This window comes from Bradyrhizobium sp. PUT101 (assembly GCF_052043945.1).
Lineage (GTDB): Bacteria > Pseudomonadota > Alphaproteobacteria > Rhizobiales > Xanthobacteraceae > Bradyrhizobium.
The window spans coordinates 668,656-725,300 of sequence record NZ_CP197207.1 but is presented as its reverse complement, the minus strand read 5'-3'; the positions used below and the strand labels follow the sequence as shown (position 1 = coordinate 725,300).

Annotated in this window: 53 protein-coding genes and 1 tRNA gene (1 of these 54 running past the window's edge); 40 read left to right on the top strand and 14 right to left on the bottom strand. The window is 62.0% G+C overall.

Going from position 1 to position 56,645, the window contains the following annotated elements:
• Both ACSHT2_RS03515 and ACSHT2_RS03510 read right to left on the bottom strand, forming a co-directional pair.
• Nucleotides 1-797, bottom strand: the 5' portion of a protein-coding gene (locus ACSHT2_RS03515) for a carbohydrate ABC transporter permease (protein WP_319334647.1). The gene continues 142 nt to the left of window position 1, outside the view; the window shows 797 of its 939 coding nt (coding positions 1-797); the start codon lies at nucleotides 795-797; the stop codon falls past the left edge of the window.
• A 128-nt stretch (nucleotides 798-925) separates the two neighbouring features.
• Nucleotides 926-2,266 carry an ABC transporter substrate-binding protein gene (locus tag ACSHT2_RS03510; RefSeq protein ID WP_440640407.1) on the bottom strand — a complete coding sequence of 447 codons (1,341 nt, stop codon included), beginning with the start codon at nucleotides 2,264-2,266 and terminating at the stop codon, nucleotides 926-928.
• A gap of 481 nt (nucleotides 2,267-2,747) precedes the next feature.
• On the opposite strand from ACSHT2_RS03510, the gene ACSHT2_RS03505 reads away from it, so the two are divergent.
• Both ACSHT2_RS03505 and ACSHT2_RS03500 read left to right on the top strand, forming a co-directional pair.
• Nucleotides 2,748-3,536: a Spy/CpxP family protein refolding chaperone gene (locus tag ACSHT2_RS03505; protein ID WP_440640406.1), complete on the top strand. Its 789-nt coding sequence runs from the start codon at nucleotides 2,748-2,750 to the stop codon at nucleotides 3,534-3,536.
• A gap of 112 nt (nucleotides 3,537-3,648) precedes the next feature.
• Nucleotides 3,649-4,026 (top strand): response regulator, encoded by a 378-nt coding sequence (locus tag ACSHT2_RS03500; protein ID WP_440640405.1) that lies wholly within the window; start codon nucleotides 3,649-3,651, stop codon nucleotides 4,024-4,026.
• Nucleotides 4,027-4,070: 44 nt separating this feature from the next.
• Here the strand turns inward: ACSHT2_RS03500 and ACSHT2_RS03495 are convergent, their stop codons facing one another.
• Nucleotides 4,071-4,274 (bottom strand): hypothetical protein, encoded by a 204-nt coding sequence (locus tag ACSHT2_RS03495; protein ID WP_440640404.1) that lies wholly within the window; start codon nucleotides 4,272-4,274, stop codon nucleotides 4,071-4,073.
• A 143-nt stretch (nucleotides 4,275-4,417) separates the two neighbouring features.
• Entirely contained in the window at nucleotides 4,418-5,389 is a 972-nt protein-coding gene (gene glk / locus ACSHT2_RS03490) for a glucokinase (RefSeq protein ID WP_440640403.1), read from the bottom strand.
• A 247-nt stretch (nucleotides 5,390-5,636) separates the two neighbouring features.
• On the opposite strand from glk, the gene pncA reads away from it, so the two are divergent.
• From pncA to ACSHT2_RS03425, 13 genes are all read left to right on the top strand, one after another.
• Nucleotides 5,637-6,281: a bifunctional nicotinamidase/pyrazinamidase gene (pncA, locus tag ACSHT2_RS03485; RefSeq protein ID WP_440640402.1), complete on the top strand. Its 645-nt coding sequence runs from the start codon at nucleotides 5,637-5,639 to the stop codon at nucleotides 6,279-6,281.
• Between the two features lie 16 nt (nucleotides 6,282-6,297).
• Nucleotides 6,298-7,413: an alpha/beta fold hydrolase gene (locus ACSHT2_RS03480; RefSeq protein ID WP_440640401.1), complete on the top strand. Its 1,116-nt coding sequence runs from the start codon at nucleotides 6,298-6,300 to the stop codon at nucleotides 7,411-7,413.
• A gap of 140 nt (nucleotides 7,414-7,553) precedes the next feature.
• On the top strand, nucleotides 7,554-9,587 hold the full coding sequence (locus ACSHT2_RS03475; protein ID WP_440640400.1) for an NAD(+) synthase: 2,034 nt from the start codon (nucleotides 7,554-7,556) through the stop codon (nucleotides 9,585-9,587).
• A gap of 37 nt (nucleotides 9,588-9,624) precedes the next feature.
• On the top strand, nucleotides 9,625-10,008 hold the full coding sequence (locus tag ACSHT2_RS03470) for a GrlR family regulatory protein (RefSeq protein ID WP_440640399.1): 384 nt from the start codon (nucleotides 9,625-9,627) through the stop codon (nucleotides 10,006-10,008).
• A gap of 101 nt (nucleotides 10,009-10,109) precedes the next feature.
• The gene (locus ACSHT2_RS03465) at nucleotides 10,110-11,366 is read left to right on the top strand and encodes a DUF1236 domain-containing protein (protein WP_440640398.1); all 1,257 of its coding nucleotides are present in this window, start codon (nucleotides 10,110-10,112) and stop codon (nucleotides 11,364-11,366) included.
• Between the two features lie 453 nt (nucleotides 11,367-11,819).
• Nucleotides 11,820-12,635, top strand: coding sequence for a sugar phosphate isomerase/epimerase family protein (locus ACSHT2_RS03460; RefSeq protein WP_440640397.1), 816 nt, complete (start codon nucleotides 11,820-11,822; stop codon nucleotides 12,633-12,635).
• 28 nt (nucleotides 12,636-12,663) lie between these two features.
• The gene (locus tag ACSHT2_RS03455) at nucleotides 12,664-14,301 is read left to right on the top strand and encodes an ABC transporter substrate-binding protein (protein ID WP_440640396.1); all 1,638 of its coding nucleotides are present in this window, start codon (nucleotides 12,664-12,666) and stop codon (nucleotides 14,299-14,301) included.
• A 1-nt stretch (nucleotide 14,302) separates the two neighbouring features.
• Nucleotides 14,303-15,286: an ABC transporter ATP-binding protein gene (locus ACSHT2_RS03450; RefSeq protein WP_440640395.1), complete on the top strand. Its 984-nt coding sequence runs from the start codon at nucleotides 14,303-14,305 to the stop codon at nucleotides 15,284-15,286.
• Entirely contained in the window at nucleotides 15,283-16,269 is a 987-nt protein-coding gene (locus ACSHT2_RS03445) for an ABC transporter ATP-binding protein (protein WP_440640394.1), read from the top strand. The genes ACSHT2_RS03450 and ACSHT2_RS03445 overlap by 4 nt, the downstream gene beginning before the upstream one ends.
• Complete coding sequence (locus tag ACSHT2_RS03440; RefSeq protein ID WP_440640393.1) at nucleotides 16,269-17,198, top strand: ABC transporter permease; 930 nt, start codon at nucleotides 16,269-16,271, stop codon at nucleotides 17,196-17,198. Before ACSHT2_RS03445 ends, ACSHT2_RS03440 begins: the two co-directional genes overlap by 1 nt.
• A complete protein-coding gene (locus tag ACSHT2_RS03435) occupies nucleotides 17,195-18,055 on the top strand; it encodes an ABC transporter permease (protein ID WP_319334689.1) in 861 nt (286 codons plus the stop codon). Before ACSHT2_RS03440 ends, ACSHT2_RS03435 begins: the two co-directional genes overlap by 4 nt.
• A gap of 270 nt (nucleotides 18,056-18,325) precedes the next feature.
• Entirely contained in the window at nucleotides 18,326-20,176 is a 1,851-nt protein-coding gene (gene ilvD / locus ACSHT2_RS03430; RefSeq protein ID WP_440640392.1) for a dihydroxy-acid dehydratase, read from the top strand.
• 218 nt (nucleotides 20,177-20,394) lie between these two features.
• Nucleotides 20,395-20,718 (top strand): hypothetical protein, encoded by a 324-nt coding sequence (locus ACSHT2_RS03425; protein WP_440640391.1) that lies wholly within the window; start codon nucleotides 20,395-20,397, stop codon nucleotides 20,716-20,718.
• A gap of 864 nt (nucleotides 20,719-21,582) precedes the next feature.
• On the opposite strand, the gene ACSHT2_RS03420 is transcribed toward ACSHT2_RS03425, so the two are convergent.
• Nucleotides 21,583-22,647 carry an acyltransferase family protein gene (locus ACSHT2_RS03420; RefSeq protein WP_440640390.1) on the bottom strand — a complete coding sequence of 355 codons (1,065 nt, stop codon included), beginning with the start codon at nucleotides 22,645-22,647 and terminating at the stop codon, nucleotides 21,583-21,585.
• Nucleotides 22,648-23,278: 631 nt separating this feature from the next.
• On the opposite strand from ACSHT2_RS03420, the gene ACSHT2_RS03415 reads away from it, so the two are divergent.
• The 3 genes from ACSHT2_RS03415 to ACSHT2_RS03405 all read left to right on the top strand — a co-directional run bounded on the left by ACSHT2_RS03415 (nucleotide 23,279) and on the right by ACSHT2_RS03405 (nucleotide 27,669).
• Nucleotides 23,279-24,622 carry a tyrosine-type recombinase/integrase gene (locus ACSHT2_RS03415; protein WP_440640389.1) on the top strand — a complete coding sequence of 448 codons (1,344 nt, stop codon included), beginning with the start codon at nucleotides 23,279-23,281 and terminating at the stop codon, nucleotides 24,620-24,622.
• Between the two features lie 203 nt (nucleotides 24,623-24,825).
• Nucleotides 24,826-25,038 (top strand): helix-turn-helix transcriptional regulator, encoded by a 213-nt coding sequence (locus ACSHT2_RS03410; protein WP_440640388.1) that lies wholly within the window; start codon nucleotides 24,826-24,828, stop codon nucleotides 25,036-25,038.
• Between the two features lie 153 nt (nucleotides 25,039-25,191).
• Nucleotides 25,192-27,669, top strand: a complete 2,478-nt coding sequence (locus tag ACSHT2_RS03405; protein WP_440640387.1) for a phage/plasmid primase, P4 family — start codon at nucleotides 25,192-25,194, stop codon at nucleotides 27,667-27,669.
• Between the two features lie 422 nt (nucleotides 27,670-28,091).
• Here the strand turns inward: ACSHT2_RS03405 and ACSHT2_RS03400 are convergent, their stop codons facing one another.
• Nucleotides 28,092-28,304: a hypothetical protein gene (locus ACSHT2_RS03400; protein WP_440640386.1), complete on the bottom strand. Its 213-nt coding sequence runs from the start codon at nucleotides 28,302-28,304 to the stop codon at nucleotides 28,092-28,094.
• 116 nt (nucleotides 28,305-28,420) lie between these two features.
• Here ACSHT2_RS03400 and ACSHT2_RS03395 point away from each other — a divergent pair, with 116 nt between their 5' ends.
• The 6 genes from ACSHT2_RS03395 (at nucleotide 28,421) to ACSHT2_RS03370 (ending at nucleotide 32,914) form a co-directional block, all read left to right on the top strand.
• On the top strand, nucleotides 28,421-29,185 hold the full coding sequence (locus tag ACSHT2_RS03395) for a hypothetical protein (RefSeq protein ID WP_440640385.1): 765 nt from the start codon (nucleotides 28,421-28,423) through the stop codon (nucleotides 29,183-29,185).
• Between the two features lie 231 nt (nucleotides 29,186-29,416).
• Nucleotides 29,417-29,854, top strand: a complete 438-nt coding sequence (locus ACSHT2_RS03390; RefSeq protein ID WP_440640384.1) for a hypothetical protein — start codon at nucleotides 29,417-29,419, stop codon at nucleotides 29,852-29,854.
• Nucleotides 29,854-30,201: a hypothetical protein gene (locus ACSHT2_RS03385; protein ID WP_440640383.1), complete on the top strand. Its 348-nt coding sequence runs from the start codon at nucleotides 29,854-29,856 to the stop codon at nucleotides 30,199-30,201. The genes ACSHT2_RS03390 and ACSHT2_RS03385 overlap by 1 nt, the downstream gene beginning before the upstream one ends.
• Nucleotides 30,191-30,697, top strand: a complete 507-nt coding sequence (locus tag ACSHT2_RS03380) for a hypothetical protein (protein ID WP_440640382.1) — start codon at nucleotides 30,191-30,193, stop codon at nucleotides 30,695-30,697. The genes ACSHT2_RS03385 and ACSHT2_RS03380 overlap by 11 nt, the downstream gene beginning before the upstream one ends.
• Nucleotides 30,698-30,757: 60 nt before the next feature.
• A complete protein-coding gene (locus ACSHT2_RS03375; protein WP_440640381.1) occupies nucleotides 30,758-30,913 on the top strand; it encodes a hypothetical protein in 156 nt (51 codons plus the stop codon).
• A gap of 360 nt (nucleotides 30,914-31,273) precedes the next feature.
• Nucleotides 31,274-32,914, top strand: coding sequence for a recombinase family protein (locus ACSHT2_RS03370; protein ID WP_440640380.1), 1,641 nt, complete (start codon nucleotides 31,274-31,276; stop codon nucleotides 32,912-32,914).
• 332 nt (nucleotides 32,915-33,246) lie between these two features.
• Here the strand turns inward: ACSHT2_RS03370 and ACSHT2_RS03365 are convergent, their stop codons facing one another.
• Nucleotides 33,247-33,972: a hypothetical protein gene (locus tag ACSHT2_RS03365; protein ID WP_440640379.1), complete on the bottom strand. Its 726-nt coding sequence runs from the start codon at nucleotides 33,970-33,972 to the stop codon at nucleotides 33,247-33,249.
• A gap of 392 nt (nucleotides 33,973-34,364) precedes the next feature.
• Here ACSHT2_RS03365 and ACSHT2_RS03360 point away from each other — a divergent pair, with 392 nt between their 5' ends.
• Entirely contained in the window at nucleotides 34,365-35,054 is a 690-nt protein-coding gene (locus ACSHT2_RS03360) for a hypothetical protein (RefSeq protein ID WP_440640378.1), read from the top strand.
• Nucleotides 35,055-35,223: 169 nt separating this feature from the next.
• Here ACSHT2_RS03360 and ACSHT2_RS03355 read toward each other — a convergent pair.
• From ACSHT2_RS03355 to ACSHT2_RS03345, 3 genes are all read right to left on the bottom strand, one after another.
• A tRNA-Ser gene (locus tag ACSHT2_RS03355) sits at nucleotides 35,224-35,313 on the bottom strand.
• A 180-nt stretch (nucleotides 35,314-35,493) separates the two neighbouring features.
• Nucleotides 35,494-35,784, bottom strand: a complete 291-nt coding sequence (locus ACSHT2_RS03350) for a hypothetical protein (protein WP_440640377.1) — start codon at nucleotides 35,782-35,784, stop codon at nucleotides 35,494-35,496.
• Nucleotides 35,785-36,035: 251 nt separating this feature from the next.
• Nucleotides 36,036-36,644 carry a hypothetical protein gene (locus tag ACSHT2_RS03345; RefSeq protein ID WP_440643032.1) on the bottom strand — a complete coding sequence of 203 codons (609 nt, stop codon included), beginning with the start codon at nucleotides 36,642-36,644 and terminating at the stop codon, nucleotides 36,036-36,038.
• Between the two features lie 519 nt (nucleotides 36,645-37,163).
• Between ACSHT2_RS03345 and ACSHT2_RS03340 the strand changes: the two genes are divergently transcribed.
• From ACSHT2_RS03340 to ACSHT2_RS03325, 4 genes are all read left to right on the top strand, one after another.
• Complete coding sequence (locus tag ACSHT2_RS03340) at nucleotides 37,164-39,197, top strand: VTT domain-containing protein (RefSeq protein ID WP_440640376.1); 2,034 nt, start codon at nucleotides 37,164-37,166, stop codon at nucleotides 39,195-39,197.
• Entirely contained in the window at nucleotides 39,197-39,862 is a 666-nt protein-coding gene (locus tag ACSHT2_RS03335) for an endonuclease/exonuclease/phosphatase family protein (RefSeq protein ID WP_440640375.1), read from the top strand. The genes ACSHT2_RS03340 and ACSHT2_RS03335 overlap by 1 nt, the downstream gene beginning before the upstream one ends.
• A gap of 224 nt (nucleotides 39,863-40,086) precedes the next feature.
• Nucleotides 40,087-40,278 carry a hypothetical protein gene (locus ACSHT2_RS03330; protein ID WP_035713295.1) on the top strand — a complete coding sequence of 64 codons (192 nt, stop codon included), beginning with the start codon at nucleotides 40,087-40,089 and terminating at the stop codon, nucleotides 40,276-40,278.
• A 353-nt stretch (nucleotides 40,279-40,631) separates the two neighbouring features.
• Complete coding sequence (locus tag ACSHT2_RS03325) at nucleotides 40,632-40,952, top strand: DUF1476 domain-containing protein (RefSeq protein ID WP_440640374.1); 321 nt, start codon at nucleotides 40,632-40,634, stop codon at nucleotides 40,950-40,952.
• A gap of 16 nt (nucleotides 40,953-40,968) precedes the next feature.
• On the opposite strand, the gene ACSHT2_RS03320 is transcribed toward ACSHT2_RS03325, so the two are convergent.
• A complete protein-coding gene (locus ACSHT2_RS03320) occupies nucleotides 40,969-41,547 on the bottom strand; it encodes a TIGR00645 family protein (protein ID WP_440640373.1) in 579 nt (192 codons plus the stop codon).
• A 213-nt stretch (nucleotides 41,548-41,760) separates the two neighbouring features.
• Here ACSHT2_RS03320 and ACSHT2_RS03315 point away from each other — a divergent pair, with 213 nt between their 5' ends.
• A complete protein-coding gene (locus ACSHT2_RS03315) occupies nucleotides 41,761-41,997 on the top strand; it encodes a hypothetical protein (protein ID WP_440640372.1) in 237 nt (78 codons plus the stop codon).
• A 236-nt stretch (nucleotides 41,998-42,233) separates the two neighbouring features.
• On the opposite strand, the gene ACSHT2_RS03310 is transcribed toward ACSHT2_RS03315, so the two are convergent.
• A complete protein-coding gene (locus ACSHT2_RS03310) occupies nucleotides 42,234-42,377 on the bottom strand; it encodes a hypothetical protein (RefSeq protein ID WP_440640371.1) in 144 nt (47 codons plus the stop codon).
• Between the two features lie 774 nt (nucleotides 42,378-43,151).
• Between ACSHT2_RS03310 and ACSHT2_RS03305 the strand changes: the two genes are divergently transcribed.
• On the top strand, nucleotides 43,152-44,078 hold the full coding sequence (locus ACSHT2_RS03305) for a septal ring lytic transglycosylase RlpA family protein (RefSeq protein WP_440640370.1): 927 nt from the start codon (nucleotides 43,152-43,154) through the stop codon (nucleotides 44,076-44,078).
• On the opposite strand, the gene ACSHT2_RS03300 is transcribed toward ACSHT2_RS03305, so the two are convergent.
• Nucleotides 44,072-45,028, bottom strand: a complete 957-nt coding sequence (locus ACSHT2_RS03300) for an alpha/beta fold hydrolase (protein WP_440640369.1) — start codon at nucleotides 45,026-45,028, stop codon at nucleotides 44,072-44,074. The genes ACSHT2_RS03305 and ACSHT2_RS03300 overlap by 7 nt on opposite strands.
• A gap of 153 nt (nucleotides 45,029-45,181) precedes the next feature.
• Here ACSHT2_RS03300 and ACSHT2_RS03295 point away from each other — a divergent pair, with 153 nt between their 5' ends.
• The 9 genes from ACSHT2_RS03295 (at nucleotide 45,182) to ACSHT2_RS03255 (ending at nucleotide 54,936) form a co-directional block, all read left to right on the top strand.
• Nucleotides 45,182-46,444: a D-alanyl-D-alanine carboxypeptidase family protein gene (locus tag ACSHT2_RS03295; RefSeq protein ID WP_440640368.1), complete on the top strand. Its 1,263-nt coding sequence runs from the start codon at nucleotides 45,182-45,184 to the stop codon at nucleotides 46,442-46,444.
• Nucleotides 46,445-46,446: 2 nt separating this feature from the next.
• A complete protein-coding gene (gene tmk / locus ACSHT2_RS03290) occupies nucleotides 46,447-47,133 on the top strand; it encodes a dTMP kinase (RefSeq protein WP_440640367.1) in 687 nt (228 codons plus the stop codon).
• Nucleotides 47,130-48,176, top strand: coding sequence for a DNA polymerase III subunit delta' (locus ACSHT2_RS03285; RefSeq protein ID WP_440640366.1), 1,047 nt, complete (start codon nucleotides 47,130-47,132; stop codon nucleotides 48,174-48,176). Before tmk ends, ACSHT2_RS03285 begins: the two co-directional genes overlap by 4 nt.
• Nucleotides 48,177-48,286: 110 nt before the next feature.
• Nucleotides 48,287-50,263: a methionine--tRNA ligase gene (metG, locus tag ACSHT2_RS03280; RefSeq protein ID WP_440640365.1), complete on the top strand. Its 1,977-nt coding sequence runs from the start codon at nucleotides 48,287-48,289 to the stop codon at nucleotides 50,261-50,263.
• A gap of 12 nt (nucleotides 50,264-50,275) precedes the next feature.
• Nucleotides 50,276-51,052: a TatD family hydrolase gene (locus tag ACSHT2_RS03275; protein ID WP_440640364.1), complete on the top strand. Its 777-nt coding sequence runs from the start codon at nucleotides 50,276-50,278 to the stop codon at nucleotides 51,050-51,052.
• Nucleotides 51,053-51,065: 13 nt separating this feature from the next.
• On the top strand, nucleotides 51,066-51,863 hold the full coding sequence (locus ACSHT2_RS03270) for an MBL fold metallo-hydrolase (RefSeq protein WP_440640363.1): 798 nt from the start codon (nucleotides 51,066-51,068) through the stop codon (nucleotides 51,861-51,863).
• A 146-nt stretch (nucleotides 51,864-52,009) separates the two neighbouring features.
• On the top strand, nucleotides 52,010-52,603 hold the full coding sequence (locus tag ACSHT2_RS03265; RefSeq protein ID WP_440640362.1) for a TRAP transporter small permease: 594 nt from the start codon (nucleotides 52,010-52,012) through the stop codon (nucleotides 52,601-52,603).
• Between the two features lie 2 nt (nucleotides 52,604-52,605).
• Nucleotides 52,606-53,919: a TRAP transporter large permease gene (locus tag ACSHT2_RS03260; RefSeq protein ID WP_440640361.1), complete on the top strand. Its 1,314-nt coding sequence runs from the start codon at nucleotides 52,606-52,608 to the stop codon at nucleotides 53,917-53,919.
• A 39-nt stretch (nucleotides 53,920-53,958) separates the two neighbouring features.
• On the top strand, nucleotides 53,959-54,936 hold the full coding sequence (locus ACSHT2_RS03255; RefSeq protein ID WP_440640360.1) for a TRAP transporter substrate-binding protein: 978 nt from the start codon (nucleotides 53,959-53,961) through the stop codon (nucleotides 54,934-54,936).
• 59 nt (nucleotides 54,937-54,995) lie between these two features.
• Here the strand turns inward: ACSHT2_RS03255 and ACSHT2_RS03250 are convergent, their stop codons facing one another.
• The gene (locus ACSHT2_RS03250; RefSeq protein WP_440640359.1) at nucleotides 54,996-56,645 is read right to left on the bottom strand and encodes an acyl-CoA synthetase; all 1,650 of its coding nucleotides are present in this window, start codon (nucleotides 56,643-56,645) and stop codon (nucleotides 54,996-54,998) included.

Below are 56,645 nucleotides of genomic sequence, written 5' to 3'. Positions count from 1 at the left end.
AATATATGCGTGGAGTCCAGCGGGCCGCCGGACGTCAGGATGCGCACGATGTCGAAATTGGCGAAGGTCACGATCAACGAGAACAGCGTCGTGATGGCGATGATGTTGCGCATCATCGGCAGCGTGACGTACCAGATCCGCTGCCACCAATTGGCGCCGTCGATGGCGGCCGCCTCGTAGAGCTGGTCCGGCACCGATTTCAGCGCCGCCAGGTACATGATCATGAAGAACGGTGCGCCGTACCAGACGTTGACGAGGATCACCGAGAAACGCGCCCAGAAGGTATCGCCAAGCCAGGGGATCGGGCCGATGCCGAAGAAGGACAGCGTGTAGTTGAAGGCGCTATAGGAGGGGTCGAACAGCCACAGCCAGGCCAGCGTGCTCATGGCGGGCGGGATCACCCAGGGCACCAGCAGCATGCCGCGCCATTTGCGCTGGCCCTTGGCCGGCAGGTTGTGGACGAAGTGAGCGACGATGAAGCCCAGCAACGCCTTGAAGAACACCGCGGTGATGGCGAAGATGCAGGACTGCCTCACGACCATCCAGAACGTGTCGCGCTTGAACAGGAAAGTGAAGTTGCTCAGGCCGACGAACTTCTGCATCGACTTGTTCAGCGTCGCGAGATGCGCGGAGTAGATGGCTGGATAGAGCACCAGCAGCGCGATCAGGAGAATCAGCGGAAGCGTCAGGAAGAACGCCACCGTCGACTTCCGCCTGAGCGCGTTGTGTAAGCTGGTGCGTTTGCGCGGGTTCGCGGCGCGGACGGAGCGACCCTGCTCAACGACGACATCGGCCATGGTCAAACTTTCTTACGGAAGATTCAACGGGGAAGCCGGCCGCATCGACCGGCTTCCCCCGACAAGGTGACGGGCGGAATCATCGGCGGCTTACACCCAAGCACGTGAGCCGCCGTGGCGCACAGGCATCAGCTCCGCATGAAGCCTTCGCACTCGCCTTCGGCCCAGGCGAGCGCCTGCTCCATCGTCTCGCCCCTCGCATAACGCAGCGCCAACTTGGTCAACGTCGCCTGGGAGTAGATCTGCTGCGCGATCTTCGGCGGCGCCGGCGATGCCGCGATCGACATCGTCTGGCTGTGGTGCGGATCCGGATAGTGATAGAGCGTGCCCTTCGGCGGGCCTTCCTCGGCCCAGGTCTTCAGCTTCGTCAAGTTCGCGAAAGACGGAAGGTCGTAGCCGCCGCTCGCAGCGACGAATTTCTCAATCGAGGACGGCTGCGAAAGGTGGGCGAGCAGGCTCTTGGCGGCTTGCTTGTTCTTGCCGAAGGCCCATACGCCCCAGAAGTACGGCAGGAAGGGTGCGAAGCGGCCCTTCGGACCGGCCGGCATGCCGTGGGTCCAGCATTGCTCCGCAACCTGCGGGGCATCGCGCTTGGCCACCGCCCAGGCGCTCGGCGGATTCAGGATGAGCGCACCACGGCCCGAGATCAGCCATTTGTTGTTGGACGCATCGTCCCAGGACGCTGCGTCAGGCGGCAGGACGGCAATCAACTTCTTGTAGAACTCGAGCGCCTGCCGGACCGCGTCCGTCTTCACCGTGACATCGCCCTTGGCATTGACGAGCTCGGCGCCGAACGACTGGAAGATCGCGCCGGCCGTGTCGACGCTGTCGGTGGTCTCGCCGAGGCCGATGCCAAACGCAAAGCCGGCCTTCTGACAGGCCTCCGCCGCCTTCAGGAAGGTCTCCATGGTCCAGTTGTCCGCCTTGGGCGCGGCACCGGCCGGATACATCTCCTGCACGTCGATACCGGCATGCTTCTTCATCAGGTCAATGCGGGAGCAGGGCCCCTTGATCTGGCTGCCGACGGTCGCGGGCACGGCAAGCCATTTGCCGCCGGCCTGGCCCAGATACTTGACGGTGCCGTTGACGTCGCCGTTCTGCTTGATGATCGGCTCCATGATGTCATTGACCGGCTCGAGCTGGTCGGCATAGGCGTGCGGCCACCAGGTCGGCATCTGGAGAATATCGTGACCGGATTTCGCCTGCGCCTCGGCGGCGACCGTCAGTTCGAGCTTCTTGTTGTTGCTGGTGATGTAGTCGATGGAGACTTCGACCTTCTCCTTCGCCGCCCATTCGTTGACGAGGTCGGTGGAGGCCTTGTTGGCGCCCGGCACCCAATGGTCCCAGAAGCCGATCGAGAGCTTTCCGGCGGCATAAGCGCCCCGGACATAGGGCGCGGTGATCAGCGCCGCGGAGGACATTGCAGTGGCAGCCACAAATTGACGTCGCGTCAGTGTCTTGCGTGACATCTCGTTTCCTCGCTTGGGTGTTGTTGTTGGAGTTTCCTCAGACAGACTTCTTTATTGAGTTCTTGCTGTTGGCTTTTCTTGTTGGTGCCGTCGGCCCGCGTGAGCAATTCACGCAAGCCGCAGCAAATTGGTAGCGCGATCAGATCATGATTGATCGCATCTGTCGAGGAAGCCGAACGGCTCCGCGTCTAAAACTAACGTTGTGTCCGGAAGCGTCGTGACGCATGTCGAGGCGACGCGTCGCAGGCGCACGGCGCCCGTTGTTTTTGCGACGCACACTTCGCGGCGAGCTGTTCGGAACGATCCGTTGCGCATTTACGCCGCAGTTTCGAATAAGCCTGCATAACCGCTTCGCGTGAAAGACTTTTCCGGCGTGGACAGCAATCGGCTGCGTCTGGACCTCGAAGCGGCGGAAACGATAGAGTTGAAGCTGGCGGGGCTCCCGCACGATAGGCCAGTCAGATCGACGATGGAGACGAGAATGATCAATCCGGCACTGCCAGCGCGGCTTTGCGTGCGGCGATGGTTCGCGCTGGGGTCTGTGCTCGCGCTGTTGCTCGGTGCCGCCGCGGTGGCGAATGCTCAAGGTTTGGTCAAAGGCGTTCAGGAAGGCGCGGCGGCCGGGAACAAGGCGGCCGGTCCGGTCGGTGGCGTGCTCGGCGGCGCGATCGGCGGCGTGGTCGGCGTCTTCACCGGCGTGCTCGGTGTCGGCAACAACAATCAGCCGCCCGCCACCAAGGACTCCGCCAAGGACGCCAAGCAGCAGGGGGCGGCCAAGGACAAGGATGCCAAGAGCACCAAGGCGAGCAAGGGCGCCAAGGCGAGCAAGGAGGCCAAGAACGCGCCGCAGGACAGCAAGGGCAGCAAAGACAATAAGGATGTCACGGTCCTCACCCAGACCGGCGCCCCGCAGCTCACCGCCGAGCAGATCGTCGCCAACAGCGATTCCTACATCGAGCGGATCAAGACCCAGCTGAATCTCACGCCGGATCAGGAGAAGCACTGGTACGGCTTCTCGAGCGCGATGCACTATCTCGGGCATAATGGTGCAGAGCGGCTCAACCTGCGGGTTGCGCGGGCCAAGCGGGATCCACCCGATGACATCATCGAGCAGATGCGCAACGAGGCCCAATTCCTGATCGATCGCGCCGCCGACCAGCGCAACGTGGCCGACGCCGCCGAACCGCTCTATTCGAGCCTCGACGACAAGCAGAAGCAGGTCTTCATTCAGGAGATGGTGCGCCTCAGCCACGAGCGCGGATTGGATTGATCAAGTTGAATCGGCTCGCTCGCGTCTGAATTAACGGCGTCCGCCACGAATTCGTGAATCCTCTCCGCAATTCGGTTATGGTTAGCTTCGTAGGGCTGACTGCGGGGGTGATATGGCGGACGGACTCTCCGTTTTCCTGGTCGAAGACGAGGCGTTGATCCGGATGATGATCGCCGACATGGTGGAGGAACTCGGCCACCGCGTCGTCGCGGAGGCGGACAATGTGCGCGACGCCAGCGCCTTTGCAATGACCGCGCAATACGATATGGCCATCCTCGATATCAATCTCATGGGCGTCTACGTCGATCCCGTCGCCGACCTGATCGAACGTCGCGGAAAGCCGTTCTTCTTCGCCACAGGCTACGGGCCGGAACTGCTGCCGTCCCTGCTTCGGCGCAGGCCGATCCTGCGCAAGCCGATCGCAATGGATCAGCTCAAGGCGATGATCGATTCGATGTTTCCCGAGCCGTCAGCCAAAATCCCAAGCTGACCGATCACGCTCGAGGCGCACGGCCGGAGAGCGATTCAACCGGCTCAGTTGCGACCGTTCCTCAGCACCCTGGCAATGGTGTGGGCGGTCATGGCCGCGCGGTCCGACGCGCGCTGGACAGCCAGCCGGTCGCGCGCCTTTTCCTCGATCAGGAGTTCGATCAGGGCCAACCGCTTGTCTTCATTGTCCGCTTCGCTCAGCAGACGGTGATAGCGGTGATAGTCGAAACCCAAATCCTGCTTACGCATGTCACGCCCCGCAACTACGCCGCGCACGCTTGAATTGTTTCTCATCTGAAACATGCACGCAAGCACGTTCCCGCCTGGAACCGGGCGCGTGCTGAATCATCTGTGAATTACTGGAACCCGCGAGCGGCGGGGAGCAATCAACCTCAGTCCGCAGTGTGGTCGGCAAACATCTTCAGGCCGACGAAGCTCGCATCGGGCTTGATCACGAGCCTGGTCGGGATGTTGCGAAGATAGTCCTGGAAGCGTCCCTTCGCTTCAAAGCGTGCCCGGAACGCCGAGGCCGCAAGGAACTCGCGAAAGCGCGGCACGATTCCGCCGGCGATATAGACGCCGCCGCGGGCGCCGAAAGTCACCGCGAGATTTCCGGCTACGGAGCCGAGGGTGGCGCAAAACATCTCCAGCGTCGCGCGGCTGACGGGACAGCTGCCGTCCAGCGCGGCCTTGGTGATGGCGGCGGCATCGCGGTGCGGCACCTGGACGCCGTCGATCTCGGCCAACGCTTCGTAGAGGTTCTGCAGTCCGGAACCCGAAAGTGCGCCACGCTCGATGGAGACATGGCCGAGGCGCCGGCGCAAGCAGGCAATCACGCGTTCCTCGCGCTCGCTCTCCGCCGGCAGGGTCGCGTGTCCGGCCTCAGTGACGACGGCCAGTCGCGAACCATGGCGTTCGATCAGACAGGAGACACCAAAACCAGTTCCGGGCCCGACGACCAGCAACGGCTCTCCGGGCAAGCCATCGTCTCCGCCGAGCGGGATCAGGTCGGCAGGCTGCAAGGCGGGCAGGGACCAGGCCACCACCTCGAAGTCGTTCAGCACATGGACGCTGTCGAAGCCGAGCGCGGGCTGCAGCTCGTTGCCGTCGATGATCCAGGGGCTGTTGGTCATGACGCAGCGGTTGTTGGTGACAGGACCCGCCACGGCAAGCACCGCTCTTTGGGGCTGCTCGCCGCCTGACCGGCGCGCCAGGACATCCGCGATGGCTTCCCGTACGGTCGGGAAGTCGGCGACCTTCACGTAATCGATCGGTCCGGTCTGATCGTTCCGGCTCAGCGCGAAGCGCGCATTGGTGCCGCCGATATCGGCGAGAAGAATTGTTCCTGTCTTGCCGATGCCCATGGCCCTGCGGCTTCCGCGGCCTTGCCGGCCCTCGGGAACCTTTGCCTCCGTTCCTGATCCGATCCGCAAGCGCGGATGGTTCGAGAATCCTCGCTTGGTTGTTCCTAGTCAACACGGATAAGGTCAAACCGTTGCATTCTGGACAAATCGTGGCCGTCAGCGGTATCGCCGCCCGCGGTCGGTAGTTGCTAAGCTGCGCCGGAAGATCGACATTGGGAGGAAGCATCCGGCGCCTGACGCCGGGCGGATGGATTGGGGCCTTGAAATGAAGATTTCCGATCGCGACGTGCTGCTGGTGATCGACGTGCAGAACGACTTCTGCACCGGCGGGGCACTCGCCGTTCCCAGTGGCGAGAAGGTCGTCCCCACCATCAATCGGATCGCCCAGAAATTCGCCAATGTGGTGCTGACCCAGGACTGGCATCCGAGCGACCACGTCTCGTTCGCGTCGAACCATGCGGGCAAGGAGCCGTTCCAGGCCATCGAGCTCGACTACGGCATGCAGGTGCTATGGCCGGCGCATTGCGTGCAAGGCACGGCGGGCGCTGAATTTCATCGCGATCTCGACGTGACGCGGGCAAGCCTCGTGGTGCGCAAGGGCTTTCGCCGTGGCATCGATTCCTATTCGGCGCTGTTCGAGAACGACCATCGGACGCCGACCGGACTGCTTGGTTATTTGCGCGAACGCGAACTGAAGACCGTCTTCGTCGCCGGTCTGGCGCTGGACTTCTGCGTCCGCTTCTCGGCGGAGGATGCGCGAAAGGCGGGGTTGGAGGTGGCCGTCATCGAGGATGCCTGCCGCGGCATCGATCTCGACGGCTCGGTGGCCGTGGCCCATCAGAGTTTCAGGGACCTCGGCATCGCTGTCGTCAGCCTCGAGGCGTTCCTGTGAGGATATCGAGGTAGTCATGGTGGAGAAGACCGCCAAACAGCCACGTGGACCAGGGCATGCTCCTGATGATCCACGACTGTGGCCGTTTGCGGCGGCGCAGCTTGCCATGGATGCCTGCTTCTGGTGGCTGGAGCGCGGCCCCGCGGAGCAGGGTGAGAGCAATCTGGCATGGACGACACCGAACAGTGTTGCGTTGGAGCTCGCAACGATGCAGCTGCGCGATTGCTCGCAGACCCGGTCCGGCCAGCCGGCGCTGGTCTGCGCCCCCTATGCGCTGCATCGGGCCCTGATCGCCGATTTCGCGCCAGGCCATAGCGTCGTGCGATCGCTGCAAGAGGGCGGTGTCGACCGGATCTATGTCACCGACTGGCGGTCGGCCACTCCGAGCATGCGCTATCTCTCGATCGACAGCTATCTCGGCGATCTGAACGTCGCTATCGACGAGATCGGCGCGCCGGTCGATCTCGTCGGCCTTTGCCAGGGCGGATGGCTGTCGCTGCTCTACGCGGCGCGCTTTCCGGCCAAGGTGCGGCGGCTGGTGCTGGTCGGTGCTCCCGTGGACTTGTCGATTGATTCTTCGCTATCCCGGCTCGCCCGCAACGCGCCCGAGTTGGTCTACGACCAGCTCGTCGCGCGCGGCGGCGGCAATGTCAGCGGCGAGGAGATGCTGCGCTTGTGGTCCAAAGCGCCGAACCGCGACGACATCGTAGCTGCATTGCAGAGGGATCTCTCGGACGAGGAGGGTACGGCACTGCTCGCGCGCTTCGACCGCTGGAACGCCGAGACGCTCAATCTGCCGGGCACGTATTATCTCGAGATCGTCAACAGGATTTTTCGGGAGAACCGGATTGCCGCGGGCACTTTCGTTGCGCTCGGCCGCACGGTTGATCTGAAGGACATCAAGGTACCCGTGTTCCTGCTGGCTGGGCTCGACGATGACGTCGTGCCGGCTGCGCAGGCGCTCGCCACTGCCGGCCTCCTCGGCACTCCGCCGGCCTTCATTGCGGCGGCGTCCGAGCCCAGCAACCATCTCGGCCTGTTCATGGGCGCGCGCACCCACGCGCATGCCTGGCCCCGGATCGCCGAGTGGCTGCGCGACGATCTGTCGTGCGTGCTGGCCCGTCGCGCCTGAGCTTGCCGGCGCTGGGCAGGCCGCCCTGCAAATCCGTTATGCATGACGGCGGATGGCTCGCACGGAACCCGGTCGATGGGCTACATATGGTCGGGAGCTGGCGGCTTCGGCAGCGATGAGATTTGAGGGTACTGCGCTCGATGACTTTTCACTCGATTTACGCTCACGGATTTGCGCGCGTGGCGGCCTGTGTCACTATCTCTCATGTCGCCGATCCCACGGCCAACGCGAAGGCTGTCCTGGCGGCGGCCGACGCGTGCCACGAGCAGTCGGCGGCGGTCGCCGTCTTTCCCGAGTTGTGCCTGTCCGGCTATGCGATCGAAGACCTGGTGAAGCAGGATCCGCTGCTCGACGCGGTCGAGCGCGGGCTGGCCGCGATCGTTGAGGCCTCCGCGGGGCTGATGACGGTCCTGATCGTCGGGGCGCCGCTGCGCTTTGGTCATCGCATCTACAACTGCGCCGTCGTCATTCATCGCGGCAACGTCCTCGGCGTGGTGCCGAAATCCTACCTGCCGACCTATCGCGAGTTCTATGAGGGACGGCATTTCGCCTCCGGCGCCGGCATCGTCGGCGAGACGATCGCCTTCGGCGGCCTGCACGCACCGTTCGGCGTGGATCTGCTGTTCGCCGCCGAGGACGTTCCGGGCCTCACCATCGGTGTCGAGATCTGCGAGGACATGTGGATCCCGGTGACACCGGCTTCGGAGCTCGCGCTCGCGGGTGCGAGTGTTCTGATCAATCTTTCGGGGAGCCCGATCACGATCGGCCGGGCACGCTCGCGCGCGCTGCTGTGCCAATCGACGTCGGCGCGCTGTCTCGCGGCTTACGTCTATGCGGCCGCCGGCGCAGGGGAATCGACCACCGATCTCGCCTGGGACGGCCAGACCTCGATCTACGAGGACGGGGTGCTGCTGGCCGAGGGCGAGCGGTTTCGCCAGGGCGGCCAGATCACGCTGGCCGATGTCGACCTCGACCTGCTCAGGCAGGAACGCGCGCTGATGGGAACGTTCGACGACAACCGGCGGCAGCGTGAGGCCTTTTACCGCAAAGTGACATTCGCGCTGAAGCCGCCGGCCGCTGACATCGGTTTCCTGCGCAAGGTCGAGCGCTTTCCGTTCGTGCCGAGCGACGAGAGCCTGCTCGAGCAGGATTGCTACGAGGCCTACAACATCCAGGTCGCCGGGCTCGTGCAGCGCATGCGCGCGACCGGCACCAAGCGCGTCGTGATCGGCGTATCCGGTGGCCTCGATTCAACCCATGCATTGATCGTCGCCGCCAAGGCGGTCGACCTGCTCGGCCTGCCGCGCGAAAACATCCTGGCCTACACCATGCCGGGCTTTGCCACCGGCAGCGAGAGCAAGTCCCATGCGCTGGCGCTGATGCAGGCGTTGCGGACGAGCTGGCAGGAGCTCGACATCCGCACCACTGCAACCCAGATGCTGAAGGACATCGGCCATCCCTTCGGCAAGGGCGAGAAGGTCTACGACGTGACCTTCGAGAACGTGCAGGCCGGCCTTCGCACGGATTATCTGTTCCGGCTCGCCAACCATCACGGCGGCATCGTCATTGGAACCGGCGATCTTTCCGAGCTCGCGCTGGGCTGGTGCACCTATGGTGTCGGCGACCAGATGGCGCATTACAACGTCAATGCAGGCGTGCCGAAGACGCTGATCCAGCACCTGATCCGATGGGTGATCTCATCCAGGCAGTTCAGCGACGACGTCAATCGGACGCTTGGCGCGATCCTGACCGCCGAAATCTCGCCCGAACTGGTGCCGGTGCAGCCCGGCGAGAAGCCGCAGAGCACGGAAGCGTCCGTCGGGCCTTACGAGCTGCAGGATTTCAACCTGTTCTACACGCTACGGTTCGGCATGCGGCCCTCCAAGATCGCCTTCATGGCTTTCCAGGCGTGGAAGGACGTCGCCAAGGGCGAGTGGCCGCCAGCATTCCCGAATGATCGGCGCAGGGCCTATGATCTGCCGGAGATCCGCCGCTGGCTGGAAGTGTTCCTGCGCCGCTTCTTCGCCTTCAGCCAGTTCAAGCGCTCGGCCATGCCGAATGGGCCGAAGGTCTCGGCCGGCGGCTCCCTGTCGCCGCGCGGTGACTGGCGCGCGCCGTCGGATTCGAGCGCGGCCGCCTGGCTCGAGGATCTCGAAAGGAACGTGCCGGACTGATCGGTGTCGCCGATCGCGAGTATCGGGAGATGATCTGATGTCGGAAGTGGGCGCGTCAGAGACGGGTGAGGAGAGCAAGGTCGTAAACGGCCTCTACATCTTCGACATCGAGATGCGCGACGGCAAGCGCGGGCAGGCGAGAGGCGTGGTCGTGCTCTGCGACGGTCGCATCATGGGAGGCGACAGCTATTTCTATTACACCGGCAGCTACACCTTCCGGCACGGCAAGTGGCGTGGCGACTTGATCGTCAACCAGCACACCGAGGCCATCGGCAGGACGCTTGCATTCGGCGGCAGGGAGGTCACCTGCGGCTTTTCCGGCGACTATTCTCCAGGCGGTGCGGAGGTCGAAGGCATGGCACTGGTCGGCAAGACCAGCGTGACGTTCACGGCGCGACTAACGCTCAAGGATGCGATGTGAACGCGACCCGATCTGCTCACTAACCGCTACGTTCCCGCTCGGAACCTTCGCAACGACAGAACGTTCGCGTCTGTTGTTGAGAATTGTCGAGGAGAGGGACCATGCGTAAACACTTGATGTTATCGACTGCGGCCATCGGACTCATGCTCGCATCCGGCTTCGCCTACGCTCAGGCGCCCGGTGAGCGAAGGGACGAGCCGAAACGAACCGAGGAACCGGCGAAGGGCGCTGCGCCACAACGCGGTGGTCCGGCTCAAGAACGCGTTCAAGAGCGCGCGCAGAGCGCCCAGGAGCGGCTGCAGGGAGCGGGCCGCGAAGAGAAGGACGGTGCTGCCAAGCAGGAGGCGAATGACGACAAGCGGCAGCCAGCCAGTTCTGCCGAGCGCAACCAACCGAAGGCGAGGGATCAGGCACAAGAATCCCGAGAGCCTTCGCGCGATCGCAACCGTGAGGCGGAGGGCACGAAGCCAGGACGCGACAGCAAGAGCAGCGCCGAGACGAAGCAGGACAAGTCTGCGCCGCAGAAATCAACGGCCGAGTCCGAGAAGTCCAGGACCGCCCCAACTGCTCAGCAGAACGAGCGCGCGGGAGCTGCGGCCAACCAGAACGAGCGCAACCAGGCTCAGCCGCCGCGCAATGCCGCCGAGCAACAGCAGCCGGCGCAACAGACCAACCGGCCGGCAACCGCGACCGATACGAGCCGGACGGCTCCGGCCAACAATGCGCAGACTGCGCCCAGCACATCGGGCACGCAGACCAATCAGGCCAATCAGACCACCCAGACCAACACGCAGGTCAATCAGCAGGCCCAGGTGACGACCGAGAAGCAGGTGCGGATCTCCGAAACGATGAGCCGGACACGCCTCGCGCAGCCGGAGCGCAATCTGAATATCTCGATCCGGATCGGCGAGACGATTCCGCCGCGCGTGCGTCTCCACCGGCTGCCGCCCGAGATCGTCTCGATCGAGCCCGAATATCGGGACTACGAATATTTCGCAACGGACGACGAGGTGGTCATTGTCGAGCCCCGGACGCATCGCATCGTCAGCCAGGTGCCCCGCGATCCGTCGCGGGCGCGTGCACAAATGGGCGGCAACGCATCGTCGAGCATGGCGGCGGCCGGCGGAAGTCCTCTGAACTGCCAGATCATGCGGCGTGACGCCTCGGGCAATGTCGCCCAAGCGGAACCCTCGACCGTTGGCTCGACTGCGCGCACCGATTCCCTGAGCGTGACGGTCCAGATGCCCGACGGCGGCTCGTCCGCGCCGATCGCGCTCGGCGCTTCCGCGGGCAACATCGTGGTCGCAACGCAAGGGCAGGGCGACTGCACGGTGACGATCGAGCCGCAGACGCGCTGACAGCGACGACGCTGAAACGACAACGCGCCGCCCGGCAGAAACCAGCCGGGCGGCGCGATTGCGTTCGATGTCGAAAGTTTCGAGGTCCGGAGTGCCTAGGAGTCCGGACCTCGTCACCTTGCCCCAGCCTTAGATCCCCCGCCCCATGTGGTCCCCCAACCCCGAGGTGCGCGATCAGAAGGTGATGCCTCTTGAAGTGCCGCCGATCGATGTCGCGCGATGTACGCGAGATCTGAATAGGATTCAAATCCGGATCACTACGGACACAATTGAACTTGCTGCTGCGGGAATCTGCAGATGCCTGCATTGACGGCAGCACCGCTGCTCAACATCGTTGCTTGCAATGCGCAGGATGTCCACATCTCGTTAGCGCCGCTGAAGACACATTCACGGGCCTGTCATTGAACTGGTCTAGCGCTGCTCCCGTCATCGTCGACGGTCAAGGAGCAAGCCATGTCGAAGCCGGTGCTGGGCGCCGCATTGTCCATCAAATCGATCCCCGCGCATCGCGACTGGCTTCTCGAACGGCAGCGCGATCTCGAGATCCAGGATTTTTTCCGCGCCGATCTGCTCGACAGCGATTGGCGGAGCACGGCGGGCGACATCAAGCAGATGCTTTCCGGCCATACCGGCCGGCTCGGCATCCACGGGCCGTTCTGGGGTTTCAAGATCGACAGCCACGATCCGATGATCCGCCAGGCGGTGACCAAGCGCCTGCTTCAGGGGCTGGATGCCGCCGAGTTCCTCGGCGCGACGCAGATGGTGATCCACTCGCCGTTCACGACGTGGGATCACAACAATCTCGACCTCTATCCCGAGAACCGCGGCAACATCGTCGAGCGCGTCAAGGCGACGCTCGCCGAGGTGATTGCGCGCGCTGAAACCATCGGCTGCGAGATCGTCATCGAGAACATCGAGGACAAGGATCCGCGCGACCGCGTGCGCCTCGCCAGGGCGCTCGAAAGCAGCAAGGTCCGCGTCTCGCTCGACACCGGGCACGCCAACTACGCGCATGTCTCCACCGGGGCGCCCCCGGTCGACTACTATGTCGAGACAGCCGGTGACATGCTGACCCATGTGCACCTCCAGGACACAGACGGCTTTGCCGACCGGCACTGGGCGCCGGGCGAAGGCAATATCCCGTGGGTCGCCGTGTTCCGCGCCCTTGGCCGTCTGACGTCAAATCCGCGGTTGATCCTCGAGCTCCGCAATCACGACGACGTCCGCGCCGGCGCCGCCCATCTCGCCGCGCTCGGCCTCGCCCAATAACCGTCATCACAAAGGCAGGGTCATCATCATGAGCAAGCTCACCCGTCGCAGCATCCTGAAATCCGGCGGCGTCGCCGCAAGCACGCTGCTGCTCCCGCGCTTTGCGATCGCGCAAGGCGACAACCGTCCGTCGGTCACGATCGCCGTGCAGAAGGTCACCAACTCGAACGTGCTCGACGTGTTGCGCGAGCAGTCCAATGTCGGCGAGCGCGTATTCTTCTCGTCGGTCTGGGAGGGCCTGATCTCGAAGAACTGGCGTGGCAGTCTCGAAGCCGTGCCCGGCCTGGCCACCGAATGGCGCCGCATCGACGATCAGACCGTGGAGGTGAAGCTGCGCCAGGGGGTCAAGTTCCACAATGGCGACGAGCTGACGGCGGACGACGTCGTCTTCACCTTCAGCCGCGAACGCATGTTCGGCGAGACCGAGGCCAAGAACCGCTCCACCATCAAAGCGTTCGAGAAGATCCCGACGCCGCGGCCGGGCAAGGAGCTGCCGCCGGATGTGCCGGCCGTCGCCCGCCGCATCTGGCCGGACCTCGTGCGCGTCGATGCCGTCGACAAGTACACCGTGCGCTTCTACAACGCGACGCCCGACGTCACCATCGAGGGCCGGCTGTCGCGCTACGGCTCCGACATCATGAATCGCCGCGCCTGGGATGAGTCTGCGAGCTATCTCGACTGGGCGCGCAAGCCGATCACCACCGGCCCCTACAAGGTCGTCGAGCTCAAGCCCGACGTCTCGCTCACGCTCGAAGCACATGACGAATATTGGGGTGGCCGTCCGCCGCTCAAGCGCATCCGCTTCCTCGAAGTGCCTGAAGTCGCGAGCCGCATCAACGGCCTGTTGTCGGGCGAATACCAGTTCGCCTGCGACATCCCGCCGGATCAGATCGCCGGCATCGAGAAGAACGCCGCGTTCGAAGTGCAGGGCGGCACCATCCTCAATCATCGCCTGACCGTGTTCGACAAGAACCACGCCCAGCTCGCCAATCCGCTGGTGAGGCGCGCGTTCACCCATGCGATCGACCGCCAGGCCATCGTCGACAGCCTGTGGGCCGGCCGCACCCGCGTGCCGAAGGGCCTGCAGTGGGAATTCTACGGCGACATGTTCAACGCCGACTGGAGCGTGCCCGCGTATGATCCCAAGCTTGCGCAGGATCTGCTCAAGCAGGCCAATTACAAGGGCGACCCGATTCCCTATCGCCTGCTCAACAATTACTACACCAACCAGGTCGCGACCGCGCAGATCCTGGTCGAGATGTGGAAGTCGGTCGGCCTCAACGTGCAGATCGAGACCAAGGAGAACTGGTCGCAGGTCATGGAGCGTGGACCCGCGCGTGCCGTGCGCGACTGGTCGAACTCGGCCGCGTTCAACGATCCCGTGTCCTCGCTGGTCGCCCAGCACGGGCCGAACGGCCAGCAGCAGCAGATCGGCGAATGGACCAATGTCGAGCTGAACAAGCTCTCGGAGTTCCTGGAGACCTCGACCGACCGCGCCGCGCGCAAGAAGGCGTTCCGCCGCATGCTGGAGATCGCCGAGCGCGAAGACCCCGCCTACACGGTGTTGCACCAGAACGCGACCTTCACCGCCAAGCCGAAATCCATCAAGTGGAAGGCATCTCCCGCCTTCGCGATGGATTTCCGCGCCGGCAATTTCGAGGCCTGACGTGCCGCAGCTGGTCAGCATTGCAGGCCTGAGCGTCGCCTTCAGCGGCGTGCCGGTCCTGCGCGGCGTCGATCTCACCCTGGAGAAGGGCGAGGCCCTCGGCCTGGTCGGCGAGTCCGGGTCGGGCAAGTCGGTCACATGGCTCGGCGCGCTGGGCCTCCTGCCGCGCCATGCGCAGGTCTCCGGCTCGGTGCGGCTCGATGGACGAGAGATCCTCGGCGCGTCGGCTGCCGAACTCGATCGCGTGCGAGGCGGACGCATTGCCATGATCTTCCAGGATCCGGCGAGCGCGCTCAACCCGGTGCTGACCATCCGCAAGCAACTCTGCGAGGCGCTGGCGCTGCATCGTGATCTCCAAGGCAACGCCGTGAAGGCGGAAGCGAGACGGCTGCTCGATCTCGTCGGCATTCCCGACGCGGCGCGGCGGCTCGAAGCCTATCCGCACGAATTCTCCGGCGGCCAGATCCAGCGCATCATGATCGCGATGGCGCTCGCCGGAAATCCCGATCTCCTGATCGCGGACGAGCCGACCACGGCGCTTGACGCCACCATCCAGGCCCAGATCCTGGAGCTGCTCTCGACGGTCCGCCGCGAGCTCGGCATGGCGATGGTGCTGATCAGCCACGATCTCGGCGTCGTCGCCGAGAATTGCGACCGTGTCGCGGTGATGTATGCCGGCCGCATCGTCGAGCAGGCGCCCAGCAACCAGCTCTTCGCCGATCCCGTGCATCCCTATGCGCAGGGTCTGATCGGCGCGCTGCCGCCACTCGACGGACCGCGCCGGCGTCTCACCGCCATTCCCGGGACGGTGCCTGATCCGGCGCACATGCCGAGCGGCTGCGCCTTCGCGCCGCGCTGCACGCTGGCGGCGGAGCCGTGCCGCCTTGCCGCTCCCAGCCTGGCGCCGATCGCGGATGACCGCAGCGTCGCCTGCATCCGCGCCGAGACCTCGCGCCGCGCGCTGCTTGGGGTCGCGGCTGAATGAGCCCGCCGCTCGTCGGGGTGTCCGCGATCTCGCGCAGCTATGCCATGCGCTCCGGAATGTTCGGCCGCAGCACGGCCGTGCACGCGGTCGATGGCGTGTCGCTCACGATTGCCAAGGGCGAAACGCTGGGTCTCGTCGGCGAGTCCGGCTCGGGCAAGTCGACCACGGGACGCATCGTGCTCGGCCTCGAGCCGCCAGATAAGGGCGAAGTGCGCTTCCAGGGCAAGCCGATGGCCGCTGCCGGGACGACCGCCTGGCGTGCGCAGCGGGCACGCATGCAGATGATCTTCCAGGATCCGCTCGGCGCGCTGGACCGGCGCCTGCCGGTGGCGACGCAAATCCGCGAGCCGCTGGACATCCATGGTCTCGGCACGCCCGCCGAGCGCGAGGAGCGCGTCCGCGAGTTGCTTCGCGCCGTCGAGTTGACGCCGGCGCATGGCGGGCGCTACCCGGGCGCACTGTCCGGCGGCCAGCGCCAGCGCATCGTGCTGGCGCGGGCGCTCGCGACCAAGCCTGATTTCCTGGTCTGCGACGAGCCGGTCAGCGCGCTCGACGTCTCGATCCAGGCGCAGGTGGTGAACCTGCTCGCCGATCTTCAGGCCCGGCTGTCGCTGACGCTGTTGTTCATCAGCCACGATCTGCGCGTCGTCAGGCAGATCAGCAATGTCGTTGCCGTAATGTATCTCGGCCGCATCGTCGAGATCGGCAGCGCCGACGACCTGTTCGCGCGGCCCGAGCATCCTTACACCCAGGCGCTGGTCTCTGCATCGCCCGCGCCGGGCCGCCGCAGCGCCGGCCGCATCGTCCTGTCGGGCGATCCGCCGAACCCGGCGGCACGACCGAACGGCTGCGCCTTCCACCCGCGCTGTCCCCGCGCCATCGCGCGCTGTGCGAGCGAGGTACCGACACTCGCGGCCGTCGGCGGCAACAGGCAGGTCGCCTGTCATCTCGTCACGGGCGCCGCGGCAAGGGACGCAGCCTGATGGGACGCTATTTCGCCATTCGGATCGGGCGCGCGGCGCTGACGATCGTGCTCGTCGTCACCTTCGCCTTCGTCGTGCTTCGCCTCTCCGGCGATCCCGCGTTGATGATTCTGGGACCCGAGGCGCCGCCCGAGGTGCTGGCCGCCTTCCGCAAGGCCTGGGGCCTCGATGATCCCATCTGGTTCCAGTATCTCGATTACTTCGGCGCAATAGCCAAGGGCGAGCTCGGCCGTTCCATGCGCGACGGACGGCCCGCGATCGAGCTCGTGCTGGAGCGCATCCCGGCCACGCTGACGCTGACCCTGCCGGCCTTTTTCTTCAAGGTCGCGCTCGGCGTTCCCGCCGGCATCTACGCCGCGCTGCATCGCGGCTCCGCGATCGACCGCGCCGTGATGATGACGGCGGTCGCCGGCTTCACGGTGCCGAGCTTCGTGCTGGCGCTGCTGCTGGTGCTCGTCTTTGCCGTGCAGCTCGGCTGGCTGCCGTCTGGCGGACAGGACAGTTGGCGCCACGCCATCCTGCCGATCGTAACCCTCAGCCTTGGTGGAGCTGCGGTGCTGGCGCGCTTCACCCGCAGCGCGATGCTGGAGGTGCTGGGGCAGCCCTATATCCGCACCGCCTCGGCCAAGGGGGTGCCGTGGCGCAAGGTGGTGACGTCGCATGCGCTGCCGAATGCGGCGATCCCGACCGTCACCATTCTCGGCTTCATGGTGGGCACGCTGATCGCGGGTGCGGTCGTGGTCGAGAGCGTGTTCGCCTGGCCGGGAGTAGGGCGCCTGCTCGTGGTCGCCGTCGCCAATCGCGATCTCGCGGTCGTGCAGTGCATCCTGTTGCTGGTCGCGATGACCATGGTGACGTCCAACCTGATCGTCGACTTCCTCTACGGCTTCCTCGACCCACGGCTGCGCGCGAAGGGAGCCCACGCATGACCGACGCGACGCTGAAGGACACTGCGGTTCGCCGCCGTATCAGCCTGCCGGCAATTCCGGTCTCGGTCGCGCTCGCGGTCGCCTGGATCGTCGCGATGCTGCTGATCGCGGCTTTCGCGGAGAAGATTGCGCCTTATGGCTTCACCCAGCTCGACCTGCGCAACCGCCTCGCGGCGCCCGGCAACGCCGCGCACTGGCTGGGGACCGATGAGCTCGGCCGGGACGTGCTGTCGCGGCTTCTCGTTTCCATCCGCATCTCGCTGCTGATCGCTTTCGGCGCCACCGCGATCTCGGCGATCGTCGGCACCACGCTGGGCTTCCTCGCCGCGCATTTCCGTGGCGCCGTGGAGCAACTCGTGCTGATGCTGTCCGACTTCCAGGCCAGCATGCCCTTCCTGATCATGGCGCTGGCGGTGCTCGCCTTCTTCGGCAATTCGCTGCCGCTGCTGATTGGCCTGATGGGCCTGTTCGGCTGGGAACGCTATGCGCGCATCGCGCGCGGCCTCGCCATCTCGGCCAATGCGCAAGGCTATGCGGCGGCCGTCCGCCAGTTGGGGGCGACGCCGTCGCGGATTTACCTCCGGCATATCCTGCCCAACATCGCCTCGACCCTGATCGTCTCGACCACGCTGGTCTTCCCTGAAGTGATCCTGATGGAATCCGGGCTGTCCTTCCTTGGCCTAGGCGTACAGCCGCCAATGACCAGCCTCGGCAACATGGTCGGCTATGGCCGGGAATACCTTACCCGGGCACCCTGGATCATGCTGGCGCCGGCCGCCACGATCGTCGTCACCACGCTGGCGGTCTCCGTGATCGGCGACTGGCTCCGCGACCGGCTCGATCCGACCCTGCAGTAAATGCTCCGTAATGGCCCGGCTTCTCCCGGCCATCCACGTCTTTGCCGCGCAGAACCAAGAACGTGGATGCCCGGGACAAGCCCGGGCATGACGGCTGAGACCGCCTGTGCCCACGCGTCGGGAGCAGGGGAGGCCTGCGATAGGCCGATCCGGGCCGGTTCGCGGCAAGTTCCCGTTGCGCCTGATCACCCCGTGCGCTATCCGGCCGGAAAGGCCTGAGGCGGCTCCACATTTTCCCGCCCGGCCCCCAAACCCAGGACGGAAACCGCCATGCCAGCCTATCGCTCCCGCACCACCACCCACGGCCGCAACATGGCGGGCGCCCGCGGCCTCTGGCGCGCGACCGGCATGAAGGACGCCGATTTCGGCAAGCCAATCATCGCGGTCGTCAACTCCTTCACCCAGTTCGTGCCCGGCCACGTCCACCTCAAGGACCTCGGTCAGCTCGTGGCCCGCGAGATCGAGCAGGCCGGCGGCGTCGCCAAGGAGTTCAACACCATCGCCGTCGACGACGGCATCGCCATGGGCCATGACGGCATGCTCTACAGCCTGCCCTCGCGCGAGCTGATCGCCGACAGCGTCGAGTACATGGCCAACGCCCACTGTGCCGACGGCCTCGTCTGCATCTCCAATTGCGACAAGATCACGCCCGGCATGCTGATGGCGGCGCTGCGTCTCAACATCCCCGCCGTATTCGTCTCGGGCGGCCCGATGGAGGCCGGCAAGGTCAAGCTGCAGGGCAAGACCAAGGCCGTCGATCTGATCGATGCCATGGTCGCGGCGGCTGACTCCAAGGTCAGCGACGACGACGTCAAGGTGATCGAGCGCTCGGCATGCCCGACCTGCGGCTCGTGCTCCGGCATGTTCACCGCCAACTCCATGAACTGCCTGACCGAGGCGCTGGGCCTCGCGCTGCCCGGCAACGGCTCGGTGGTCGCGACCCATGCCGACCGCAAGCGCCTGTTCGTCGAGGCCGGACACACCATCGTCGATCTCGTCCGCCGCTATTACGAGCAGGACGACGCCTCGGTCCTTCCGCGCAACATCGCGAACGTCAAGGCGTTCGAGAACGCGATGACGCTCGACATCGCGATGGGCGGCTCGACCAACACCGTGCTGCATCTGCTTGCCGCCGCGCACGAAGGGGAGGTGGCGTTCACCATGCAGGACATCGATCGCCTCTCGCGCCGCGTGCCCGTGCTGTGCAAGGTCGCGCCGTCGGTCGCCGACGTTCACGTCGAGGACGTGCACCGCGCCGGCGGCATCATGGGCATTCTCGGCGAACTCGACCGCGCCGGGTTGATCGACACCTCGGTCTCGACCGTGCACGCGCCGACCATGAACGATGCGCTGGAGCGCTGGGACATCAAGCGCACCAAGAGCGAGACCGTGCGCACCTTCTACCGTGCTTCGCCCGGCGGCATCCCGACTCAGGTCGCCTTCAGCCAGGAGCGCCGCTACGAGGAGCTCGACACGGACCGCGAGACGGGCGTGGTGCGCGATCTCGAACACGCCTTCAGCAAGGACGGCGGTCTCGCCGTGCTCTATGGCAACCTCGCGCAGGACGGCTGCATCGTGAAGACCGCCGGCGTCGACGCCTCGATCCTGAAATTCTCCGGCCCCGCGCGCGTGTTCGAAAGCCAGGACGCCGCGGTCGAAGACATCTTGGGCGGCAAGGTCGTCGCCGGCGAGGTCGTGGTCATCATCTACGAAGGCCCGCGCGGCGGCCCCGGGATGCAGGAGATGCTGTATCCGACCAGCTACCTGAAATCGATGGGCCTCGGCAAAGCCTGCGCGCTCGTCACCGACGGCCGGTTCTCCGGCGGCTCGTCCGGCCTGTCGATCGGCCATCTGTCGCCGGAAGCGGCGGAAGGCGGCAACATCGGTCTCGTGCGGACTGGCGACGTCATCGCCATCGACATTCCGAACCGCAGCATCACGCTGGAGGTCTCCGACGAGGAGCTCGCCAGCCGCCGCGCAGCGGAAGAGGCGAAGGGCGACGCCGCCTGGCAGGCGACGGGCCGCAAGCGCAACGTCTCGACCGCGCTGCAGGCTTATGCCGCGCTCACTACCAGCGCCGCGCGCGGCGCTGTGCGCGAGGTGAAGCGTCGCTCGAACTGAGCACGCGCCATTCGCCTGACGCGCATGGTCAACAAGTTCTGAACGGTCGGCGAAAGCCGGCCGTTCGCATTAAGGATGCCCCGACGAAGTTCGGCAAGGCAAGGTTTTGCGGCGTATACTGCGCCGACCTTCGCAAATCCAATTCGGGCAACTGGGGCACCACCACAATGTCTCGTACTCTTGCTGTCGTTTTCTCAACGGTCGTTGCGGCGATTTCCATGACGGGTGCGGCCTCCGCCGGCTGCTACAATTGCTACGCACCGCCGCCGTGCCAGACCTGCTATCAGCAGCAATACGTGCCGCCGCAATACCGCAGCGTCGACGAGACCGTGATGGTGTCGCCGGGCGCCGTGGTCGCGCACCGCAGGCCGGCGCAGTACCGCACCGTGATGGTGCCGCAGACCGTGATGGTCGCGCCCCCGAGCGTCCAGTACGAGCGCATCCCGCCGCAATACGCCACGCGCCAACGCGTCGAGATGGTCTCGCCGGGCTATTCCTATTACGCCCCGGTGCAGATGGGCTGCGCGTCCTGCGGCTACTGAGCTGACAGCAAAGAGCATCGCGCGGCGCTCCCTCGGGGGCGCGCATTTTTTTGCCGGTGCAAGGAAGCCGATCCTGAACCGCCAGGCCCAGAACGAAACGGCATGGCTGGGCCCAGGGTCGGGGCTCAAGGACCCGCGGTCGCGGGGAATCCGGCTGAACCACGCCGGGAACCTGCGCGATTCCTTCGGCCTCGGCACTTCGGAGCGCGAACGGGCAGAACTTTCCATGATCGCCGGCGCAAACAGGATTCACGATCGTTGGTACCGGGGCACCCGATCGGCGGGCTGCGGAAACAGCAACGCCGCCTGCTTGAAATGATGGCAGGCGGCGTTGCTCCAGCCCCAGGGAGGGAAATGCAAAATCCCCGGTTAAAGGTAGGTCTGCATGGCGCGTGCCAAGGTTCATGTGCCAGGCTGGGACAGTCATCGAGCCGCCAACCCGCTGCGAATTGACGGTTGCTGGTGGGGGCTTCGCGTATCTTGCCGCGCGTGAGGATCCATCGCCCAGAGACCGAAGAAGTCACCTTCGGAAGCGGTCCGATCTGGAACAATCCCAGTTCAAGGAACGATATTCGGCTGGCGCTTAATGAAACAATGCTGAATGCCAATCCAGCCAATCCAACCGCAACGAGCAGCGCCTCACCGGTTATGAAAGGGATGGGTGGGATCTGCGCGCTTTCAGGAACTCAAGTTGGTCCAGTTCAAAGCCTCGCAACCGCCGTTGCAGCGGCCACCACTCCCTTTGGGATGTCAACCATCAAATACCGGGCTGGCACCAAGTACGCCGTACTGGTTTGATCTGGCCGTAAACGCTGGAGCCGGCACATCATCGGTCTCCTTGATAAATTTCGAAGCGATGGAGTTCTAATCAAGAACCTGTATGCGCGGTTGCGCCTGAAGGCGAAACTTCCCAGTGAGAAGGCGCGCAATTACCTTGTGCCTGTTCTCACCGATGGAGGCGAGGCCGATGGCTACCACATTGGAGATAGCCACCGCGAGGACGAATACCGGCACTCCCCGGTCGGGGAACAGCAGCCAAATCGCCGACATGATGGTGTGATGAACCAGGTAGAGCGAAAAAGAATAATCGGCAAAAAATCCGATCGTTCTCTGCACCCTCTGCGACGTGAGTCGGTGACTTGATTGAGTCGCTGCGACGATGCCGAACACCACCGCTGCCAACAATGGATATCCCACGAAGCTGTATTCATTGCCGGCGGGTGTGATCGCGACAAAGGCCGCGGCGCTGACGAAAGCCAAGAGGGCGGCCGCGGGCAGCCGATAGGGCAATCTTGCCACGACATAGATTGCGGCTCCGGCGAGCCAGAGCGAGAACAGGCCGCGGCCGACTCCGTCGCTTTGGAAGGCGCCGAACAGGAAGTGAGCCGGGGTCTGGCCGAAAAACAACGCCACGGGCGCCAGCAGCGGGATTGTCCTGGGATTCCGGCACATGAAGAACACGGACCCGGCGAACATATAGATGTGCCACTCGATCGCCAGTGTCCAAAGCGGGCTGGCTGACCCGAATGCCGACCATTGCAGCGTGTCGGGATACACGCCGCGGTAGCCCTCCAGCATGAACAGATTGGCGATGAAGGTCTTTAGCGTGTAGTAGCGCGCAATCGTCGGTTCGGCGGTCAGATAAAGCACGAACCCATCAACGACGACGACAAACATCAAGGCCGGGATGAGGCCCGAATAGATCCTGGCGAAGCGGTCAATGAAGAATTGCAGGAATCCATAATCCGGGTTTGACGATCGTGAAACGAGTGTGTGGGTAATCAGAAATCCCGAGAGCAGGAAGAACAGGAGAACGCCGACGTTTTGAATGTACGGGAGACCAGCCGGCCAGGGGCCGATGAAGAAGGAATAGGCATGCCCCACACAGACCATCTGAGCGGCAACCGCGCGCAGCAGATCGAGCGTCACGGATGTATCGTTCTTTGATCTGTCCAGGCTGAAACTTATCCCCATGCGGTCCGAATAGCATAACGGGGGCGCCAATGCGCCCCCGAAAGGGGATGGATTTTTTACCAAATCAGGTGCAGACGAAGCTATAGACCGCATTTCCTGGTAGGAATTGCCCTGACGCTTGGCAGCGTTGGGCGGCGGTTCGAATTGGGTGGCGCATTGGCGTGCGTCCCAACTTGGCCATTGTTGCCGGGAGATGCTGCTCGGTGGCGGCCTTGACGGTTGGCTATGCAGAGGGGCTCTTTGCCAAACCTAATGTGACTGCCACCACCACCGGCAGAAGCCATCCGACAAGATCGACCGCTGTCATGGCCGGACCGAAACGGTTGTACTTCGCTTGTGCTCCGGCGGGTAAGGCTCAGCTCAAGCACTTAATCTTGCTGAGTTTTTGGCGGAAGGGGTGACCCTAGCGTTGGGGCGTCACGCGACATCACCAGCGATCACGAGCGCACCTAAAGCATTGAGCTTGTTTTGTTATCCCCAAGTTTAGATGATCATGAGCGATCATGAGGAAACAGGCGCAAAGAGCCGTGGTGAACTCGAAAAGGTGAATGTCTAGCGTGGCGATTAACCAGCGAGGTCGCCAGCAGTGCACGCACCAAATCCCCATAGAGCCCAGCCAACAGGCCCTAAAAAAGGTCTCACCCTTAAAACCATTCAAGCCCTTGTCCAAGCCGCTCAGCCGGGCATGTGGGCGCACGAGCGCGGGCTGTGCCTCGCGGTCGCCAAAAGCGGTTCGGCCTTCTGGGCCCTCCGCTATTCCACGGCAGCCGGTCGGCGGCGCCTGATGACCTTACAGCCCTACGAACCGATCGACGCAGCCGGACTGAAAGCCCTTGAATGGCGGGCTGCGGAACTCCGGAAGCTGATCAAAGCTGGACGCGACCCGTTAGCCGAACGAGACGCGGACCACGCCTCGATCGCTACCGCCAACACGACGGCCAGCAAAACAGCCATCGATACATTCGAGGAAGTAGCGCGCGAGTACATCGCTCAACACAAGGATGGCTGGAAAAATGCAAAACACCTTCAGCAATGGGAAAACACGCTGGAAACCTATGCATATCCGATCATCGGCAAGTTACTCCCGCAAGAGATCACGACCGATGATGTGTTGAAGGTCCTGCGACAAGACCACGAACGCGCAGGCAAGAACGGCACGCTTTGGACAGGCGCGCGCGAAACAGCGTCGCGAGTGCGTATGAGAATTGAAACCGTGATCGGCGCTGCGAAAGCAAAAGGGATAACCAACCCCGAAACACGAGAGATTTGGTTCACCCATCACAACCCGGCGCAATGGAAGGATCACCTTGAACATTGGTTGAATGGAAAGCAATCGAGGCGTCATTTTGAAGCGATGGATTGGAAGGACGCCCCCTCCTTCATGATCGAATTGCGCGAAAGACCCGACTACAGCGCAAAGGCATTGATGCTGACAATCCTCTGTGCAACGCGCACGAACGAAACGCTAAACGCGCGACGGTCCGAATTCGATCTAGACAATGCTACGTGGACCATCCCCGCCGAACGCATGAAGGCTGGCGTTGAACACAGCGTTCCCTTGTCGGATGCCGCTGTTCAGTTATTGCGGGCACTGCCAACGATAGATGAAAACCCCTATGTCTTTCCCGGTATGAAGCGTGGCAAGCCGCTTAGCAACATGAGCATGTTGGAGATGCTACGGGGAATGCGCGAAGGCCTTACAGTACACGGTTTTAGATCAACGTTCCAAGATTGGGCGGAAGATACAACTCTGCATCCGGACGTGATCACCGATATGGCACTTGCGCACACCATCAAGGACAAGACGAAGCGGGCCTATCGACGGGGTAACGCATTCGACCGTCGCCGCGATCTAATGCAACAATGGTGCGATTATCTCCTAACGGACGCAGCAACGTACAAAGCAAAATGGGAAAAGCTGATCGCCTGAAAGCTGATTGTGCATAATCCCCGGAAGAAGCCCGTTCGCGGGCTTTTTCTTTTTGACGCATCGTAAGCGAATATGAGAGTGCTTAGTGGTCGCGAAGTCGGATGACAGCGGCGCAAGGGTCGGATGGCCTGAGTTGCGGTAAAGACGCAGCGTACGTGGGTGGATGCCCTGCAATGCCATCAATTCAAAGCAGGACCCGGCCCATGTCCCAGGACAGCACCACTATTCTGACCACCGATCAGGTTTGCCAGCGCCTCACGATCTCTGCGCCAACGCTGCGCCGCTACGCCAAAGCAGGCCAAGGCTTTCCTCCGAAGATCCCTTTAGGCCCGCGTCGTGTTGGTTATCTCGCCAGCGACATCGAGAACTATATCGCGAACCGGCGCAAAGCGGCCCTCGCCACAGCGGACGGCTAGTCGTTCCGGTTAGTGGCGTCAATTTTGTGAACTGTCTCAAAGCACAGGGCGGAACGTTCATCCGCCGCTCGCGAGCAAGGGCCGCCGCACAAGCTCGCAAAAGGGAACGGGCGCACCGTTGAGAGCAGCGCGCCCGGTAACAATCATCTGACATTGAAAGAAAGCACCATGCTTTTAAAACTAACGTGCGGCGCGGTCAAGCGCCCTCTCGTGATCCGTGCGTTTCACCCTGGCTGTTTGCCGCCGCCATCGCCTCAGATCACGTTCACCCATTTCGACAGCGCCAACAAACCGCAAGGCACGCGATATCAAAACGTTTGGACGGGCATTTGTGATTGGATCGAACAAAGCGCACCGAACGCAGCAACCAAATATGAATTGCCGATGATCAAGCTCGCGACGTTCGCGAACGACTATCGCAACAATGCCAACGTCGAGATGATCTACGGCGTCGAAGGCGATTACGATGCCGAATTGGTTCAGCCGCACGAAGCCTCATTTCGATTGACCGCAGCAAACGTCATCGCGTTCGTTTACACCAGTCCATCACACACACCGGAAAAGCCGCGATGGCGTGTTCTCGCGCCCCTGTCGCAGCCATGTAGCGTGTCCGAACGTCACAATCTAGTCGGACGCATCAACGGCATTCTAGGCGGTGTTCTCGCCAATGAAAGCTTTATCGATAGCCAATCCTACTATGTTGGACGGCTGATCAGCGGTCATCGGGTCCAATGCTTCCGCGCGAATGGCGGGCAATATATCGACAAGATTGAAAGCCTGATCATCGCGCCACCGAAAGCGAATAGTGCGACTGGACGCAAACCACTCGGCACCGATCGCGCGCCAGATTTCCAACTCGCAACGATCGCGTTAAACAGTCTCGATGTAAACTGCAACCGCAACGAATGGCGAGACATTAGCTTTGCGTTTCGTCACGCCGTTACCGGCCTTGTAGACGATACTGCTGCACGCCTAGTTTGGGACGGATGGAATACTGGCTATTCCCAGCCGAACGAACCGGGCGCAAACGATAAGCAATGGCGATCCGCCGACAACGGAACGAACTTCGGTTGGTCATACCTTAGACATCAGGCGATCAAAAGCGGCAATCTTACCGATAATCAGCGCGCCAAAATGACGTTGGGGCCATCATCGGTATCGATGCCGCATGATCAACCGCTGCCATCATGGAAACAGGTAGAACAAAACACTTTCGCTACGTTGATTTTGATGGGGACCCATGCCGATATGGCAACGGCGTTCGCGATGAAACATACCCGGCAATTTCTTTACAACGCTTCACGCAAACAATGGCTGCAATGGGACGGCCAGCGATGGGCCGACTTGCAGCCGGAAGCGATGCTAGGAATAGTTCGGCAGTTCTGCACCAGCCTATCAAACCCTGACATCAAGCGACCGCGCGCGCTGAATTTCTGGCAAGGCGTCTTAACAACACTAACGACGATGCCTGAATTTTTGCGCGACCAGACACTATTCGATGCCGACAACTATCTGCTTAACACGCCAACCGGGACGATTGATCTTAGAACAGGGACTGTCAATCCGCACAATCCAACCGACCACATCACCAACATAGCCAGTGTAGCACCGACACCTGTTAGCGACCGATGGAAAACGTTTATCACCGAGATCACCCGTAACGATCAGGAAACCGCAAAGACGTTGCAGATCATGCTTGGTGCAGCCTTGTCAGGCGCAATTGAGGAACATTGGATTGGCTTCCTGTGGGGAAATGGGCGCAACGGAAAATCAGCGCTGATCGAGGCAATTACATATGCGCTAGGCGACTACGCGAAACAGGTCCCCAGCGAAGTGTTTGCATCAAACAGGCACGAACAACACCCGACCGGATTGACAACGCTAATGGGCGGACGATTTACGTTCGCGAACGAAGTTAAGGAAGGCACGTATTTCGACACCAGCGTTTTGAAAACTGTTTCAGGCGACCAAACGATTGAAGCGCGATACATGCAAGGCAACTTTTTCTCCTTCAAGCGCACGTTCAAGCTGTTCTTAATCGGCAATGACCTGCCACAGATTAGAACACAGGATATCGCGATCAGGAGTCGCCTTAAGATCGTGCCGTTCCGCGCAGATTTCGCCGGAAAAGAAGATCGCGAACTGCCGATGAAATTGCGCGCGGACGCTGGCGCGGTATTGCAATGGCTTTTAGAAGGCCACAGAGCATGGATCGAATCCGGAAAGCGATTGACTGTCAGCGGAGAGATTGAGCGAACCACAACCGCATATTTCAACTCGCAGAGCACACCTGAAATGTGGTTGTCCGAACGCGCGACAATCATCGACCCGGACATTCGCCCGAATAACCAGCTTCCCACATCAGGAATGCTTTACAATAATTATGTGATTTGGAAGCGTGAGCGCGGCGAACAACCAATATCACAGACCAAGTTTGGAACGTGGATCGCGTTGCAACTCGGCATCACAAAGGTTGAGAGCAGACTCATCCATTATCGCGGCATCGAATTGAAACCGCACCCTGTGCTGACAACCGATGATGAGAAACAGACGATGCCCGGTCAAACCACGCCACCGATGGCTCATACGAACATCATTCAAATGCCGATCAACCGCGAGAATTGCAACTGACGCCAAATGATGTGACGGACGGGCTTCCTCCGAACAAGGGGCGTTGCACTCTTCACATGGCGAGGCAAACGCTATGTCGCATCGGGCTTTTTGCTGCGCTAATTTTGGACGTGCTCACCGCTAGATACGATCTATAAGAAAATATGGGATTTTGAAAATTACATAACATTGGAATGCGACCCATTCGACCCTTTTCCAAAAGCCCTATGGAACGGCGATTTCATAGGAAAGACCGGGCGAGGGTCGAATGGGTCGCAGCGCTCCATGACTTGATTTTGGCGAGCACCTGCGTCCCGATGATCGACCCAATCGTAAACGGATGGCTCTTCCGCCGTGATTGCGGTCCAAATATCTGAGATCATTACGATCAATATTGCGATGGTCGTTGCACTCACCACTGCCCATCACCAAAGCACTGCGGATCAGTGTTCAGCCCAGAGCCACAGGCCGCCTGTCCAATACGGCCGCACCGGAGCGCCGACGACTTTATCAACAGCTAAATTGTATGGATCGCCGATTGCTACCATCGCAATCTTCGCACGCATCAATTCGCAATAGCACCATGCTTCACGACGATTTTTGTCCGCATCAATTTGTAACGACGCAATAGCGCGACGGACCATCGCAAAATTCACGTTTCGCAGCGTCCGGCAGTGGCTCGGCGCTGCTCTCGACAATGGCGGCTGGCGGACTCATGTTTGACCCGTCCAAATCAACCGCCTGAGTCAAGGTCAAAATCCAGAGGGTCAAAATGACAATTCGTTTTTCCAGCACACACGTTCCCAATCGTGGCACCAATTTCATGTTTGGCGTTGGCGACCACTCAACCGGCGCGTTCCTTCCGGACGTCGGCGGTGCCCTGGACGCGCCCATGACCGCGCTTGGCGGAGCGCTGGCGCGGTTCGGAGCGGTTGCTGCTCGCAACGGCACTGAGTACGCGATCGATAAAATCCCCGCGTACAACCGGCTCGCGGTGGCGTCCACAGGGCTCGCCAATGCCGCCCGCGATGTTCGCGTTGCCTCGCTTCGTGAAATGCAGACCATTGCATCAGCGTGGGCCAATCTGACGGCAGTCGATCCGACGTCTATTGCGACGATGAACATTCGTGCGCGCGCCTTGGCACTTCTGGACGCTGCCCCGGACGTCGGCAACAAGGTGCGCCTGTTGCAGGGCTTCGGCGAGGAACAACTTGCCGGTGTTATCGAGAGTGGCGGGCTGGACGGACTGCCGCCTGAAATTGTTGAGCAGGCAAAGGCGCGCTACAGCGTGCTCCGCGCCGTTAGAATTTCCGGAATGCAGGGTGATTTCCCGAAGCGCCCTTCCGTCGATGACGTGCTGGCGAACGGTCCAGATGTCGATGCTGCCGAGAATGCGGCGCGGGCCAAGATCGATGGGATCAAGGCCCGATCGAAAGTCGCGGAAGCGGTCGCGCGGGTGTTGAACGAGACTATCACCGTCGTCGAGTTGACTTGCGGTTTGCAGCGTCAGGACGCCTACGTTCTCGTTATGGGATGATGCACGTGCGCGGGCCGAACATCGAAAAGCGTGTAATTTTGCGGAGTGGCGTCACCCCGATCAACTCGGCTGAAATTATGCGCTCGTTCGGTATTTCAAAAGCACGTCTGCATCATTGGAGGTGTGCTTTTGAGTTTCCTCGCCCGATCACGCCACGCGGATCAGTACCGCGTTCCGCAGTTGGAGCGTGGTGCGCACGCTGGGCAATTGCGGTAGCTTGGATATAGAACTATGAGCAACGACATGCCGCCGACGCCAAATCCCGCTATTTCTAGCGAGGTCGTTCGTGGTGAAGGCGGACGATTTGTGACGACCTCTGGACGCAAGCCGGGTTCAAAAAATCGGCTGTCATCCTCGATGCTCGCAAGCATCAAAGAAATGGGGTCGGACGCAATCAACAAATTGCGCGATGCGCTCAACGACAAAGACAGCGCGTCGCACTGGAAGGCTTTGGAATTGATCCTGCGTTACTGCCTGCCGCCAGCGCGTACGGTTGAGTTAGATAACGCAGAACCCGCGACGATCATGCAAGCATTTATCGAAGGCGAATTGACCGCCGACGAAACCAAGGCAATCGCGACAGCGATGGAGAAACTAAAGAACGTCACCGACATCAACGAAATGCGCGCACGCCTAACAGAACTCGAAACAATCCTAGCGCGACACTGATGCCAATTACGGAGCGGGACAGGAACAGAATTGCGGCGATCATCGCGCGGATTAAACCACCCCGCAGCCTAGCCGCTCGCCTCGATACGATAAACGATGAACAACGCGCCTATTACGCAAGATGGAAAGCACGTTTCGAGCAATGGATCGAAGGGCGCAAAGCGAAGCATGATGACGAGTTCGAAATTGAGGCGCGCCCATACGCCAGCATGCTTGATGGGCATGGCCCGCCGATGATGCGCCGTAGTGTGGAAGCTGCACTTTTCGACGAAGCTCCAAAGATACTCTTGACCGACACCGAAACCGACGCAGCCCGCAAATGGATGGACATCTGCAATGAACAATGAAGCGAACACAGCTATGCGTGATCATTGTATTGCGCATCGCATCGCCGATAATTCACCGCTTCGCGATGTGCGGCTCTATAAGGTATTCGCTCCCGTCCCGATGCTTTACTCATTCAATCGCGACGGCTTGATGTGCTATGCGAGCGCCACGGAGTACGATCGCAGGAACGGCGAATACGCGTCAAATAGGAACGCCGTCATCAGAAAATGCGAAGCGCTTTATCTGGACAGATATCAGAGTGAGCCAGCCCGCGAGGTTCAGTTTTTCGCGAATGTCACGACGCCAGATCTTTCGATTAGCTGCGAAACGTTCCTTCGCATCGTAAGTCAGCACATCTTGACCACGCCGGATCACTCGTTTGAAGCGCCGAAGAACCTGCAATTGTTTTTCGAAAAGCAAACCAATTCTATGAACGACGCTGGGCGTCTATTCGATGACTACGTTGATCAACTGGCAACGCGGTTTCCAGACAAGTGCCGCGAACGGCGCAAATAGGATCGGCCCCTTGGATGAGCCGGGGTAAATCGTCCAAATACCAGCGAAGGATGAAACCACATGAAGATGACCACTAAGCAAAAGCAAGAGGCCGGGAAATCGCATCTCACGTACTTCCGTGAATTGTTGAAGCGCGACGGAGACAAAGCCACCATTACCCTTCACGCTGACCATCTTCGCTCATTGCTGGCTGCCGCGCCCGTCGACAAACGCTAATTGAATGCAGCACCGGTCGTTTGTCGCTATCCTGCCGGTGTGCGCACCCCGGACGCGGTGTCGAACTCACACCGCGTCCGGGGAATGTCTCGGTGGAGTGGCGGACGCGCCCTCCTGCCGGAGCATTGTCATCGCTCACGAATTTCGCGCACTCACCAAAATGTCTAACCACCGGGGCTTAGATGGCTATGGAAATCGTCACGTGATAGCCGCCCGATGACCGCAGCGAGGTTTTGAATAATGCGACATACCAGTTGACCGTTTCTGAATGCACTTTTCCGTGGCGCGGACCTGATGACGCGCCTAAATGTTTTGAGATGCCCCAACGGGCGCGGCGCGACTTCGCCGCGTGTAGGCAACATGGCGAACGCCCTTGTCGTGCATGCGAAGCGTCTGCCTCAGTCGCAAAAAGTACTACGTGCGGCGCAGTATGTCCGCATGTCTACGGATTACCAGCAATACTCGATTGAGAATCAGGCAGTGGTCATCGCGACCTACGCCGATCTTCACAAGCTAACCATCGTCCGTACCTATCGTGACGAGGGCGAAAGCGGCCTCAAGATCGAAAACCGAACTGGCCTAACCGAACTAGTCGAAGACGTGCAATTGGGCCGCGCTGACTTCGCTCATCTGCTTGTCTTCGACGTGAGCCGGTGGGGACGCTTTCAGGATGTTGACGAGAGCGCGCATTACGAGTTCATCTGCCGCAAGGCGGGCGTCAAGGTCGTTTATTGCGCGGAGCAATTCGACAATGACGGAAGCCTTCTTGCCAGCATTATGAAGAACATTAAGAGAGTGATGGCGGCTGAGTTCAGTCGGGAACTCTCCGCCAAAGTTTTTGCAGGGTCAATCCGGCTAACGCGTCGCGGCTTTAAAATGGGCGGTCCCACCGCTTACGGGCTGCAACGACGTCTTGTGGACGATCAATGCAGGCCGAAGAGTATTTTGACGGTGGGCCAGCGCAAATCTTTGCTCACCGACCACGTCAAGCTCATCTCCGGGGCGCCCGATCAAGTCGAGATCGTGAAATCGATCTTCCACGAGTATCTCCGACACAAATCGCAGGCCACCATTGCGCGAGACCTCAACCGGCGAGGGATCATGAATAGCCAGGGAAGACCGTGGCTTGGAAAAACGGTCGGCGAACTCCTCCGAAACGAAGCCTATATCGGCGTTCTGACCTACAATCGCAAAAGCAAGAAGCTTGGCGCCAAGGTTACGCGCAACCCAAGGGAGCTTTGGATCAGAAATGAGGAAGCCATCGAGCCCATCGTCCATCGCGACGCATTCCGGCGCGTGCAAAAGATCATGGCCGATGGGCGCGTCAGTATCCCCGAAGAAGAAATGTTGCTTCGCCTTCGCAAGGTCCTGATGAAGAAAGGCAGCCTCAGTAAAACCATCATCAATTCAAGTCCTGGCTTGCCGTCCATGTCTTCGTATCTTGTGCACTTCGGCACGTTGCGGAACATCTATCGGCTCATTGGGTACAACGGCAATCAAGGCTGGTTTGACACATACGCCGCGCATCAACGATGGGTCGCCCTGCAGCTTGGCAATGCTGCGCGCCTTCGAGACGCTTTCGAGACACTTGGTTGCCATGCTACTCTCAATCCTTCGACCGAATGCCTTCGAATCGATAATGCCGTGAATGTCGTCTTTCGGGTCGCAAGATGCCGCAACTACGAAAACCGGCCCTTGCGCTGGACGCTGCAGTATCGCGTGAGATGGCCGAAGGGGTGGGTTGTCGCGGTCCGGCTGGACGAGAAGAACGAAGCGATCTTCGACTACGTCTTGATGCCCTCGACGTGGCTCACCTTCAGCCGTCGCATGTTCTGGTTCTCCAAGGACGTCTATAAGGGCCACACGATAAACCGCTTTGACACGTTCGAAGCGCTGTCACGGTTCCTCATCGAACGCATCGGCAAGGAAAAGCCTTCGCGTGTCGTTGAAGTGCAGCCGCGCGCTCCCGTGACAGGCCCGAGGAAGAAGAAAGGCGCTTAACGCGTTTGTGGGGGTGGGACAGAATTCAGTAGATCACTCAACGCTCAAAGCCGCGCGAGTTGATCGAAAGCCGACCACATACATCACGTCGAATGTCTGCGAAGGGTTACGCGCCGAGACCTCGGCAGCTTGCTCGGCGAAGTTCAGTTCAACACCGAAGAGCGGACATCAGGCTCAATCCGCTAAGGTCGGCCAGGCGGAAACATCATCCGCCGCGTTCGGGGTGTAAATGATTGGAATAACTCGCGCTGACTATCGCGAAAAAACTGTCATTCACCGAACTCTTTCACCAATTCTTCCATCACACTTTGCGGCCTTCTGATCATCATACGTCATCCGGTCGCATCGCGAGATGCTTTCGCCATAAACGGCAATAGAGCCTTTGGCCTCCTAAAACTTAGGGGGCGCAGATCAGGCAAACGAACCTTGTCTTCAGCGAATGCTTGAACGGCGTCAGGCCTCATGGGATGGCCTTCGGCGCGAAGCGCGCCCAGTCTTTCAAGAAACTTCTCATTGGTCGCGTCTTCCATGTCCATGATGTAATCGAAAACAAGATCGTCGCCTTCCTCGTGAACCCATCCTGTACAATTTCCCAAATCGGATCCCCCCCACGCTGCCACTCTCGCAGCCTCAAGGAACGCGGTGCTAAATGGCATGTGGCGCTCGACCAATCCGTATGCTCTTTCCCTCAAGTCGGTACCGAGCACAATTAGCCGCCCCTCGACCAGGGTTTCCCAGAGCGGCTCATGTTGTGGATGCGGTAGCCCGCTCCAGTAAGCGTTCAAAGCGTATGGCGAAAATGGGGGTTCTCGAAGCTCAAACGTAATCCAATTCGAGTCTAGTCTACCGGACACCTTTCGGGCTTCCGCCAAGCTGAGTTCGGCAAGGTACTTCGGCTTGAAGTGGTTGCCCCAATTCATTGCGCGTTCAGCACTTGCTAGGTCTGTGAAGCAATACATTCCCTTGAGGCGCGAAACCCTTTTCGGATAGTAGGCGGCTCGTTGGATTTCGAGACTAAGCTCACGTTGAATGCGATGCTGATCGTCGCTTTGGATCATTGAAAGGGTCCAAATCGACAGGAAGCCGGGGTCTGACCGAGTAGAAACCAAAAAACCTCGGTAAGTCGCCCACGCGCACACCGGATGCGAGATGTTTAGAAACGCCCATGCATCCGTTGTAAGCATTTCTTCAGCGTTTCACTATTGAGGACTGGAAGAAACCTTATCGGGATATTCAGTGGCATCGATCTGCCACCGCCATCGATCGAATTCCCTCGGAAATCGTTATTGCCTCGAATCGATTTGGAACCCGCAGTCTACCCCCATCGGCAACTCGCTTCCAAGGCGAGGTTCGTCAAGCGGACGGGAGCAATTTGGTTCTGCTACCGGACGTTGCCTAGTTCCCGTTCTGCGATAACAATCGATTCGCGACAATCAATCGAGGGGACGGAATGGACGGCGATCAATCCCAGCAAATTGCAACCGATGGTAACAATCAGCAAGGCGCGGCCGGCAATGACAGCGGAGCATCACGCTACACCGCGGGGCTAAAGGCGTGGTTGCGGAGCTTTCGCGAACCACTCACAGCGGCGACTGTGCTGCTCTTTGTCGCGACTGCGGGACTATTCATTGCCACGGTCTACCTCGTTATCGACGCTCGACACACGGCAGAACATCAACTCCGGGCGTATGTTTATGTGGATCACGGCAGTTTCGGACCGGTCCGCGCTGGGACGCCAATTGGCCCAACGATCACAATTCGAACGGCCGGAGCTACGCCGGCTTACAAGCTGCGCTTGGCCGCCACCATCGAAATCGGCGAATTCCCGTTAGCGGATCGATCCAGCCTTTCCGATCCGTTCAATCGGTTTGGTGACGGCATCACGGCCATCAGCTATCCAATTCTCTATGGGGGCGATCACGCCATCCAAGAGCCAATTACCGTCAACTTCTCGCAGAAAGCCATCGATCTACTCAAGATCGACCATCACAGGCTCTATGTTTTTGGCGGCGTCAAATACCAGGACATTTTTGGATTAGAGCGAAGATACGACTTTTGCTTTAGCTTTAATGCCGACCCCAACAGCCCGATCAAAGCAGCTCAGGAAGACGGCTGCGATCGATACAACAAGCCCGGCTAGCAGCGTTCAGGCTGTGACGCATGTTTGATGGGGGGATTGCTCGCGCCCGCGTCAATCGATGATCCCCCGTCAAAGCGCCGTGATCGATCAGGAACAAACGGGAAGGTTCAGAAGCGTGGTTAGTCGTTTGGTGAATGGGCGACCTAAGCTATTGAAAAATAAGCTTGACTGGCGGAAGGGGTGGGATTCGAACCCACGGTACCCTTGCGGGCACGCCGGTTTTCAAGACCGGTGCCTTAAACCACTCGGCCACCCTTCCAAGATAACAATATCAAATGCTTAGCCCGCGCCTCGGAACGAACAGAACGCGAAACCGGCACCCGATTTGCACCCTAAGCGGCTAAGAACCGCTTCAAGAAGCGTGCTTCTACATATTGCCGGCTTACAGATCAATCCGGAGAACAGACCCGCCGGCGGTGAGGCCGGCGCTGTTTGCCGCTCAATGCGCGACTTCACTCAACCCCATCGTCAGGACGACAGCAATATTCTCGATAAGTACGGTGTGCCAGGACCGCGATTTTTCACCGCTCGCAGTAGACACATGGCTCGGCCAGCCCTTGCTGTCCGCAGGACCGCATGCTGCACGAGAACCATAAGACCTGCCATGGCGTACACTCAGCAGATCACAAGCAGCTTGCGTCTCGGCATCCGACGTGCGGTCTACCTCACACTCGGCCTCGATCCAACTGGGATCATCTGTTTCCACGATCTTGTTCTCAAAGGCATCCACTCGCGATCTGCGGTGCTCATAGGGGATCTCGGGTACTATCGCGGTGGTGGAGGCTACGGCAGATATCGTGTTCCCTGTGGTCACGGCGCAGACGTCGATGTTCGAGACGGTCAGTGCTACCCCAACGGTACAGTACCGCCGCAGTTTCAGCAGGGTCGACAGGGATACTACGGCTACGACGACTATGAACGCCGCCCCAGACGCCGCTATTATTGAGAAGCCCGCCAGCAGTGAACTGGCGGGCCTCGACTTCAGCTCTTCGTATCAGCGCCCTTCAGCGCATTCCACGCGGCCTGGTTTGCTTGATCGAACGACTTCCGGGATTCGGCGAGCGCGGCGCTCAGGACAGACCAGGATTCACTGCCGGCCTGCTTCAGCTTTTGCAGACGTGCTTCCGCTTCGGACGCATCGGATTTCATCTGCTTGAGCGCGGCATCGACGTCGGCGGTGCGGGCCGTGGCCACTTTGCCCGCGGCCTCGCGGAATTTGTCCGCCGCTTCGCGCCAGGCCTTGGCCTGTGCCGCCGCAACGTCCCTGAACGTGGCCTGCTGCTGCTCGAGCTGCTTGCCCGCGGTTTCGAAGAAGGTCTTCACTTGGGCTTCAAATCCAGCCCATTGCTTTTCCAGGTCTGTCTTGGCGCCCGCCCAAGCGGCTTCGCCCGCCTCCGCCTGCGTCTTGAGCAAGGCCTGAAATTCATCGCGGCGATTCTTCAGGTCGGACAGGAGTTGATCAGTCTTGACCTTGGACTCGGCCTTGGCCTCGCCGGCCTTGACCTCGAAGGAGGCCAATGCGGCATCCATTTCGTCGATCCGCTCCTTGGCCCAATTGAGGTAAAAATGCATGCTGCTCTGCTGTGACATGGCCGTCTCCGTTTGCTTGCCGAGGTCAGAATTCCAGAGCTCGGGCTGGCCCGTATTGACCTGTCTCAATGACCTTGTGGTCTGAAGCACTGGCGAACGGTCGGTGACGCACCTCCTCCTGGCGCAAAGGAGGAAAAGCGCGTCAGGAACGCCATCGAATTTGAGAGATTAGCCTGACCGGAAGCTTCACAGCGGGCAACGCAAATGTTCTTCTTGTTCTCAAACCGGCTGGGATGTCTCGGCTCGCTGCTGATCTCCGGCTTGATCACTGTGGCGCTGCTGTTCCTGTTCGGGATACTCCGGTTTTGATCCTCAGTGCGTGGGTCCAAGGCTGCGCCCGCGCCGGAGGGACGGCGGAAGCTGGAAGGCCTGACTTTGCGCTCCGAACGGCGATCGTGGGAACCCCTTGAGCATCCAACGCGTTTAGACGCGAATGCGAATTGCGAGGGCCACCTGCTTCAGAGTTCATCGACACTGATCCCCGGCGACACCGTCTGGCGGCGGTGCGAAGCGCGGCGTGTGGCGGTTCTGAACGATGCTGCCGCTTATTTCGCGGCCCTGCGGGAGGCGCTGCTGGAAGCGCAAGATCTCGTCTATATCGTAGGGTGGGACATCCATAGTGAAACCCGGCTGGTCGGAGCTTCCGGACGAGCCGATGATGGCTTGCCGGAACAGCTCGGCCCCTTCCTGCGCGCGCTGGTTCAACGCCGCCCCACCTTGCGGATCAACATTCTCGTCTGGGACTTCGTCTCCTTTTACGCCTCCGAAAGGGAGTGGAATTCCGCGGCAAAGTTTACCGCCGAAACAGATGGCCGCGTCAGGTTTCATCTGGATTCCACGCTTCCGTTTGGCTCGGCCCAACACCAGAAGATCGTCTGTATCGACGGTTCACTGGCGTTCGTCGGCGGGCTCGATCTGACGATCAGGCGCTGGGACACGAGTGACCATCGCGCCGATCACGCATCGCGCTGCGACCCCCAGGGGAAGCCATACCTGCCCTTTCATGACGTTCAATGCATGGTCGACGGGGATGCCGCGGCGTTGCTGTTCGAGCTAGCGGAGGCACGCTGGCGTGCAGCAGGTCAACCGAGGCATGATCGGCGCGCGCTGAAGAGCGTTCGGTGGCCAGCCAATGTGCCGGTCGAGGCCGAGCGCTTGCCGGTCGGTATCGCCAGGACCGAGGTGGTCTGTCCCGCAGGTTCGACCATCAGGGAGGTCGAGCGTTCCTTGATTGAAGCGATCCGGTCCGCGACGTGCTTCATCTACATCGAAAATCAGTTCACCAGCGCCACCAAGATCGCGCGTGAATTGGCGGAACAGATGCGTCGCGCGCCATCGCTTCGGGTTCTGGTGGTCGCTCCAAAACTGCATTCCTCGTGGCTGGAATCCCAGGCCATGCAGAACGGCCGTGGCGCCTTCATCGACTGTTTCGGTGCAGCCGGGGTCGCAGATCGCATTCGCTTCCTCTATCCGGTCTCACGCAGCGGAGATACGGAAGTTGCCGTGATGGTGCACAGCAAGCTCATGATCGTCGATGATCGGATATTGAGAATCGGTTCGGCTAACCTTAACAATCGGTCGATGGGGGCCGACAGCGAATGTGACCTCATTTTCGAGGCCGCATCCGAGGAGCATCGGGATTTCATCGCCTCGGTTCGCCATCGCTTGATCGCCCATTTCTGCGGTCTCGAAGAACAGACCCTCGCGCAAAATGAGGATCGCCTTCTTGCTCTCCTCGACGACGTGTCGAAAGGTGATAGGACGAAGACGCTGCGGAAAGTGGAGTCCTCGGGTTTGACCAGTACACTGGCCACGATGGTTCAGCCGGTGGCGGACCCTGAGAGGCCACTTCATTTGGAGCGGGCGGCATCTCGCATGTGGAGCACGAAGACGATAATCGGGATCGTATCGATCGCCGTGGCGCTTCTTGGCTTGACGCTGGCCTGGTCGTACTCATCCTTGAGCGATTTCGCCGATGAAGGCCGCATTTCGACGCTCCTCTCTGCCTATTCGCAATCCATCTGGGGACCATTCTTCGCGATCGCAGCGTTTGTCGTCGGCGGGCTGGTCGTGTTTCCGATTCTCGTACTCATTGCCGCAACCGCTGCTGCACTCGGGCCATGGCTGGGTTTCTTCACTGCAATGGCTGGCGCCTTGCTCAGCGCCCTTGTCCTTTTCTCAATCGGACGGGTACTCGGTCGAGAACGTCTCCAGCATCTGCTTGGACGACGCGCAGCGCGCATCCAGGAACGCATTGTCGGCAGAGGCATTCTGGCCGTCGTCGTCATCCGGATGATTCCGATCGCGCCGTACTCGGTCGTGAATGTCGTGGCAGGTGCGAGCACGCTGCCGCTTCGTGACTTCATGGTTGGAACGCTGCTGGGTATCACGCCCGGGATTCTCGCCATGGCCGTTCTGGGAGCTCAGATCGCGGATCTGGCCAGGAATGCGTCCTGGAGCAACGTTCTGCTGCTCGCACTGGCGTTTCTGGGCTGGCTCGGGTTCTGCGCGGGCGCACAATTTCTCGCGACGTGGCTCGCCGGGAGGCGCTGATGCGCTTCATGACGTGGAACGTGCACGGCACGTTCAATCTCAATCCGAAATTCGACCTGGAGGGTGTTTGCTCCATCATTCGCAAGTGGTCGCCGGATGTCGTCGCGCTTCAGGAGGTGGATTCCCGATCGCGGTCGGACGATCCCTTTGCGAAGCTCGCGAGTGCGGTCGGCGATCATCGCGTCCACGCCAAGTCGATCGTCACGGAGGACGGTGACTACGGTCAGATGCTGCTGAGCCGCTTTCCGTTCTCCGGCGTGCCGGAGATCGTCGACGTGTCGTATCGGGAGCGGGAGCCACGCAGAGCGATTGCCACAGAACTGCTGACGCCTCTTGGCGACGTCCGCGTGGTCGCCACTCATCTCGGCCTGAGTATCCACGAGCGTTATGCGCAGGCTCAGGCCCTGGTGAGCCTGGTGAGGCCTGGAAGAACTGTCGTCCTCGGCGATTTCAACGACTGGTTTTGGGTGAAATCGGTGCGGCGCGTGCTCGCGCAGGCCTGCCCAAACCGTACGCGGCTGCGAACCTTCCCGGCGCACTTGCCCTTGCTTCGGCTCGACCGGATCTATGCAACGCGCGATAGCCGTTTCGGGAAAGTCTGGACCGACGAAGAGGCGAGGGCCTATTCGGACCATTTGCCTGTGATCGCGGACATCGAGATCTGATCTGCCGGCGACGGGCCCTTTTCACTTCCCCTTTGGCCGTGGCCCCCGAAAAGGGGAGCTCGGTCAGATGTTTCCAGAAATGGCTGTTGCGCCTTCAGAAAAGCGTTGTGGCAGCAGGACTTATCTACTGTGCATGGGGTTGTTTTCGCAATCTTCATGACCGGGCCTATGCCCGTGAGCGGGACCATGCGGGAACTTTTTCCTCGCCGCGGCGTTGATTTGGCATGACTGAAGACCTTTCCTTCCGACGCAAACCCCTGACCCCGGAACAGCGCCAGGCGCGCGATGCGGCGCGCCGGATCGAGGCCGAGAAGGCCATGCGCGACCATGAAGCAGCGCAGAAGGCGTTTTACGCCAACAAGGAACGGCTACGGGCCGAGCGCCTGGCGCGTGAAGCGGCGGCGCCGAAGGACTGAGCTGACGCGCTTGCTGCCCAATCCGTGAATCGTTTCTCCCGGCGGCCTCTTTGCCGCTTGTGCCGCTTGGTGGCGACCTTCAGCGGTCCGCTTCGCGCAAGGTTCAGGGTGGAGAGAGCGCGTTGCTACAGGCAGATCCGTTCAAGCCTTCGAAACTCCGGCAGCTCACTGTTCGGGCGTCAGCTCTCGATGTCTCCGCTCCATGCGGCGCCGTGCACCCGCGTGCATCGGCAGGCTTGACGGCGTTCGGCTTCCGGGAGGAAGCTTCAGATGATCCTAAACTGACGTGAAGCACGGAGACTTTCGCTCCCAACAAGTCCGATCCTCATCAGCGAACCAGAATGGAGCTGACCATGACCACGTTCGACAAGCGCGAGCAGGGCTTTGAAGCCAAATTCGCTCACGACGAGGAGTTCATGTTCAAAGCCGCCGCGCGATCCAACAAGCTGCTCGGGCTGTGGGCCGCAGGCCAGCTCGGGCTTAGCGGCGATGCCGCGGCAAGCTACGCAACCGCGCTGGTGACGGACCATCTGGAGAGCCGGACGATCGACGATGTCGTCGGCAAGGTGTCAGGCGATCTCGCAGACAAGGGCGTCGTGCGTGAGCAGGTCGCGCAGAAGCTTCAGGAGTGTCTGCACCAGGCGCTGGCGCAGCTCGAGGCGGACAAGCAATGAGACCGGCCGCAGCGCTTCATTCGGCGTGCTTGCGCGGGCCTGAGTCGCTGAGCTTGTCGACATAGGCAATGCCGATCGCCGACACGACGAAGGTGAGGTGGATCAGCACCTGCCACATCACGGCGGTTTCGGTGAAGCCGGCGCGGTTGGAGCCGAGATTGCCGGCCTCGATGAAGGTGCGGAGCAGCGCGATCGAGGAGATGCCGATGATAGCCATGGCGAGCTTGATCTTCAGGGCGCTCGCATTGACATGGCCGAGCCATTCCGGTTCGTCGGGATGGCCCCGGAGCTCGAGCCGCGAAACGAACGTCTCGTAGCCGCCGACGATGACCATCACGAGCAGGTTGGAGATCATCACGACGTCGATCAGCGCCAGCACGCTCATCATGATCTGCTGCTCGGTGAGGTCGAGGGCGTGCCAGGAGAGGTGCCAGAGCTCCTTGAGGAAAAGCGCGATGTAGACGCATTGCGCCACGATCAGCCCGAGATAGAGCGGCAGTTGCAGCCAGCGCGAGCCGAAGATGATCGTCGGCAGCAGGCCGAGCTGCGGCGAAGGCGGGCGGGGGCCAGTTCCGGGGTCAGGCACCAACGACATTCAGGCCTCATCCTCGCATTCGGACGATCTCGCCGTCATGTACCCCGACAAGATGGCCGGCGGAAGACGCGACGCGCTTGCCGCCTTCCATGGGCAGTGCCGTTTCGTGCTACGGTGCCGACCGGCCGTCGCGCGACGGCCGCAAGCCGGAGGTGGGGAGTGTCTCGGAGCGGCCTTGGCAAGTGGTCCGCCGCAATCTTATGCGCTGGCGCCATGCTGGTCGGTGCAGGTGGCGGCGAGGTCTCGGCGACGCCGCTGACGCCGTTTCGCTACGAGGCGCAGGCGCAGCGTCATTGCCCGCATGACAGGGTGGTCTGGCTCGACTTCAGGAAGGGCCTCTACTACCGCAAGGGTCAGAAGCGGTATGGCGAGGGATTTGACGGCAGCTTCGTCTGCCTGAGCGAGGCCCGCGACAACTTCTACCGTCGTTCACTGTTGGGTCTGCGCTGAGCGGCACGTGATCCAGGCTTGCGAACGCGCCGGCTATTGCTGCGCCGCGATGGAGCTATCTTGAGAGGAGCCTCAGGCAAATGCCAGGGCCACGAGGCTCGAGCAGAGCAGCACCAAGCCGCCCGCGGTCAATGCCAGGAAGCCATCGGATACGAAGTCATGGTTGCGCATGGGACACCTGCTGCTCTCGTCTCCGATGCTGGATCGGATTCATCAAAATTGTCCGAACGCGCCGGCTATTTCTGCGCCGACAGCTTGACCGGCACGTGCGGGGAGGTGCTGATGACCCGGGGACTTCCATCCGGATAGGTGCGGTCGCCGCGGATCAGGGATTCCAGGACCAGGAAGAATTTCTCGGCAAGCATCTGCGTCACCCTCATCGGTGATGGCCTCTCGTAATTGGTCGAGGTGCCGAACGCAGAAATTCAATCAACAGAATGGGAGCGGGACAGTCGCGCTTGCTGCGCCGCGATGGAGCTATGTTTGGAGATGGGAAGCAGGGGCCTCAGGCAAATGCCAGGGCCACGAGGCTCGAGCAGAGCAGCACCAAGCCGCCCGCAGTCAACGCCAGGAAACCATCGGATACGAGGTCATGGTTGCGCATGGGACACCTGCCGCTCTCGTTTTCGATGCGCGATCGGATCCATCAAAATTGTCCGAACGCGCCGCCTTGAAAGGGGTGATGCTTGCCGCCCGCGCGAGTGCCTTTAGGCCCTCGTGCGGTAACCTTCGAAGGCATGGGCCAGGAAGATCCCCGCGCTTACCAGACCCATCAGTGCCGAAACCGTCTCGATCATCGTTAAATTCCAATCCGCCCCTGCGAGCCGAGAAAACGCGTGCGGCCTTGCACAGTCAAAAGAATTTCGGTGAGCGCCACAACAATGGGGGTGGAGTGAGGATTTGGCGCAACAGCTTGTCCAGCCGTGGCACAGAGCAGGGCGCCCAGGTTCCGTAGTTCAACGGGAGGAAGCGAACCTCCCGTTTACCATCCCGGCGTGATCGCTGTGGGCTCCCCATTTCCGCCGTGTTCGGGTTGCGTTATCCCTACTACTTCCGAAGCGGTGGTGGGCCGCCTTGGAGTCAGAGGACCGGACAGCGCTCTCCGTCACCAAAGCGGGTTGGGCACGCCTCCGGCGGAATGGTATTTGGGGCGCATGGGGATCCGACGGTCAGATTCGTTTTTGCGGGCCGCGCGCGGTGTTGCGGCGGTCGCGACCTGCCTCGCGCTCGCCAACTGCGCCTCGTCCAGCAAATTCGCCAGCCGCGTTGATCCGAAATACGGCGTGTCCTCGAGCCCCCGGGTGGTGGCCTGGGGCGAACCGGTCCCGAAGGGCGGTGGCACCTACCGTGTTGGCAAGCCCTATGTCGTGGCGGGCCGGACCTACGTGCCGGAGGAGGACGTCAACTACCGCGCCGAGGGCATGGCGTCCTGGTATGGCGACGATTTCCACGGCCGCCTGACCGCCAACGGCGAAGTGTTCGACATGACCTCGCTGACCGCGGCGCATCCGACCCTGCCGATGCCGTCCTACGCGCGGGTGACCAATATCTCGAACGGCAAGTCGCTGATCGTCCGCGTCAATGATCGCGGGCCCTATCACGGCAACCGCCTCATCGACGTCTCGAACAAGGCCGCCGAACTCCTTGAATTCAAAGGCAATGGTGTCGCCAGGGTTCGTGTCGAATATGTCGGACGGGCGCCGCTTGAGGGCTCCGACGACCGTCAGCTGATGGCTACTTTGCGCACCGGCGTTCCGGCGCCGTCGCCCTCGATGGTCCGTGTCGCCTCGGCGAAGCCGTTTGTGCCGGAGTTGCCGTCCTCGGGCCGCGGCGCCATTCGCGGCGAGATCCCGATGCCGGAAGGGCGCCCCTATAGTCTCGGCAACACCTCGGCCGACATGGCATCGCTCAATGCGACCTCGGAAATGTCGGCCTCGAGCCGCAGCCGGGGACGGGCGCTCCAGAACGCCCGCGCCGTGTCCTATGACGAGGACCGGCGCCACGTCGCCGAGAGCGCGCCCTCGTCGGGCGATGGCGCCGCCGAGGCTCGCAACATCCTGAGCGGACGCGGGCTCTACTGAGCCGCACTCGCCGTCAGGAATTTCACCAGCGCCGCGTTCACCTCGTCGGGCCGCTCCTGCTGCACCCAATGGCCGGCGCCCTCGAGGATCAGCTTGCCCTTGAGATTGGGCAGCACCCGCTCGAGCTCATTGACGCGCTTGGCCCCGATCAGGCCGGTGATCACTGCGTCCCTCGAGCCTGCGATGAAGAGGGAAGGCTGGTGGATCTGGGCGTCCTGCCAGGGCGCGGTCAGTTCCCAGTTTCGATCGATGTTGCGGTACCAGTTCAGCCCGCCGCGGAAGCCGGATTTGCGGAAGGATTCGGTGAAATAGGCCAGATCAGCCTCGCTGAGCCAGGCGGGCAACGGCTCCTCGGCGGTCGCGTGGCTGAGAAAGCCCTTGCCCTCCTGCACGAACATGGCCGCGGACGGATCGGCGAGGCCGCGTCCGGCGAGCACGATGCGCATGGTGCGGCCAACGTCTCGCTCGAGTTCAGCCTCGGCGACGCCGGGCGCCTGGAAATACTGCCAGTAGAAATTGGTGATACCGCCCTGGCGCAACAGGTCGAGCGGCTTGCCGCGGCCGCGGAACGGCGGCGGCACGCTCAGGCCCGCGACGGCCGTGAAGATGTCGGGCCGGAACAGCGCCGCGTGCCAGGCGACCGGCGCGCCCCAATCGTGGCCGACCACCATTGCCTTGGTCTCGCCGAGCGCCTGGACGAGACCGACCACGTCACCGACCGTATCGAAGATCGAGTAGGCCGCAACGTCAGGCGGCGCTGCGCTTCGGCCGTAGCCGCGCATGTCGGGCGCGACGACGCGAAACCCGGCTTCGGCGAGCGCGGGGATCTGGTGGCGCCAGGAGTAGGACAGTTCCGGCCACCCATGGCACAGAACCACCAGCGGACCCTGGCCGGCTTCGCGGACGAACAGCTCGACCCCATTGGCCTTGATCGTGCGGGTTGAGGACATTCGCTTTTCCGCCTTGTTTCAGGGGTTTGGTCAGGAAATATGAGATGCCACGATAGGGGCGCGAGGAGAATCGTGCAATCTCAGGGCAAGCGTCCAACCGCGTGTTGTTCGCATCTGTTCCAACTGTTAGAACGCCTGTCTCAGGGCTTCGCCATGGCATTTCGTCTTCCTTCGCTTCGTCGCAACTGGCTCACCGCCGGAACGCTGGCGCGCGGGCTGATCGCTGCGGTTCTGGTGGCGGGGATCGGCTGGGGCGGGACGCTCTATGCCGCCAACCAGAGCGTCCAGGGCGCCAAGAAAGCAGAAGAGGCCGGCTTCGATGGCGATGCCCCGACTGCGATCCTGATCGAAGCCTCGAGCGGCAGCGTGCTGTTCGAGAAGAACGCCGACGAGCTGCGCGCGCCCTCGAGCATGATGAAGCTGATGACCGCGGAGGTCGTCTTCAATGCGATCAAGAAGGGCGACGTCAAGCTGACGGACGAATACCGGATCAGCGAGAATGCCTGGCGCCGGGGCGGCGCGCCCTCGGGCGGCTCGACCATGTTCGCGGCCATCAACAGCAAGGTCTCGGTCGACGATCTCCTGCACGGCGCCATCATCCAGAGCGGCAACGACGCCTGCATCGCGCTTGCCGAAGCCATGGCGGGCAATGAGCGGATCTTTGCGGCCGATTTAATGACCAAGCGTGCACGCGAACTCGGTCTCACCAAATCGACCTTCGCCAATTCCAACGGTTTGCCCGACCCCGGCAACAAGATGACGGTGCGCGAGCTCGGCATGCTCGCCCGACATATCATTCTCGACTTTCCCGACTTCTACAAACTGTTCGGCGAGAAGGAGTTCACCTGGAACAAGATCCGCCAGTTCAACCGCAATCCGCTGCTCAATTCGATGGAAGGCGCTGACGGTCTCAAGACCGGCTACACCAAGGAAGGCGGCTACGGCATGGTGGGCTCGGCCGTGCAGAACGGCACGCGGCTGATCGTCGTCGTCAATGGACTCGAAGACTCCGAGGATCGCGCCACGGAAGCCAAGAAGATGCTGGAATGGGGCTTCCGCAATTTCGAGACCCGCATCCTGTTCGCGGCCGAGCAGCCCGTCGGTTACGCCAAGGTGTTCGGCGGCGAGAGCCGCTCGGTCAAGCTCGTCGCCAAGACGCCGGTGAAAGTGATGGTGCACAAGAACGGCAGCGACAAGCTGATTGCGCGCCTCGTCTATAGCGGCCCGGTGCGCGCGCCGATCGAGGCCGGCCAGCGGGTCGGCGTGGTCAGGGTTTGGCGCAGCGGCAACATCGCGGTCGAGACGCCGGTCTATGCGGCCGAAGCAATCGGTACGGGTTCGACCATGCGCCGTGCGATCGACGGCGCCAGCGAGCTCGTGATCGGCATGTTCCGCGCAGGCGCCGAGAAGCTCTGATCATGAGTGAGAGCGCGGTACAGCGGCCGTCCGGACGCGGACGCTTCATCACCTTTGAAGGGGGCGAGGGCGCGGGCAAGTCGACCCAGATCAAGAAGCTCGCTGACCGCCTCAAGGCGGCAAAGCTGCGCATCCGTGTCACGCGCGAGCCGGGCGGCTCGCCGGGCGCCGAGATCATGCGTCACCTTGTGCTGTCGGGCATGGGCAAGCTGCTCGGCCCCGAGGCGGAGACGCTGCTGTTTGCCGCCGCGCGCGATGACCATGTCCGCACCGTGATCCAGCCAGCGCTCAACCAGGGCACCTGGGTGCTGTGCGACCGCTTCGCCGACTCGACGCGGGCCTATCAGGGCAGTCTTGGCCGCGTACCGGCCGGCCTGATCAACGCTATGCAAAGGGTCACGATCGGCGATCTCAAGCCGGACCTCACCATCATCCTCGATTTGCCGGTCGAGATTGGGCTGCAACGCGCCGCCGCGCGCCGCGGCAGCAGTACGCCTGACAGGTTCGAGGCCGAGAAGCTCAGCTTCCATGAGGGCCTCCGCGAGGCCTACCGCAAGATCGCGGCGGAGGATCCGGCACGCTGCGTGCTGATCGACGCCAATTCCGACCCGGACACGGTCGCCGAGCGCGTCTGGACCGCGCTGTGCGAACGTCTGCTTCCCACGCCTGCATCGGTGGTATCGGTATGAGCCCACGTCAGGCCGAGCGCGAAACCGCCATTCCCCATCCGCGTGAGACGTCGCGGCTGTTCGGCCATCGTGAGGCCGAGGCCGCGCTGCTGACGGCCTATCGCAGCGGGCGCATTCCGCATGCCTGGCTGATCGGCGGGCCGCAAGGGATCGGCAAGGCGACGCTGGCCTATCGCATGGCGCGCTTCGTGCTCGCTCATTCTCAGCCGCTGGCACCCGCCGTGCAGCGCGCCGAAGATCTTGCGATCGATCGTGACGACGCCGTCGCGCGGCAGGTGGCAGCCGGCTCGCATGGCGGCCTGCTGGCGCTGGAGCGGACCGCCAATGATCGCGGCGTGATGCGCACGGTGATCACCGTGGACGAGACGCGCGAGACGATCGCGTTCTTTGGCTCGACCGCGGCGGCCGAAGGCTGGCGCGTCTGCATCGTCGACACCGTCGACGAGCTCAATCCAAACGCGGCCAACGCGCTTCTGAAGATTCTCGAGGAGCCACCCCAGCAATCGCTGTTCCTTCTGGTGAGCCACGCGCCCGCGCGCGTGCTCGCCACGATCCAGTCGCGCTGTCGCAAGCTGCGCCTGCGGCCGCTCGCCACGGATGACGTGATCGCGGCCGCAGCTTCGGCTGCCGGGCTCGATCCGAACGATCCCGCGCTGCGCGAGGCGGCCGAGGCCTCCGAGGGAAGCGTCGCACGGGCGCTGACGCTGCTCGGCGGCGACGCCCTGAAACTTCAGCAGCGCACGGCGGCGCTGCTTGCGCGCCTGCCGCAGGTCGATCCGCGCGAATTGCACACGCTCGGCGATTCGCTCGGCACCAGCGACCGCGTCGCGCTTGCTGCCTTCATCGACGGCATCGACCGCTGGATCGCGGAGCGCCTGCATGCGGATGAGGCCAATGCGAACCAGAACCTGCCGCGCCTTGCGCGCCTAGCTGAGGTATGGGAAAAGATCGTCCGCGCCGCGCGCGACACCGAAACCTACAATCTGGAGCGCAAGCCCTTGGTCTTCTCGGTGTTCGGCTGGCTGGCGGACGCAACGCGCTAGAGCATGATCCGGAAAAGTGCGGAGCGGTTTTCCGAAAAGATCATGCGCAAAACAACAACCTAACGCAGGTTCGTTTCCAAATTTCGGACAAGCCGGTAAAGGAATTCGTGGTGGCAACGCGAGCTAAGAAGACCGTTAAAGGCAAGCGCAGCAAGAAGAAGGCTGCCAAGAAGGCCGTGAAGAAAGCCGCCGGGAAGGCCGTGAAGGCGCGCGCGACCAAAGCCGTCAAGAAGAGCAAGAAGGCTGCCGCCAAGAGGGGCGTGACGAAAGGCGCTACGAAGACGACAAAGCAGGCCGGAAAGAAGGCCGCGAAGGGACGGGTCGTCGCCAGGAAGGCTTCGACGAAATCAGCTGTCAAAAAGCCGGCCAAGGCTCCAGCGAAGAAGGTCGCGAAGAAGGCGGCTGCGCCTGCCGTGACCGCCGCGCCGACTCCTGCCGTCACGCCGCCGAAGGCCGTGAAGCCCAAGGTATCGAAGCCCAAGACTCCGCGTGCGCCGAAGCCGATCGCGGCTCCGCAGGTCGCCGCGGCCGTTGCCGCCCCCGCGCGCGACAACGTCTTCTACATCACGACCGCGATCGCCTATCCCAATGGCAGCCCGCATATCGGTCACGCCTATGAGGCGATCGCGACCGACGCGCTGGCGCGCTTTGCGCGACTCGACGGCAAGGACGTGTTCTTCCTGACCGGCACCGACGAGCACGGTCAAAAAATGGTTCAGACTGCTGCCAGTGAAGGCATGTCCGCCTCCGCGCTCGCGACCCGCAATGCCGGCCGCTTCAAGGATATGGACGAGCGACTGAACGTGTCGTTCGACCGCTTCATCCGCACCACCGAGGAGCAACACCATCGCTCCAGCCAGGAGATCTGGCGGCGCATGGAAGCGAACGGTGACATCTATGCTGACAGCTATTCGGGCTGGTACTCGGTCCGTGATGAGGCCTATTACGCCGAGGACGAGACGCGTCTGAACGACGACGGCGTGCGCTTGGGGCCACAGGGTACGCCGGTCGAATGGGTCGAGGAGAAGAGCTATTTCTTCCGCCTGTCGGCGTATCAGGACAAGCTGCTCAAGCTCTACGCGGATCACCCTGATTTCATCGGACCGGACTCCCGCAAGAACGAGGTGGTGAGCTTCGTCAAGGGCGGCCTGCGCGATCTCTCGATCTCGCGTACCACTTTCGATTGGGGCGTGAAGGTGCCTGGCGACGAAGAGCACGTGATGTATGTCTGGGTCGATGCGCTGACCAACTACATCACCGGCGTCGGCTTTCCCGATGAGAGCGACAGGAACTGGCGCTACTGGCCGGCCAACGTGCACATCATCGGCAAGGACATCATCCGCTTCCATGCGGTGTATTGGCCGGCCTTCCTTCTGTCGGCCGGAATCCCGCTGCCGAAGCGGGTCTATGCCCACGGCTTCCTGTTCAACAGGGGCGAGAAGATGTCGAAGTCGGTCGGCAACGTCGTCGATCCCTTCAATCTCGCCGACCAGTACGGCGTCGACCAGATGCGCTATTTCTTCCTGCGCGAAGTGCCGTTCGGCCAGGACGGCAATTACAATCACGAGGCCATCGTGGCGCGCATCAACGCCGATCTCGCCAATGATCTCGGCAACCTCGCGCAGCGTTCGCTGTCGATGATCGCCAAGCAGTTCGGCGGCGTGCTGCCCGAGCCCGGCGAGTTCAGCGACAACGACAAGGCGATTTTGGCGATGGCCGATGGCATGGTCGCGGCCAGCCGTGAAGCGATGGCGACGCAGCAGATCCATCAATGGCTCAACGCGGTCTGGGCCGTGGTCGCGGAAGCCAACCGCTATTTCGCCGGGGAGGCGCCATGGGCGCTCGCCAAGACCGATCCTGCCAGGCAGAAAACGGTGCTCTACGTCACCGCCGATGTCGTGCGCCAGATCGCGATCCTAGCTCAACCCGCGATGCCGACGGCCTCGGGCAAGCTGCTCGACAGCCTCGGCGTCCCCGAAACCGAGCGCAACTTCGCCATGCTCGGCGCCGCCAGGCGCATCGCGCCCGGCTCGACGCTGCCGGCGCCGACGCCGGCGTTCCCGCGCTACATCGAGCCCGCGGCCTAGGGGCGCCGAGCGATGCTGGTCGACAGCCACTGTCATCTGGATTTTCCGGACTTTGCGGATGATCTCGACGGGATCGTATCGCGGGCGCGAGCGGCCGGTATTGGCCGCATGGTCACCATCTCTACACGGGTGCGAAAGCTGAATCAGCTTCTGGCCATCGCCGAGCGCTACGACGACGTCTATTGCTCGGTCGGCACTCATCCGCACAACGCGGACGAAGAGGACGGTATCGCGCCGGACGAGCTCGTTGCCCTGACGCAGCACCCCAAGGTCGTCGCGCTCGGCGAGGCCGGGCTCGACTATTTCTACGACAACGGCTCGCCGGAGGCGCAGGCGAGGGGCTTTCGCGCCCACATCGCCGCCGCCCGCGCCACCGGCCTGCCGCTGGTGATCCACACCCGCGAAGCCGACGAGGACTGCGCACGGATCCTGGAAGACGAGGCGGCAAGGGGATCGTTTCGCGCCGTGCTGCATTGTTACACGGGCGGGCGCGAACTGGCGCTGAAGGCAGTGTCGCTTGGGCTCCATATCGGCTTCACGGGAATCCTGACCTTCAAGAAATCGGAAGCCTTGCGCGAACTCGCGGCCGAATTGCCGTCCGACCGTATCCTGGTTGAAACGGACTCGCCCTATCTTGCGCCGGGCAAGTTCCGCGGCAAACGCAACGAACCCGCCTATGTGGTCGAGGTCGCAAAAGTGCTCGCCGAGACGCGCGGGGTGTCGTTTGACGAAATCTCACGCCAGACCACCGAAAACTTCTTCCGCCTGTTCTCCAAGGTGAAAGCTTAGGACTGGAGCCGGCATGACGCTGACGCTGACGATCCTGGGTTGCGGCTCCTCCGCCGGCGTGCCGCGTCCGGCGCTCGGCTGGGGCGCCTGCGATCCCAACAATCCCAAGAACCGCCGTCGCCGATGCTCGCTGCTGGTCGAACGGACGTCCGAGCACGGCACGACACGCATCGTGATCGACACCTCGCCGGATCTGCGCGAGCAGTTGCTCTCGACCAACGTCGACCACATCGACGCAGTGTTCCTGACGCACGAGCACGCCGACCAGACCCACGGCATGGACGATCTACGCTCGGTCGTCATGCACATGCGCCGTCGTATCCCGACCTACTTCAACCAGTCGACCGCCAAGGACATCCTGTCGCGCTTCTCCTATTGCTTCATCTCGCCGGAGGGCAGCGACTACCCGCCGATCCTGACTCGGCATTCGATCGAGGCGGGCGAGAGCCAGACCGTTCTGGGGAAGGGCGGCGCCGTGACGATGACGGCCTTCCTGGTGCAGCACGGCAACATTCCCGCGCTCGGCTATCGTATCGGGGATGCCGCCTACACGCCCGACCTCAACGACATCCCGCGCGAGAGCTGGGGCGCACTGGAAAATCTGGACCTCTGGATCGTCGACGGCCTGCGCTACACCGGCCACGTCAGCCATTTCAGCATCAACGACGCGCTGTCCTGGATCGAGCGGTTCAAGCCGAAGCGCGCGGTCATCACCAATATGACCGCCGACGTCGACTACGAGGTCATCCGTCAGTCGCTACCGGCAGGCGTGGTGCCAGCCTATGACGGGCTGCGGCTGGAGACGCACTGAACCTGGGGTAGAAATTCCGGCCCGAGCCGGCATACTCCTTGCTTGCGCAGGCCCCATCATGTTGATCTAACGTTTGAAAGACAGGCGTTGGACAGGGCGAAATTCAGGCACGACCGCACGGGTCGATTGGATCGCCTTGTGTGAGGATGGGGATTGCGTTGGCAGGGGACGATGTAGCGGCTCGGGGGCCAGTGCGACGCGCTCTGGACCTCCTTTATCTCGGCGCGGGCTACGCCGCGGGCGTCTTCCTGGTCGCGATCTTCGCAATCATGATGGTCATGTCGGTCGGGCGCCAGTTTGCGATCAACATTCCCGCCGGCGATGATTTCGCGTCCTGGTGCATGGCCGCAATGGCTTTCCTCGGTCTCGCTCACACCTTCAAGCGCGGTGAGATGATCCGCGTTGGTCTGCTGCTGGAGCGTCTGCACGGGCGGACCAAGCAGATGGCCGAGATCGTGGCGCTCGGTATTGCCACCGCGTTCATCCTCTATTTCACCCGCTATGCCGTGCAGATGACCTACGACTCCTGGCGCTTCAACGATGTGGCGCAGGGTGTCGTCGCGCTTCCGCTCTGGATTCCGCAGCTCGGCTTTGCCGGCGGGCTTGCGATCCTGTCGATCGCGCTGATCGATGAAATGGTCAGTGTCGTCGGCGGCAACCGGCCGAGCTACGAGCGGGGGTCGCCGGATGAGACGCCGGACGAGTTCATCGAGCGCATCTCGCAGGGCGGCGGAGGTTGATCATGGCCAATCTCGGCATGATCGAGCTGTCGTTCGTCCTGCTCGGTGTCATGATCCTGCTGCTGGGAAGCGGCGTGTGGATTGCGGTCTCGCTTGGACTTGTCGGCTTCGTGGCGATGGCGCTGACGACGAGCCTGCCGCTCGGCGCCGTGCTCGCCACCACCACCTGGAGCGCCAGTTCCTCGTGGACGCTGGCCGCGCTGCCGCTGTTCATCTGGATGGGCGAGATCCTCTTCCGGACCAAACTGTCGGAAGAGATGTTCCGGGGGCTGTCGCCCTGGGTTCAGTGGCTGCCGGGGCGCCTGACCCATGTCAACGTGATCGGCTGCGGCATCTTTGCGGCGGTGTCGGGCTCCTCGGCGGCGACCTGCGCGACGATCGGAAAAATCGCGCTGCCTGAGCTCGACAAGCGCGGCTACGACAAGAGCCTGAGTCTCGGATCGCTCGCAGGCGCCGGCACGCTCGGCCTCCTGATTCCGCCCTCGATCCCGATGGTGGTCTACGCGGTCACGGCGAACGTCTCCGTGCTTCAGGTGTTCCTCGGCGGATTCCTGCCGGGTGTGCTCGTGATGGTGCTCTATTCGGGCTACATCATCATCTGGTCGCTCCTCAATCCCAAGAAGGTTCCGCCGCGCGATCCGCCGATGCCGTTCCGGCAGAAGCTGCAGGAGTCGGCGAAGCTCGCACCCTGCCTGCTTCTGATTCTGGCCGTGTTTCTTTCACTCGTGTTGGGCTTCGCGACCGCCACGGAATGCGCTGCATGGGGCGTCACGGGCGCGCTGCTGCTGGCGTGGTGGAGCGGCACGCTCACGCGCAAGAATTTGCTCGAGAGCATCATGAGCGCGACGCGCCTGACCTGCATGATCATGCTGATCCTGGCAGGTGCGGCCTACACCACGGCTGCGATGGCCTATACGGGCATTCCCGCCGCGCTCGCCACCTGGGTTCAGGGGCAGGAGCTGACACCTGGTATGCTCGCGCTCTATCTGAGCATCATGTACATCATCCTGGGATGCCTGATCGACGGCATCTCGATGATCGTTCTGACCGCCGTCATCGTGCTGCCGATGGTCAGGCAGGCCGGGCTCGACCTGGTCTGGTTCGGCGTCTATCTCATCATTCATGTGGAAATGGCGCAGATCACGCCGCCGGTTGGATTCAATCTGTTCGTGCTCCAGAACATGAGCGGTCGTGATACGTTCACCGTTGCACGGGCAGCGTTTCCGTTCTTCATCCTGCTGCTCGCTTCCGTGTTCATCATCACGGAGTATCCGCAGATCGTGATGTTTTTGCCCAAGCTCGCTTTCCCAGACTGACCGCATCCGGTTTTCAAGTTTACTGTGAGGAGAAGTCCAATGATGTCTCGTTTAGTTCGCGCATCCTTGATCGCCGGCGTCGTGATGGCTGCGACACCGGCCTTGGCCCAGACCAAATGGAATCTGCCGGCAGCATATCCTGCGGACAATCCGCACTCGGAGAATCTGGTCGCTTTCGCCAAGGATGTCGAAGCCGCAACCTCCGGCAAGCTCCAGATCACGGTCCATCCGGGCGCCTCGCTGTTCAAGGCACCCGACATCAAGCGCGCGGTGGTGACCGGGCAGGCGCAGATGGGTGAGGTGCTGCTGTCGATCCACGAGAACGAGGATCCGATATTCGGCGTCGATGTCGTGCCGTTCCTGGCGACCAGCTTCCCGGACGCGATGAAGCTGTATCAGGCGTCGAAGTCGCTGATTGCGAAGAAGCTCGATGCGCAGGGTCTCAAGCTGCTGTTCGTCGTGCCTTGGGCGCCGCAGGGCGTCTATGTCAACAAGCCGCTCGCGACGATCGAAGATATGAAGGGCCTGAAGTGGCGGGCCTACAATGTCGGGACCGCGCGCATCGGCGAACTGGTCGGCGCCCAGTCGGTCACGATCCAGGCGGCGGAACTGCCGCAGGCGCTGGCGACGGGCGTGGTGAACTCCTTCATGTCGTCGGGCGGCACCGGCTACGATGCGAAGGCCTGGGAGTCGCTCAAGTATTTCTATGACGTGCAGGCCTGGATTCCGAAGGACTACACCTTCGTCAACAAGGCCGCGTTCGAGGCGCTCGACAAGCCGACCCAGGAGGCCATCCTCAAGGCCGCCGCGACCGCGGAAACTCGCGGCTGGAAGGCCTGGCAGGACAAGAGCACCTGGTACATCGACCAGCTCAAGGCGAAAGGCATGACGGTCGAGCCGCCGAGCCCGGCACTCAAGGCCGGTTTCCAGAAGATCGGTGAACAGCTCACGGCCGACTGGCTCAAGAAGGCAGGCGCCGACGGTCAGGCGGTGGTCGACACCTACAAGAAGATGTGAGGACGGAGAGAGCTTCCGCTCGCCGTGTTCGGGCGGGCGGAAGGCTCTCCAGACGCTGTTTAGGCCGAGATCGCCTTCACTGAGCCGACTTCGTTACGCAGCAGGAATTTCTGGATCTTGCCGGTCGAGGTCTTCGGGATCGGTCCGAACACGACCGCCTTCGGCGTCTTGAAGCCGCTCATCTGCGAACGGCAGAAGGCGATGATGTCGGCCTCGCTGGCGCTGGCGCCGTCCTTCAGCTCGACGAAGGCGCAGGGCACTTCACCCCATTTCGGATCGGGCTTGGCGACCACGGCTGCGAACAGTATGGCCGGATGCTTGTAGAGGATGTCCTCGACTTCGACGGAGGAGATGTTCTCGCCGCCGGAAATGATGATGTCCTTGGAGCGGTCCTTGATGATGACGTAGCCGTGCTCGTCGAGCACGCCGAGGTCGCCGGTGTGAAACCAGCCGCCCTCGAAGGCTTCCCTGGTCGCCTTCTCGTTCCTGAGATAGCCCTTCATCACGATGTTGCCGCGGAACATGACCTCGCCGATGGTCTCGCCGTCGCGCGGCACCTCCTGCATCGTCTGCGGGTTGATGACGGTGACGCTCTCCTCGAGCGGGTAGGGCACGCCCTGCCGGCGCTTCATGCGCGCGCGTTCCGCGGGCGGAAGGTCGTCCCATCCGGGCTGCTCGGCGCAGACCGAGGCGGGACCGTAGACCTCGGTCAGGCCGTACACATGCGTCAGCTTGATGCCGATGCTTTCGGCGCCTTCCAGCACCGCGACCGGCGGCGCAGCGCCTGCGATCAGGCCGACGACGCGGTGGGCCGCATTGCCTTTGGGCGCATCGGGTGCGTTGATCAGCGTGTTGTAGACGATCGGCGCGCCGCACATGTGGGTGACGCCGTGCTGCTTGATCAGCTCGAAGATCCTGGTCGGCTCGACCTTGCGCAGGCAGACATTGATGCCGGCGGCGGCCGCAATTGCCCACGGGAAGCACCAGCCATTGCAGTGGAACATCGGCAACGTCCAGAGATAGACCGGATGCTGGCCGAGATTGCCGGCAAGGATGTTGCTGACGGCGTTCAGGTACGCGCCGCGATGATGGGTGACGACGCCCTTGGGATTGCCCGTGGTGCCCGAGGTGTAGCTCAGCGCGATGGCGTCCCATTCGTCCTGCGGCAGGACGGCGGTGAATGCCGGATCGCCTGCCGCGACCGCCGCCTCATATTCGATCTCGCCGATGCGCTTGCCGCCCTTGAACGCGGCGTCGTCGACGTCGATCACCAGCGGCTTGGGGCCTGTCATCTGCGCGAGCGCGTCGCTGATGACACCCGAAAACTCGGGATCGACCAGGATGATCCTGGCGCCGCCATGTTCGAGCTGGAACGCGATCGAGGGCGCATCGAGACGGATGTTGAGAGCGTTGAGCACGGCGCCGGTCATGGGCACGGCGAAATGCGCCTCGTTCATCGCCGGAATGTTCGGCAGCATCGCCGCAACGGTATCGCCCACGCCGATGCCCTTGCCCGCGAGATAAGAGGCAAAGCGGCGGCAGCGCTCATAGGTTTGCGCCCAGGTGAAGCTGCGGCCCTCGTAAACGGTGCTGACGTGATCGGGATAGACGGCGGCGCTGCGCGCGATGAAGCTCAGCGGGCTCAGCGGCACATAGTTGGCGGGAGTCTTTTCGAGGCCGATATTGTACGGGTTCTGCCGCTCACTCAT

Coding starts and splice junctions, on each gene's coding strand:
- ACSHT2_RS03330 (WP_035713295.1), top strand. CDS start 40,087: ATGACTGAAGACCTTTCCTTCCGACGCAAACCCCTGACCCCGGAACAG.
- ACSHT2_RS03360 (WP_440640378.1), top strand. CDS start 34,365: ATGGACGGCGATCAATCCCAGCAAATTGCAACCGATGGTAACAATCAG.
- ACSHT2_RS03495 (WP_440640404.1), bottom strand. CDS start 4,274: ATGCGTAAGCAGGATTTGGGTTTCGACTATCACCGCTATCACCGTCTG.
- ilvD (WP_440640392.1), top strand. CDS start 18,326: ATGCCAGCCTATCGCTCCCGCACCACCACCCACGGCCGCAACATGGCG.
- pncA (WP_440640402.1), top strand. CDS start 5,637: ATGGATTGGGGCCTTGAAATGAAGATTTCCGATCGCGACGTGCTGCTG.
- ACSHT2_RS03250 (WP_440640359.1), bottom strand. CDS start 56,645: ATGAGTGAGCGGCAGAACCCGTACAATATCGGCCTCGAAAAGACTCCC.
- ACSHT2_RS03315 (WP_440640372.1), top strand. CDS start 41,761: ATGCTGGTCGGTGCAGGTGGCGGCGAGGTCTCGGCGACGCCGCTGACG.
- ACSHT2_RS03275 (WP_440640364.1), top strand. CDS start 50,276: ATGCTGGTCGACAGCCACTGTCATCTGGATTTTCCGGACTTTGCGGAT.
- ACSHT2_RS03285 (WP_440640366.1), top strand. CDS start 47,130: ATGAGCCCACGTCAGGCCGAGCGCGAAACCGCCATTCCCCATCCGCGT.
- ACSHT2_RS03345 (WP_440643032.1), bottom strand. CDS start 36,644: ATGTCACAGCAGAGCAGCATGCATTTTTACCTCAATTGGGCCAAGGAG.
- ACSHT2_RS03300 (WP_440640369.1), bottom strand. CDS start 45,028: ATGTCCTCAACCCGCACGATCAAGGCCAATGGGGTCGAGCTGTTCGTC.
- ACSHT2_RS03295 (WP_440640368.1), top strand. CDS start 45,182: ATGGCATTTCGTCTTCCTTCGCTTCGTCGCAACTGGCTCACCGCCGGA.
- ACSHT2_RS03255 (WP_440640360.1), top strand. CDS start 53,959: ATGATGTCTCGTTTAGTTCGCGCATCCTTGATCGCCGGCGTCGTGATG.
- ACSHT2_RS03470 (WP_440640399.1), top strand. CDS start 9,625: ATGTCGGAAGTGGGCGCGTCAGAGACGGGTGAGGAGAGCAAGGTCGTA.
- ACSHT2_RS03260 (WP_440640361.1), top strand. CDS start 52,606: ATGGCCAATCTCGGCATGATCGAGCTGTCGTTCGTCCTGCTCGGTGTC.
- ACSHT2_RS03305 (WP_440640370.1), top strand. CDS start 43,152: ATGGGGATCCGACGGTCAGATTCGTTTTTGCGGGCCGCGCGCGGTGTT.
- ACSHT2_RS03395 (WP_440640385.1), top strand. CDS start 28,421: ATGACAATTCGTTTTTCCAGCACACACGTTCCCAATCGTGGCACCAAT.
- ACSHT2_RS03335 (WP_440640375.1), top strand. CDS start 39,197: ATGCGCTTCATGACGTGGAACGTGCACGGCACGTTCAATCTCAATCCG.
- ACSHT2_RS03460 (WP_440640397.1), top strand. CDS start 11,820: ATGTCGAAGCCGGTGCTGGGCGCCGCATTGTCCATCAAATCGATCCCC.
- ACSHT2_RS03310 (WP_440640371.1), bottom strand. CDS start 42,377: ATGAGGGTGACGCAGATGCTTGCCGAGAAATTCTTCCTGGTCCTGGAA.
- ACSHT2_RS03325 (WP_440640374.1), top strand. CDS start 40,632: ATGACCACGTTCGACAAGCGCGAGCAGGGCTTTGAAGCCAAATTCGCT.
- ACSHT2_RS03445 (WP_440640394.1), top strand. CDS start 15,283: ATGAGCCCGCCGCTCGTCGGGGTGTCCGCGATCTCGCGCAGCTATGCC.
- ACSHT2_RS03475 (WP_440640400.1), top strand. CDS start 7,554: ATGACTTTTCACTCGATTTACGCTCACGGATTTGCGCGCGTGGCGGCC.
- glk (WP_440640403.1), bottom strand. CDS start 5,389: ATGGGCATCGGCAAGACAGGAACAATTCTTCTCGCCGATATCGGCGGC.
- tmk (WP_440640367.1), top strand. CDS start 46,447: ATGAGTGAGAGCGCGGTACAGCGGCCGTCCGGACGCGGACGCTTCATC.
- ACSHT2_RS03510 (WP_440640407.1), bottom strand. CDS start 2,266: ATGTCACGCAAGACACTGACGCGACGTCAATTTGTGGCTGCCACTGCA.
- ACSHT2_RS03480 (WP_440640401.1), top strand. CDS start 6,298: ATGGTGGAGAAGACCGCCAAACAGCCACGTGGACCAGGGCATGCTCCT.
- ACSHT2_RS03270 (WP_440640363.1), top strand. CDS start 51,066: ATGACGCTGACGCTGACGATCCTGGGTTGCGGCTCCTCCGCCGGCGTG.
- ACSHT2_RS03440 (WP_440640393.1), top strand. CDS start 16,269: ATGGGACGCTATTTCGCCATTCGGATCGGGCGCGCGGCGCTGACGATC.
- ACSHT2_RS03375 (WP_440640381.1), top strand. CDS start 30,758: ATGAAGATGACCACTAAGCAAAAGCAAGAGGCCGGGAAATCGCATCTC.
- ACSHT2_RS03465 (WP_440640398.1), top strand. CDS start 10,110: ATGCGTAAACACTTGATGTTATCGACTGCGGCCATCGGACTCATGCTC.
- ACSHT2_RS03410 (WP_440640388.1), top strand. CDS start 24,826: ATGTCCCAGGACAGCACCACTATTCTGACCACCGATCAGGTTTGCCAG.
- ACSHT2_RS03435 (WP_319334689.1), top strand. CDS start 17,195: ATGACCGACGCGACGCTGAAGGACACTGCGGTTCGCCGCCGTATCAGC.
- ACSHT2_RS03455 (WP_440640396.1), top strand. CDS start 12,664: ATGAGCAAGCTCACCCGTCGCAGCATCCTGAAATCCGGCGGCGTCGCC.
- ACSHT2_RS03500 (WP_440640405.1), top strand. CDS start 3,649: ATGGCGGACGGACTCTCCGTTTTCCTGGTCGAAGACGAGGCGTTGATC.
- ACSHT2_RS03390 (WP_440640384.1), top strand. CDS start 29,417: ATGAGCAACGACATGCCGCCGACGCCAAATCCCGCTATTTCTAGCGAG.
- ACSHT2_RS03320 (WP_440640373.1), bottom strand. CDS start 41,547: ATGTCGTTGGTGCCTGACCCCGGAACTGGCCCCCGCCCGCCTTCGCCG.
- ACSHT2_RS03365 (WP_440640379.1), bottom strand. CDS start 33,972: ATGATCCAAAGCGACGATCAGCATCGCATTCAACGTGAGCTTAGTCTC.
- ACSHT2_RS03385 (WP_440640383.1), top strand. CDS start 29,854: ATGCCAATTACGGAGCGGGACAGGAACAGAATTGCGGCGATCATCGCG.
- ACSHT2_RS03425 (WP_440640391.1), top strand. CDS start 20,395: ATGACGGGTGCGGCCTCCGCCGGCTGCTACAATTGCTACGCACCGCCG.
- ACSHT2_RS03505 (WP_440640406.1), top strand. CDS start 2,748: ATGATCAATCCGGCACTGCCAGCGCGGCTTTGCGTGCGGCGATGGTTC.
- ACSHT2_RS03370 (WP_440640380.1), top strand. CDS start 31,274: ATGGCGAACGCCCTTGTCGTGCATGCGAAGCGTCTGCCTCAGTCGCAA.
- ACSHT2_RS03265 (WP_440640362.1), top strand. CDS start 52,010: ATGGGGATTGCGTTGGCAGGGGACGATGTAGCGGCTCGGGGGCCAGTG.
- ACSHT2_RS03380 (WP_440640382.1), top strand. CDS start 30,191: ATGAACAATGAAGCGAACACAGCTATGCGTGATCATTGTATTGCGCAT.